This window comes from Coleofasciculus sp. G1-WW12-02 (assembly GCF_040219735.1).
In the GTDB taxonomy this organism is placed as follows: Bacteria; Cyanobacteriota; Cyanobacteriia; order Cyanobacteriales; family Coleofasciculaceae; genus Coleofasciculus.
The window spans coordinates 1-51,649 of record NZ_JAVJRX010000139.1; the positions used below are offsets into that span (position 1 = coordinate 1).

The 51,649-nt window shown below is 45.5% G+C and carries 37 protein-coding genes; 12 read left to right on the plus strand and 25 right to left on the minus strand.

Annotated features, from left to right (window positions below; translation table 11 throughout):
- Window positions 1-554: 554 nt before the first annotated feature.
- The 8 genes from RID09_RS22415 to RID09_RS22450 all read right to left on the minus strand — a co-directional run bounded on the left by RID09_RS22415 (window position 555) and on the right by RID09_RS22450 (window position 11,035).
- Window positions 555-3,494, minus strand: a complete 2,940-nt coding sequence (locus RID09_RS22415; protein WP_446338131.1) for a leucine-rich repeat domain-containing protein — start codon at window positions 3,492-3,494, stop codon at window positions 555-557.
- A gap of 279 nt (window positions 3,495-3,773) precedes the next feature.
- Entirely contained in the window at window positions 3,774-5,423 is a 1,650-nt protein-coding gene (locus tag RID09_RS22420; protein WP_446338132.1) for an ABC transporter substrate-binding protein, read from the minus strand.
- A 220-nt stretch (window positions 5,424-5,643) separates the two neighbouring features.
- On the minus strand, window positions 5,644-6,786 hold the full coding sequence (locus RID09_RS22425; RefSeq protein WP_446338133.1) for an AI-2E family transporter: 1,143 nt from the start codon (window positions 6,784-6,786) through the stop codon (window positions 5,644-5,646).
- Between the two features lie 139 nt (window positions 6,787-6,925).
- Window positions 6,926-7,699 carry a uroporphyrinogen-III C-methyltransferase gene (gene cobA / locus RID09_RS22430; RefSeq protein ID WP_446338134.1) on the minus strand — a complete coding sequence of 258 codons (774 nt, stop codon included), beginning with the start codon at window positions 7,697-7,699 and terminating at the stop codon, window positions 6,926-6,928.
- A 314-nt stretch (window positions 7,700-8,013) separates the two neighbouring features.
- On the minus strand, window positions 8,014-9,456 hold the full coding sequence (locus RID09_RS22435; RefSeq protein WP_446338135.1) for an HlyD family efflux transporter periplasmic adaptor subunit: 1,443 nt from the start codon (window positions 9,454-9,456) through the stop codon (window positions 8,014-8,016).
- Window positions 9,457-9,693: 237 nt separating this feature from the next.
- Complete coding sequence (locus RID09_RS22440) at window positions 9,694-10,299, minus strand: hypothetical protein (RefSeq protein ID WP_446338136.1); 606 nt, start codon at window positions 10,297-10,299, stop codon at window positions 9,694-9,696.
- 83 nt (window positions 10,300-10,382) lie between these two features.
- Window positions 10,383-10,640 (minus strand): mersacidin/lichenicidin family type 2 lantibiotic, encoded by a 258-nt coding sequence (locus tag RID09_RS22445; protein WP_446338137.1) that lies wholly within the window; start codon window positions 10,638-10,640, stop codon window positions 10,383-10,385.
- Between the two features lie 218 nt (window positions 10,641-10,858).
- A complete protein-coding gene (locus tag RID09_RS22450; RefSeq protein WP_446338138.1) occupies window positions 10,859-11,035 on the minus strand; it encodes a hypothetical protein in 177 nt (58 codons plus the stop codon).
- Window positions 11,036-11,548: 513 nt separating this feature from the next.
- Between RID09_RS22450 and RID09_RS22455 the strand changes: the two genes are divergently transcribed.
- On the plus strand, window positions 11,549-11,791 hold the full coding sequence (locus tag RID09_RS22455) for a mersacidin/lichenicidin family type 2 lantibiotic (RefSeq protein WP_446338139.1): 243 nt from the start codon (window positions 11,549-11,551) through the stop codon (window positions 11,789-11,791).
- A 165-nt stretch (window positions 11,792-11,956) separates the two neighbouring features.
- On the opposite strand, the gene RID09_RS22460 is transcribed toward RID09_RS22455, so the two are convergent.
- Window positions 11,957-12,130, minus strand: a complete 174-nt coding sequence (locus RID09_RS22460) for a mersacidin/lichenicidin family type 2 lantibiotic (protein WP_446338140.1) — start codon at window positions 12,128-12,130, stop codon at window positions 11,957-11,959.
- A 252-nt stretch (window positions 12,131-12,382) separates the two neighbouring features.
- Here RID09_RS22460 and RID09_RS22465 point away from each other — a divergent pair, with 252 nt between their 5' ends.
- Both RID09_RS22465 and RID09_RS22470 read left to right on the plus strand, forming a co-directional pair.
- Window positions 12,383-15,745 (plus strand): type 2 lanthipeptide synthetase LanM family protein, encoded by a 3,363-nt coding sequence (locus RID09_RS22465; RefSeq protein WP_446338141.1) that lies wholly within the window; start codon window positions 12,383-12,385, stop codon window positions 15,743-15,745.
- Between the two features lie 181 nt (window positions 15,746-15,926).
- Window positions 15,927-18,080: a peptidase domain-containing ABC transporter gene (locus tag RID09_RS22470; protein WP_446338142.1), complete on the plus strand. Its 2,154-nt coding sequence runs from the start codon at window positions 15,927-15,929 to the stop codon at window positions 18,078-18,080.
- A 471-nt stretch (window positions 18,081-18,551) separates the two neighbouring features.
- Here the strand turns inward: RID09_RS22470 and RID09_RS22475 are convergent, their stop codons facing one another.
- The 8 genes from RID09_RS22475 to RID09_RS22510 form a co-directional block, all read right to left on the minus strand.
- Window positions 18,552-18,707 carry a hypothetical protein gene (locus RID09_RS22475; RefSeq protein ID WP_446338143.1) on the minus strand — a complete coding sequence of 52 codons (156 nt, stop codon included), beginning with the start codon at window positions 18,705-18,707 and terminating at the stop codon, window positions 18,552-18,554.
- Window positions 18,708-18,721: 14 nt separating this feature from the next.
- Entirely contained in the window at window positions 18,722-20,395 is a 1,674-nt protein-coding gene (locus RID09_RS22480) for a GTPase (RefSeq protein ID WP_446338144.1), read from the minus strand.
- 159 nt (window positions 20,396-20,554) lie between these two features.
- A complete protein-coding gene (locus RID09_RS22485) occupies window positions 20,555-23,122 on the minus strand; it encodes a GTPase (RefSeq protein ID WP_446338145.1) in 2,568 nt (855 codons plus the stop codon).
- Between the two features lie 559 nt (window positions 23,123-23,681).
- Window positions 23,682-25,340, minus strand: coding sequence for a DUF3160 domain-containing protein (locus tag RID09_RS22490; RefSeq protein WP_446338146.1), 1,659 nt, complete (start codon window positions 25,338-25,340; stop codon window positions 23,682-23,684).
- Between the two features lie 452 nt (window positions 25,341-25,792).
- A complete protein-coding gene (locus RID09_RS22495; RefSeq protein WP_446338147.1) occupies window positions 25,793-26,422 on the minus strand; it encodes a hypothetical protein in 630 nt (209 codons plus the stop codon).
- 293 nt (window positions 26,423-26,715) lie between these two features.
- The gene (mutS, locus tag RID09_RS22500; protein WP_446338148.1) at window positions 26,716-29,436 is read right to left on the minus strand and encodes a DNA mismatch repair protein MutS; all 2,721 of its coding nucleotides are present in this window, start codon (window positions 29,434-29,436) and stop codon (window positions 26,716-26,718) included.
- A 151-nt stretch (window positions 29,437-29,587) separates the two neighbouring features.
- Window positions 29,588-32,446 carry a GAF domain-containing protein gene (locus RID09_RS22505; protein WP_446338149.1) on the minus strand — a complete coding sequence of 953 codons (2,859 nt, stop codon included), beginning with the start codon at window positions 32,444-32,446 and terminating at the stop codon, window positions 29,588-29,590.
- A 152-nt stretch (window positions 32,447-32,598) separates the two neighbouring features.
- Complete coding sequence (locus RID09_RS22510) at window positions 32,599-33,078, minus strand: NADAR family protein (protein ID WP_446338150.1); 480 nt, start codon at window positions 33,076-33,078, stop codon at window positions 32,599-32,601.
- A 477-nt stretch (window positions 33,079-33,555) separates the two neighbouring features.
- Between RID09_RS22510 and RID09_RS22515 the strand changes: the two genes are divergently transcribed.
- The 3 genes from RID09_RS22515 (at window position 33,556) to RID09_RS22525 (ending at window position 36,166) form a co-directional block, all read left to right on the plus strand.
- Window positions 33,556-34,992: a carotenoid oxygenase family protein gene (locus tag RID09_RS22515; RefSeq protein WP_446338151.1), complete on the plus strand. Its 1,437-nt coding sequence runs from the start codon at window positions 33,556-33,558 to the stop codon at window positions 34,990-34,992.
- Window positions 34,993-35,489: 497 nt separating this feature from the next.
- Window positions 35,490-35,741, plus strand: a complete 252-nt coding sequence (locus RID09_RS22520; protein WP_446338152.1) for a hypothetical protein — start codon at window positions 35,490-35,492, stop codon at window positions 35,739-35,741.
- A gap of 80 nt (window positions 35,742-35,821) precedes the next feature.
- Window positions 35,822-36,166, plus strand: a complete 345-nt coding sequence (locus RID09_RS22525) for a Dethiobiotin synthetase (RefSeq protein WP_446338153.1) — start codon at window positions 35,822-35,824, stop codon at window positions 36,164-36,166.
- Between the two features lie 2 nt (window positions 36,167-36,168).
- On the opposite strand, the gene RID09_RS22530 is transcribed toward RID09_RS22525, so the two are convergent.
- On the minus strand, window positions 36,169-36,759 hold the full coding sequence (locus tag RID09_RS22530) for a hypothetical protein (RefSeq protein ID WP_446338154.1): 591 nt from the start codon (window positions 36,757-36,759) through the stop codon (window positions 36,169-36,171).
- Window positions 36,760-37,167: 408 nt separating this feature from the next.
- Here RID09_RS22530 and RID09_RS22535 point away from each other — a divergent pair, with 408 nt between their 5' ends.
- A complete protein-coding gene (locus RID09_RS22535) occupies window positions 37,168-37,641 on the plus strand; it encodes a helix-turn-helix domain-containing protein (RefSeq protein ID WP_446338155.1) in 474 nt (157 codons plus the stop codon).
- A 131-nt stretch (window positions 37,642-37,772) separates the two neighbouring features.
- On the opposite strand, the gene tnpA is transcribed toward RID09_RS22535, so the two are convergent.
- On the minus strand, window positions 37,773-38,180 hold the full coding sequence (tnpA, locus tag RID09_RS22540; protein ID WP_446338167.1) for an IS200/IS605 family transposase: 408 nt from the start codon (window positions 38,178-38,180) through the stop codon (window positions 37,773-37,775).
- Between the two features lie 54 nt (window positions 38,181-38,234).
- On the opposite strand from tnpA, the gene RID09_RS22545 reads away from it, so the two are divergent.
- The 3 genes from RID09_RS22545 to RID09_RS22555 all read left to right on the plus strand — a co-directional run bounded on the left by RID09_RS22545 (window position 38,235) and on the right by RID09_RS22555 (window position 40,212).
- A complete protein-coding gene (locus RID09_RS22545) occupies window positions 38,235-39,560 on the plus strand; it encodes an RNA-guided endonuclease InsQ/TnpB family protein (protein ID WP_446338156.1) in 1,326 nt (441 codons plus the stop codon).
- Between the two features lie 47 nt (window positions 39,561-39,607).
- Window positions 39,608-39,952: a hypothetical protein gene (locus RID09_RS22550; RefSeq protein WP_446338157.1), complete on the plus strand. Its 345-nt coding sequence runs from the start codon at window positions 39,608-39,610 to the stop codon at window positions 39,950-39,952.
- Window positions 39,953-40,035: 83 nt separating this feature from the next.
- The gene (locus tag RID09_RS22555; protein ID WP_446338158.1) at window positions 40,036-40,212 is read left to right on the plus strand and encodes a hypothetical protein; all 177 of its coding nucleotides are present in this window, start codon (window positions 40,036-40,038) and stop codon (window positions 40,210-40,212) included.
- A gap of 203 nt (window positions 40,213-40,415) precedes the next feature.
- Here the strand turns inward: RID09_RS22555 and RID09_RS22560 are convergent, their stop codons facing one another.
- From RID09_RS22560 to RID09_RS22575, 4 genes are all read right to left on the minus strand, one after another.
- A complete protein-coding gene (locus RID09_RS22560) occupies window positions 40,416-42,209 on the minus strand; it encodes a peptidoglycan D,D-transpeptidase FtsI family protein (protein WP_446338159.1) in 1,794 nt (597 codons plus the stop codon).
- Window positions 42,210-42,299: 90 nt separating this feature from the next.
- Window positions 42,300-42,815, minus strand: coding sequence for a hypothetical protein (locus RID09_RS22565; RefSeq protein WP_446338160.1), 516 nt, complete (start codon window positions 42,813-42,815; stop codon window positions 42,300-42,302).
- 200 nt (window positions 42,816-43,015) lie between these two features.
- Window positions 43,016-45,175: a GAF domain-containing sensor histidine kinase gene (locus RID09_RS22570; RefSeq protein ID WP_446338161.1), complete on the minus strand. Its 2,160-nt coding sequence runs from the start codon at window positions 45,173-45,175 to the stop codon at window positions 43,016-43,018.
- A gap of 284 nt (window positions 45,176-45,459) precedes the next feature.
- On the minus strand, window positions 45,460-46,692 hold the full coding sequence (locus tag RID09_RS22575; protein ID WP_446338162.1) for an RNA-guided endonuclease InsQ/TnpB family protein: 1,233 nt from the start codon (window positions 46,690-46,692) through the stop codon (window positions 45,460-45,462).
- Between the two features lie 253 nt (window positions 46,693-46,945).
- On the opposite strand from RID09_RS22575, the gene RID09_RS22580 reads away from it, so the two are divergent.
- Both RID09_RS22580 and RID09_RS22585 read left to right on the plus strand, forming a co-directional pair.
- Window positions 46,946-47,104 carry a hypothetical protein gene (locus RID09_RS22580; protein ID WP_446338163.1) on the plus strand — a complete coding sequence of 53 codons (159 nt, stop codon included), beginning with the start codon at window positions 46,946-46,948 and terminating at the stop codon, window positions 47,102-47,104.
- Between the two features lie 155 nt (window positions 47,105-47,259).
- Window positions 47,260-48,975, plus strand: a complete 1,716-nt coding sequence (locus RID09_RS22585; protein ID WP_446338164.1) for a glycosyltransferase family 39 protein — start codon at window positions 47,260-47,262, stop codon at window positions 48,973-48,975.
- Between the two features lie 159 nt (window positions 48,976-49,134).
- Here the strand turns inward: RID09_RS22585 and RID09_RS22590 are convergent, their stop codons facing one another.
- Window positions 49,135-50,118: a heme o synthase gene (locus tag RID09_RS22590; protein WP_446338165.1), complete on the minus strand. Its 984-nt coding sequence runs from the start codon at window positions 50,116-50,118 to the stop codon at window positions 49,135-49,137.
- Between the two features lie 164 nt (window positions 50,119-50,282).
- Complete coding sequence (locus RID09_RS22595) at window positions 50,283-51,218, minus strand: COX15/CtaA family protein (RefSeq protein ID WP_446338166.1); 936 nt, start codon at window positions 51,216-51,218, stop codon at window positions 50,283-50,285.
- Window positions 51,219-51,649 lie beyond the last annotated feature (431 nt).

The window sequence follows — 51,649 nt, forward strand, 5'->3', positions numbered from 1 at the left end:
AAAGTTTTTCACCTCAAGTCTGTATCCTATGATGCTTTTTACGTTTAAAATGGGCGCACGTCGGTCATTGGTGTCAACTTAAGCTAAAAAAGAAAGCAATACCTTTATCTGACCCCACCCTAAGCCTCCCCTTATAACGGGGTGCGAATCGGGTGGGAACCGAAATGTAACAGTTCCCCCCTTAGCATGGGGGTATTATGGGGGTTTATTTTCAAGGTAAAGAGATTCAACATTTCACACGGAAAGCTTTTCCCCTTAAGTTGACACAGATGCACGTCGGTGCACCCCTACAATGGTAATTCATCAATTCAGGTGTGCCATGCCACTACATCCTTTGTAAGTTGTAGGTTGGGTTTCGACTTCGCTCAACCCAACGGAATCTAGTAGGGTGGGCACTGCCCACCAAGCCTTAAGTCGAATGTCGCTGACTTAAGCTGGTTTTGTAGTAGGCACTTTAGTGCCATAAGCGCTCGCATCGCTGACTACAAACTCTAAAGTCACTACCATTCGGATTCGGTTTTATATCGATTTTTCTAGATGGCGTGAAAAGTAAGTTAGAACTGGGGCATTTTCGACTGACGATTCTGATAGTGTTTTTCACATAACCAAAGGTAGTCCCCGGTATAGGTTGGAAGTCGCTTAAGTCCCAACCGTTGATGATGAGTATCTTCCTCATTTAAGAAAGAATGTAACGCCAAAATTCCCGAACGTTCCGCTTGAGTAAGTAAGCCATCTCGCATCCCGACGGTTCCATCCATCAGGAGTTTGTTATCGCTGAGAATCGTATTGGTTAACTCCTTCATTATCTCCAATTGAGATTGAAGATTACTGACTTTCATAAACTCTTCGCCAAAAAACATATTCGCGGCGGGTGCGGTAATTGGGGTTAATGTTTTCAACACCCCCGCAATCAAATTAGCGTAGGGAGCCACTTTTTCCACCCATTCACGCGGCGCTTTAAACTCATAAATTCCTTTATCGATATCATGAACAGGATGCTGACAATTCGGTTCCTCACACCACAAATGCAGCCGATACTTTTTACTCGTCAACCGTCGCCAGTTCCCTTCCCTCGGTTCCAGGGTAAACAGTCGCGGTCCCCGTTTAGATTCGCTGGCGACGGCTTGCATAATCCCCATTACATAGTTGGCGATGCGGCTTTCAAATTCCTGGAGATTCTGCTGAATTTCGGTAAAGCCGCGCTCAAGTTTAATTTCAATGCGACTCAATTGTTCTCTCGTATCTTCCTCTTCCAAACCGAAGAGTAAATCAATGATTTTGTGGCGGGTGCGACAAAACTGACAGGGATAGTGAGTATCCCCTTCCTCCAGAAACTGGCGTAATGCACCAATTTCAAACCGTCCCATACAGGCTTTCCCCTGAATCTTAGTGGGACAAGGAACGGCAAAATAATAACGACCCTCCAATCCGGGCCAAGTATCCGAAATCAGCTTTTGTAGCGTTTGCTGGAGTATATTGGTAAAGTATTCGGGCCACACCGCCTCAGTATACAGATGAAGTTCTCTGTCTCGCAATTCCAGCATCGCCTCGCCATGGGTTTTATTCCGCAGGAACATCCCCTTTTGCCAGTGTAATCGATGAGTTTTCCCATCCGGTTCATGGCGTTGATAGATATAGTCATGGGTGCGAACAATCATCCAGGGAATTAGTCCCGGTGGCGATTCTTCCATCACACAAACGGTAGCAATTCGACGCCGATTATTCGCGGGTTCTTCCTCCGGTAGCCAGGGGAGATTGGGACGAATTTGGGGTACGTGTTGCGCGACTATACTGGCGGTTCCGTCTTCTAAACGGTAGGAGACATCGTATTTTTCCATCAGTCGCAGGAAGAAGGGATACAATTCTGACGGGTAGCGAGTTTTCCCATCGGCTGGATGGTTCCACCATACCTCTAGTAAGCGATTATCCGATAAGATACCATCCATTTCTTGAGTGGTGCGGTCTTCTAGAACAAAACCAATAGCTTTAGTTAACCATTCTGGCTGTAATACCACATCATCCTGTAACCGTTCATCCTCACTGTAGTAAACGATATACCCTAAATCATGCATCAAGTCAGCTAAGGTTTTTGTGGCAATATCATTTAGACCATGAGTTGAGCCGACTGTGGTAAATTCTGTGTAGGAAATCCGAGGTTTATTAATTGCCAAGAGTGCATCCCGTGACTCTCGCCATGCTTTATTTAGCACCACTCCCATTTGGTCAAACGATTGAGCGGTTTCAGCAATGATTTGTTTGAGTTTTTCAATACCCACCTTTTCCCCAGTAGCGGGGTCATCGACTAAACTATCCACCTCATGAAAGCCAACAATCATGTCACCAAAATCGCGTTTGAGGACAGGTTTATCGATGCGTGCAATATGTTGACCGGATTGGCAATAGGTAGAAATAATAATTACACGCACCTCATCGCCAACTCGCAGCTGTAGCAGTCTTAGCCAGTCTTCCACTTGGCATTGCTGCACACCCCGGCGTGGTTCCCAAACGAGTAAGTAGACGGAACGTTTACTGAAGAAAAATTGGTGGGTAACACGATAGACTTCCTGACCACCAAAGTCCCAAGCATTCAGCTTAATTTCAACGTTTTCTTTTTGAGGATGGGGTAGATGGAGCGCTTGAATTTCAATATCAACTCCATGAGTAGTTGGTTCATTGGTTTGAGGGTCTTTACCTGTTAGTGCTTTCAGCAGGGTGGTTTTTCCTACTCCGCCTTCACCGACTAAAACTAATTTTGCTTCGTAAAACTCTTCACGTTGGTCGGGTTCTTGTATACTTCTTAAATAGGCTTTTAGTTCGTCTAGTCCGCTTTGATAGGCGCTTTTGACAACAGGGTTAAGAGGGTTATTATCTAAAGCCAGCAATTGAAGGTTAGTTAATTTACCAATACATTCCGGTATCTCTGTTATCTGATTTTCCCATAAAGCCAGCTTTTGAAGGTTAGTTAATTTACCAATATATTCCGGTATCTCTGTTATCTGATTTTTCGATAACTCCAGTAATTGAAGGTTAGTTAATTTACCAATACATTCCGGTATCTCTGTTATCTGATTTTCCCATAAAGCCAGTAATTGAAGGTTAGTTAATTTACCAATACATTCCGGTATCTCTGTTATCTGATTTTCACCTAAAATCAGCAATTGAAAGTTAGTTAATTTACCAATACATTCCGGTATCTCTGTTATCTGATTTTCACCTAAAATCAGCTTTCTAAGCTTGATTAAATAGTCGATAAATTCTGGTATTTTTGTTATTTGATTACCATTTAAATTCAGGTATTGAAGGTTGGTTAAATGACCAATGCATTCCGGTATCTCTTTTATTTGATTATAATCTAAATCCAGCCTTTGAAGGTTATTTAATTGACCAATACATTCCGGTATCTCTGTGATACCTATACCCGACAAATCCAGCTCTGTTGCCCCTTCACGGGCTGCCTTATCGATAATTTCAAGTAATTCTGCTCTATCCGTCATTCTATCTCGTCCTCACTCAAAGCCACCCGAAAAGGATTATGGCATCTCTTAACTTGGCACGACTCAAGCTAGTCTCTCGCAGCTTTCCACCTCTACCACCTTAACTGATAAATTCCGCAATGGGAATCTTCCCCGTTACCCGCCTTCGAGACTTTCCCAGCAGCGATGAGATCCAATTGCCGAGATTGTAGAGACGTTGCATGCAACGTCTCTACAGGGTTTTAGGGATTTATTGTCTCATCTAGACTCCCTAGTTTTAGTGTCTATCGACTTACGGTATTACATTTTAATTAATGTCTCAAACGTTTCTGAACCTAGGGGACTGGGTGTCCACCCGGTAACAGTTTTGCGTTTAGCTAATAAGGGTTGGGAGTGAACGATGGGTAATCGGACGGCTTCTTGGGCTAAAATTTCATCGACTTGGGCATAGATTTGAGTTCGTTCTGCTTGATCATTTGTCGCCCTTCCCTGTTCTAAAAGCTGGAGAACTTGCTCATTTTTCCAGCCGCCTAAATCCTCAGTTGCGCCGGGACCAAAATGAGCATAGTAAAAGTTATCGGGATCACCATAATCTCCTGTCCATCCCAACATAAAGGCTTGAAATCCTGGTGATTTTCGCCGATCCTCTAAATAGGCTGCCCAATCTTTAGTTTGTAAGTTGACGTTAATCCCAATTGCACTTAATTCGGCGGCTATCGCTTCCGCGATGGGCTTGGGTGTGGGAAAATAGGGACGACTGACGGGCATATACCATAAATCCAGGTCAAAGCCATCAGGATACCCTGCATCAGCAATCAGTTGTTTGGCTTGTTGAGGATTGTAGGGATAATTGATAATTTGCTCAGACTGATACTCCGAGAGAGACGGTGGGGTAAAATGATTATCATGTTGACCCAATTCTCCCCAGAAGGCGGGGACGATTTCTGAGGTGTTAATAGCTTGCGCGATCGCACGACGTACTTCTACCTTAGAAAGGGGTTCATAGCTGGGATTTAGCGCCAAATAGCCGACGTTAAATGAGGGGCGAAATACGGCGTCTAGGTTGGCATCATTTTCAATTTCGGCTAGTTGATCGGGGGATAAATCTACCGTAAAATTAATCGTACCTGCTCGTAATTGAGCTAACCGTGCCGAGGGATCAGTAATGAAGCGAATCACCAACTGATTAGACTTCGGTAACTCAGGTTTCCAATAGTTCGGATTCTTTTCTAGAACAATGCGATCGCCAGTCCGCCATTCTTTAAATATAAATGGTCCCGTACCCACTGCCAAGGATGCTGGAGTGCCATAATCCGCCCCCGCTTGTTTAATCGCATCGGGACTGGCAATCCCAAAATAACTCGAAGATATCGCCGCCCCAAATGCGGCAAAGGGTTGCTGAAGGATAAACTCAATGGTATTATCATCCGCGACAACAATATCTTGTAAAATTGAGTCCGGACTTCCCTTATACCCGCCAAACAAATTCGCCCAAATCTCGTAATTTTTCCCTGCATCCCGATACCCAAACTCACTGTCGGGATTCCACCAACGTTCTACATTAAACCTTACCGCTTCAGCATTAAAATCGCTACCATCGTGAAATTTAACATCCTCGCGTAGCTTAAATGTCCACGTTTTCCCATCCTCAGATACCATCCACTCCGTCGCCAACCCTGGTTCTAACTCCGTGGTTCCCGGTTTAATACTCAGCAAGGTATTATAGATTTGATGCTGTACAACAATAGAATTACCGTCGGTAATATTTCCCGGTTCCAGGTTCACCGGTTGTCCACCCGAACCATAAACTAGGGTATCAGCAGGAATCGTGGGACTATCGCTAGTTTGGGGAGAGGGACTATCACAATTCGCCAGCCCTAACGCCAAAGCCAAGCCAATAATACCTAACAGAATAAACCGAATCAGCGATCGCCGATTGGATGCGTTCATACTTTGCCTTACACAGGACACAACAAAACCCTTAAACTCTCATCAACTCTTACCTTACGTTCGTAGTCAGGGCTTTAGCCTTAAAATTACAACCGATTGCCATACACCACTAACTCCCTCTGCGTTCTCTGCGTAAACCTCTGCGTTCTCTGCGTTAAAAAAAAATAATGACTAACAGATTTAATCCTACAGCCTTTCTGGGCGCACGGGGCGTGCGCCCCTACATATCTTGAACCAACTCAGCCGATGGATTCACCCCGGTATTGCGATCCTTTCTCGCCTTTCTTACCTCCCCCAAAGCCTCCTTAATCACAACAGCAGTGGGTACCGCTACAATCACGCCCAATAATCCTCCCACCCTTACCCCAATTAACAGGGAAATAAACACCCAGAACGGATTTAATCCTGTAACACGACCAAAAACTCTCGGCGCTAATAAATTTTCCACAAGTTGCTGAAAAACCACCGCCACCGCTAATACCTGAACCCCTAAGCCAATATCTCGCAATGCTACAAGTAGCGTGACTAATGCTATACCCACAGAACCGCCAAAGGGAACAAGTGCCATGACTCCAATCGTAAAGCCAAATAGCAGACCAAAAGGAACTTTAAGTAAGACAAATAGCGAAATTAACCCCGACGCCATACAGGTGGCAATAATTAGCTGCCCGATAAAGTAGTTTTGGAAGCTTAAACGTAGGGTGTTTGACGCCGATTTCTGCAGTTTCTTAGGTAACCAATCAATTAAACTACGCCAGACTTCGTGACCATGCTGAAGTAAATAAAATGTGGAAATAATGGTTAATAATACATCCAAAACCTTAGTTACGGTAAACACCGCTAAATTTAGGGTAAGATTCAAGGATTTAGAGGCAATAATTTGCAGTTGTGCTTTAAGTCGGTCATTAATTTGAATAATTAAACCATCCAAACTAATCGGCAAACCTAAATCTTCAATCCTCTGATCCAGCATGATAAGCTGACGCCGCCCGGAATCGAACCATTCGGGTAAACGACTCACCAGTTGTTGGGCTTGAGTAATAACCAGGGGAAACAGCGTTACGCCAATTGCAAACAACAGCAACAGCGCGACTAGAAAGACGAATAACGCGGCTAATCCTCGCTTAATTCCCAGGCTTTCCAACCAACTTACTGAATAGTTCAACAGGAATGCTAACAGAGAAGCCACTAATACCGTGACAAGTAGGGATTGAAAATAAGCGAAAATTTCCGAAAATGCCCATGCATTCAACACCGCCAAGGGTGCAGCCAGGGCGATGACTAATAACCGTGATTGGGGAGTTAGGGACTCCCACCAGCGCATTAACTTGTTTTTGGGTGTGGATGACCCGGAATTGACCATCGATAGCAAAAGGCAGAAGGCAGAGGGCAGAAGGTGTATTATGGTGACGTGGGTGCCAGAGCCGTTAAATCTGTCCTTTATGGCTACAGCTAATTTTCCCCGTTAGGACGAGTATAGCGATTTCCACTATTCACTAATCCTAACTAAAAATTATAGGTTGGCATTGGCTCAAAATTTGCTGTAGATTAACAACATCACCAATAACCGCGATCGCAGGCGCTTCAAAGCCAGTTGCTTCTACTTGCTGCACAATGGTTTCCAGGGTGCAAATTAGGTGTTCTTGCTGCGGTGTGGTTCCCCAGCGAATTAGAGCCACGGGGGTGGCTGGAGAACGTCCGGCGGCGGTAAGTTGTGCCACGATATTGCCCAGATTATGCACCCCCATATAGATTACAATGGTTTCACTTCCCTGTGCGATCGCCTGCCAATTGACTTGGGGGCGATATTTACCTACGGCTTCGTGACCGGTGACAAAGGTGACGGATGAACTATACTGGCGATGGGTCAAGGGAATCCCCACATAAGCGGGTGCTGCAATCCCCGACGTGATACCTGGAACCACTTCTACCGACACACCCGCCCGAATTATATCCTCCATTTCTTCCCCACCGCGCCCAAATACAAAGGGATCACCCCCCTTGAGGCGTACCACAACGGCATTAGTTTTGGCTTTTTCAATTAGCAACTGTGTGGTTTGTTCCTGGGGTAATGAATGACGCCCGCGCCGTTTTCCTCCATTAATCTTTTCCGCCTTCGGGTTAATCATTGCCAAAATAGGCGCACTGACTAAAGCGTCGTAAACCACCACATCAGCATGTTCTAACAAGGTTTTACCTTTGAGGGTAAATAATCCGGGATCTCCAGGACCTGCGCCGACTAAATAGACTTTACCGAGATAGGTGGGTTGATTCATGATCATTCAATAAAATTGTCAATTGCAATTCATCTATATTCTCTACCCTCATAAGTTACATTCATTGAGATTGATGAATGGCACTAAATTAAGGGTAATCTCGCGCTCATCGTATAGCCAGGAAATAAATTTCTGGAACCAATCTATAATCTATAGGGAATGCCCAATTCATCTAGTTACTTAAGATACATAATACTAGCCAAAATGACGTTTTTGCATGTAAACTATGCGACTTTAACATTTCTCACTTGATGTGGTGCTTATAAATCAGTCAGTAATCTCGCTTTTGTGAGAATGAAGGTCAAAACCGTTTCTTATGTGGTAATAATATCGGCTCTCCCTTCCATACCCGATTGAATCGGACAATTTTGCCCAGTAGAATTCAACTGGAAACGTTCGGGTTCAATTGTCACATCATAAGCAGGACTCGCTGTATTTGTATTACTGCCCACAGAAGTATTAACACCATTGGAGTGAGGTGCGATCGCGTCTGGAGAAATGGTGCTAACTGTCCCGGGAAGCGTACCGTAGTCGGGATAGGAACAGGCAGAGACGCGCATTTGCACCCGTTGACCTGTTTTTACTTTACCGATATCCTGAGAGGGTACTAGGGCTTTAATCACTAAGGGCGCTTCACTGGGAGCAATTTGTGCGATCGCCTCTCCTGAATTGACGACTTGTTCTCGGTTGCGGAGATTCAGTTGTTGGATAATCCCAGAAGCTGAAGCACGAATCACAGTACCCGTGAGTTCAGTTTCCACCTGTTTGAGTTCATTCCTATCTCGGTTGAGTTGGTTCTGGAGTTCCACCTGACGCTGGATTAGTTGTGAGTGTTCTTGGTTTAATCGGGATAGACTGGCTTCGCCTGTGGCGCGTTCTTGGGCGATTTTCTCTAGGGCTATGGCGACGGTAGCATTACTGGGGTTCAGGTGGACCAATGCCCCTGCTAGTCTAGCTTGGGCTGCATCGACGGCGGAGGCGAATCGTTCGATGTCTTGTTTTTGGGCTTCAACGGTGGCTTTTTGGGCTTCCAGGGCTTGTTCTTGTTGAGTGACAGAGAGTTGGGCTTCCTGGAATTGATCCTCAGACAGGGCGCCCAATTCAGCAATGGGTTTGTAGCGATCGCGTCTAGCTTTGGCGGCGTTTAAGGCGGCTTCGGTGGACTTTAAATTCGCCTGAGCTGATTTTAGCTGTGCTTGTTGTCGTTGTAAATCTTCTTTGGCTTGATTTAAATTGGCTTCGGCTTCTTGAACTGAGGTTTGGGTAGTGATTTGTCTATCTCGATAATCCCGTTGGGTGTGGTTGAGTTCAGCTTTGGCGGAAGCGATGGTGCGTTGGGTGCGATCGCGTTCGGCGCTAATCTGTTTATTTAGGGCAATAATCTGGGCGTCGATTTGCCTAAGTTGTTGTTGATTTTGTTTCAGATTACTTTGTAGCTGGCTTTTTTGAGTTTGGAGGCGGGAGTCGTCAATGGTAGCAATAATATCCCCTTGTTTAACAGGTTGGTTTTCTTTTACCTGGATACTTTTCACGGTTCCTTGGGTGGCGGTTTGTACCAGACGCAATTCACCCGCTGGACGAATTGTGGCAGGGGCTTTTACGGTAATATTGTATTTGGTGAAAGCGGCAAGAGCTACAGCGATTCCACAGGTTCCCACTAGAAACAGTCCGCCAAGGGTTGTCCAGCGACTGATTGGCGGGAGAAACTCATCGCTTTGAATCGGGCGGAGAACCTGAGGGTTAGATTCACTGAGCATAATAAATTAGCAAGCAAAATTTTAGATTATCAAAGCCCATCCCATTCAGGTTAATCTTAACCCCCCTTTATCCCCCCTTGCCAAGGGGGGATAGCAAAGCAAAGTTATTCGATTTCCATCGCCCTGAAGTGAGTTCCCTCCCCTTGATAAGGGGAGGGTTAGGGAGGGGTCTTTTTTTAGGGTTAGGGAGGATTAGTGTGGTTTATTCATGCTTCCCTGACAACGTTTCCTTCAGTATCAAAGTTCATAACTATCCACAATAAATTGGAAAATGCCCAGCAGTTTTTCCAGTTCATTGATGTAATAGCGCGGGTTATCCACGAAAACACAATTGCCCTCTAGCTTCAAAAATTGCCAATCTTCCCCCGTGGTTACACAGCCGTAAATCCTAGAAATTGAGTTATCTTCTAGCTCGTTAAAGCGTTGCGCTCCCAACATTTGAGCAATGCACTGACCTAAACCACCTTTGATATCGCTTTTCTTCGCTTCTACCAAAGACACAATCGGAGCCTGCATCGTCAGAGAAACGGGACTTTTAGCCAAGATAAAATCACATTCTCCTTTCAACCCTTGCTCATCGTCTACATCGAGCTTTTCGCCAGAATAGATGGATAGTTTATTCGGATTTCGTCGTTCTAGCTCAATTAAAATGGGGGCAATAATAAATTCGGATCGGGCTTTTTCACTGGAGGAAGACAGAGCTAATTTAAGGCTGTAGCTAAGGGTTTCCTGTAGCCAATTACTTGGTTCTAAGGTGGCGACATCACTGAAAAGCTGAACCGATTGTTCGGTTAGTCCAAAAGCTTTTTTAACCTGAGTCAATGAAAAATCGCTGTATGCCATAGTAGCAGTTCGGAACTAGACGAGGATTGTCCAACGACTATTTTTCCAATTTAGATAAATATTTCTAATTAAGTATCTTCTGGTTAATCGATTACACTCTGACCAAAATACCAGTCTCCTGTGAATATACTCTTATCAATGTGTGCTATTGTGCCGGGATCTTGATCGGTTATACTAATTTGAAAGGGTGCATACCCACCAGTCACCGCTTCCATCTGTGCATCTGTTAGTTCTTTAATTCGTCCAGTCCGGTTCTGCGGTAGCTGTGTTCGTTGCTCTTTACTCAAACTCCTGTAGTACTGCTTATCTTTCCCAGCGTTGATGATATCTATGTGTGGCATAAGATTATTTATCCATTTACTACTTATTGCTGACTACCCTACCTGTCAATCGTCAGTCAATTTCATGTAGGGTGGGCAAGCATTATAAAGCTTGAAACACTTGTATCATTATTATTTGCTCTTGCCCACCTCACGGTTACTTCTGGTTTATTAGCAGAATGGCAAAATCTCAGTTACACCTCAGTTATATCGAACAGAGGTTTCTAATCAGATAGGCGTTAAGGATACAGAAATATCACGGCTAGCTTCGACAAAACACCAGTTTGCTTTATCTTCAAACTAGGTGGCGGTAAAGGTACTGAAATACCACCTCCCTTAATTGCTTCCATCTGTGCATCTGTCAACTCCTGGCTTGAACCCAGTTTTCCCACAAACTGCTCTGTTGGTTTCTCCATTATCTGTTACCTCTACTCATAAATTATCGGTCTTTCTATCTCAATCTTTATCTCCACATTGATCATCTAGAACAAATGTTTTTCTACCTCTACTAATGCACTATCAGTCACACATCTCTCCTGCTAAATGACTGAGTATTTCTACTTAAACCAGGATTTAATTCATGCTCATGACTCCTGCTCTGGATACCATGATGGAGCAACCATGGTTTGACATAAGGTAAGATTGTCCTACTGTCTAGGAGTCAAATCAAGTCTAGTAAACAATAAATTTTAAATCCAATGACAAAAAACTTCAATCAGTATTTTTACTCAATCTAGTTGTTTGACTAGCCAATTCTCTTCTATCACGGTGGTTTTGAGAATTTTCAAAGATTTATATTTGTTTACATTTAAATACTGATTTACACCTTCCTATTTAACGAAATATAAAATTATTGCTCAAAATGCTTGTCGGCTGCTAAACTGTCTAAACGAAGCAGTTATGTGCAGTAAAAATTAAGGATTAAAACCATGTCTAATATCGATATCATTCGCGCTTGGAAGGATGAGGAGTATCGCAACAGCTTAAGCGAAGAGGAGCGTAGCCAACTGCCCGAAAATCCAGCGGGCATGATTGAACTTTCGGATGATGCGGCGCAAGCTGTGGCTGGTGGTAAATTCGTAGCCAATTTGCCAGCAGTATTCGGGTTTAAAACAGACGAGTACCCAGCATGTGGCTATGCCACCAAGCAAGTTTTCTGCCTACGAATTTGAACAAAAAGAGGAGCATTTCACCTTTGTAGGTTGGGTTGAGGTACGCAACCCAACTTTAGGGTTAGCTTGAGCGATCGTTATGTGCTTTTCCTAACAGGCTCCCAACAAAAATGCACGTTGCTAGAGGGGCGATACATTAGAGGATTGACTCAGACTTGAATGTTCCTATTTGGTATCATGTCCTCGCTTTAACGCTTCCATCTCCGTATCTGTTAGTTCCTCTGTTAGTTCTCCCATAGGCCCAGCCGGGTTCTCCGGTAACTGCGCCCGTTGCTGTTCACTCAGATTCCTGCGATATTCTTCATCTTTCCAAGCGCGGATGATATCAATGTGTGACATAATATTTTACTACTGTATAATCGTCAACAAACTCAATCAACTAAACTGTAAACTTCAAGATTTTAACCGTCAATAAGTATTTTGGCTTAGTTAGCTAAAAATCAAAAAATATTAAAAATAGTTAAAACTAATTAACATCAACTCAGGTTTATAATGGGGTTGCTTTTGAGGATTTAATGAGTCTGAAGTACCACTGCTAGCTGCGTTTAGGATTAACATAAGTTTACATAATTTGCCGAATTTACTCCTGCCATGGATACGATAGATAAACCTAACGTCCCATCTTCCGCCTGGTATCAAGCCGTCACCTTGATTGAACGCATGGCATCGCTGAATTCAGTTGAAAGGAATACAGAGAATAGCAAAGTTGATACGGATTTAGCTGAGCGTAGAAGAGAGCGCTGGCAATCACAACCCCCTTTCAACACAGACTCATACTTCGCTCAACGTCTGGCAATTGATGGCATGACTGAGGATGAATTTATTTACCTCCTCGGTGAGCCAATGGAAGCGGTAAAAAATCGTTTACCTGATGTTCCCGATTGGCTACAGGAGTTGGCAGATGGATTTGCCAATTATACTGACGCTAATGCTAGCGTAATCCCGCCTCCAGAAGAGTTGGGAGAGCAAAAAGAAGCGGGTTTTTTGTACGCCATTGAGCCGCTAATCAACCAAGGGATTGAGCGGCTAAAAAAAGGAATTGAATCGCTGATTCAGAACCAATCAGATTTGCCCTTTGACCCCAATACAGTAGCCGGGTTGCTATTTGCCAATCTGCCAGGGGAATTGCTGTGGAGGTTGAGTCGCACAATGGTGCTGGAATTGAATGTGGCTCGTCTACAAGGACAATTGCAGGGCGATACCCCAGAGGAACGCTTTTTCAGCTTCTTACAACGCTTGCGCGATTTCCTGCGGAATAGCTTCGCTTACCGCGACATTTCCCTCCCTCTACTCCAAGAGTACCCGGTTCTGGCTCGACAAGTGGTTATCTGTATTAATCATTGGGTCAGATTTAGCCTGGAATTTATCCAACATCTTTGTGCTGATTGGGAGGCTATTGGCAGTACATTTACGCCAGAAACAGATCCAGGTGTATTAGTACAAGTAGATACAGGTGCAGGAGACAAACATCGAGGCGGGCGTTCGGTAATCATTGCTAAGTTTAGTTCGGGTTTTCAGATAGTCTATAAGCCAAAATCTCTAGCAATAGACGTGCATTTTCAGGAACTCCTCACTTGGCTAAATGAACGGGGCAATCACCCCCCATTTCGCACCCTAAATGTGATGAATCGCCATACCTACGGCTGGGTAGAATTTGTTCGCACCCAAGCTTGTAATTCCCCAGAAGCCGTTGAGCGTTTTTACCAACGGCAAGGGGGCTACTTGGCATTACTTTATGCTATGGAAGCAATGGATTTCCACCAGGAAAATTTAATCGCAGCCGGGGAAGATCCAGTTCTAATTGACTTAGAATCCCTATTTCATCCGGAAAGTGAGGGATTTGATACTCAAAAATCATTCGTTGTTGCCAGTAAGAGGATGGTTGATTCAGTTTTACGGGTAGGATTACTACCGCAGCGAATTTGGGCAAATCGGGAATCTGAGGGGGTTGACTTCAGTGGTTTAGGGGGTGCCCCAGGGCAGATGACGCCAAATCCTGTACCGTCTTGGGTGGGAACAGGTACGGATGAGATGCGGTTGACGAAAGAGCGGATGGCGATGCCAGGAAGTCAGAATCGTCCTAAGCTTAATGATACTGAGGTTAATGTCCTCGACTACACCGACGCGATCGCAACTGGGTTTAGGGATATTTATCAGTTACTCCTGAATCACCGAGACGAGTTATTATCAGACCATGGCATATTAACCCGGTTTGCAGAGGATGAAGTGCGGGTGATCTTGCGCCCCACCCAAACTTATGGGTTACTATTACAGGATAGTTTTCATCCCGACTTGTTACGAAATGCCTTAGATCGCGATCGCTTTTTTGATCGCCTTTGGCAAGAGGTTACCCGTCGCCCGCATCTGACAAAAGTAATTCCGGCTGAACGCGATGATTTGTGGGAGGGTGATATCCCGATGTTTACCACACGCCCCAATTCCCGCCATCTGTGGCGGAGTACCCATCCCTCCATCCCTCCCTTTCAAAGGGGGGTAAGGGGAGATAAAAAGAGGCTGGGGGAGAGGTTAACCAACCCACAAATTGCTGATTTTTTCACCGAATCGGGAATGACACGGGTGCGACGCCGCCTACAGCAACTGAGTGCAGAGGATTTAACTCGCCAACTGTGGTTTATTCAGGCTTCCCTGACAACCTTGTCAGTGGATGCAGATCGGGCAGGATGGACAAGGTATCATCTTAAGGAAACCCAGACTCGTGTCACTGGCGAACAACTTTTAGCGGCGGCTTGTCGAATTGGCGATCGCTTGGAAACCTTAGCCTTGCGGGGTGAGGAAGATGTTACCTGGCTGGGGTTAACCTTGATTAAGGAACGCCATTGGACATTGTTACCCTTGGGGATGGATCTCTATGATGGTATACCAGGGATTGCTTTATTCTTAGCTTATCTGGGCGCGATCGCAAAGGAGAAACGCTACACTCAATTGGCACGAGTTGCCTTAAGTTCCATTCAACATCAGATAGCGGAAAATCCATCATCGATTCCCTCGATTGGGGGGTTCAGTGGCTGGGGCGGGATTATCTACACGTTTACCCATTTAAGTGTACTGTGGCAGCAACCGGAACTCTTAGCTGAGGCGGAAGGATTACTCGATCATCTCACAGAACGAATTGAAAAAGACGAACAATTCGATATAATCGGCGGTGCGGCTGGGTGCATTGGCAGTTTACTGAGTCTGTATCATTGCAATCCATCTCAACGCACACTTGATATAGCTATTCAATGTGGCGATCGCCTGTTGGCTTGCGCTCAAACGATGGCGGTGGGGATGGGTTGGATGCCCGTTGGTGTGGGCAAAAAGCCCCTGACAGGATTCTCCCACGGTGCAGCTGGGATAGCCTGGGCGTTGCTGGAACTTGCTGCTGTCACAGGGGAGGAGCGATTTCAGGAAGCTGCACAGGATGCGATCGCTTATGAACGCAGTCTCTTTTCCTCAGATGTCGGGAATTGGCCCGATCTACGCGAATTTGAGACTACCGTGCTTTCTGGAAACCCAGGACAAGTCAATTATATGACGGCTTGGTGTCACGGAGCGCCAGGAATTGGATTAGCTCGATTGCGCTCTATGCCTCATCTGGAGGATACCGAAACTCGTGCAGAAATCGACACCGCCCTCAAAACCACGCTTACTCAAGGATTCGGGATGAATCATTCCTTGTGTCACGGTGATCTGGGTAATCTAGAATTATTACTGCAAGCCCGTCTTACCCTCAATGATCCTCAATGGCAGGATCATCTGAACCGTTTGAGCGCGATGATTCTCCAGAGTATCGATGAATATGGCTGGCTGTGTGGAGTACCTTTAGGCGTCGAAACACCAGGATTGATGACGGGGCTGGCAGGAATTGGTTATCAACTGTTGCGATTAGCCCAACCTAATTATATTCCCTCGGTGCTGGTGTTGGAGTCTCCAGAACTCAACAATAGCCATTAGAATACCAGCAATGTCTAGCTGGGATAAAACGTTAATTTTGATTATTCAAGCAGTGTTCAAATTTTATGAGCATTTAGTCTGAGGAGGTTGTAATGACATGATAGAATGCCATGACCTATGCCCAAAGGTTTGTACACTTAACCATAGGACGTATAAAAGTTAAGTGAGTTAGCAATAAGGAGTGAAGAAATATCAGAGTGTTCTCCAACACAGCGAAGAAGACTGTGGTGCTGCTTGTCTGGCGACGATTACTAAACATCACGGGCGTACCTTTACCATTAGTCGTATCCGAGAAGCTGTTGGTACGGGACAACAGGGAACCACTTTATTGGGATTAAAACGAGGCGCGGAAGCCCTAGGATTTAACGCCCGTTCCGTTAAAGCCACCCCGGAAATCCTCGACAAATTAGATCAAGCCCCCTTACCCGCCGTCATTCACTGGAAAGGCTATCACTGGGTTGTATTATATGGACAACGGGGCAAAAAATACATCATCGCTGATCCCGGTGTAGGTATCCGTTATCTGTCCAAAACCGAACTCGCCCAAGGTTGGTTTAATGGGGTAATGCTTTTACTCCAACCCGATGCGAGTCGCTTTTTTAGCCAACCGGATGATAGCGATAAACCCAGTGGTTTTCTCCGCTTCTTCAAGCGAGTTTTACCCTATCAAGGAATTCTCGGCGAAGCCTTATTAATTAACCTAGTTCTCGGTTTACTTTCCCTAGCTTACCCCTTTTTCATTCAAATTCTCACCGATGAAGTGTTGGTACAGGGGGATACCCAATTGCTAACCGGAGTAGTAGTTGCGGTGATGATCATGAACCTGGTGCAAAGCAGCCTCCAACTCGTACAATCGAACCTCATTGCCCACTTTGCTCAACGCTTAGAATTGGGACTCGTCCTGGAATTCGGACGGCAAATTCTACGCCTTCCCTTAAGTTACTACGAATCCCGTCGTAGTGGCGAAATCGTCAGCCGTCTCCGCGATATCCGTGAAATTAACCAACTCGTCTCCCAAGCCATTATCAGCCTCCCCAGTCAGTTTTTTATTGCCCTGGTTTCCTTGGGATTCATGCTGTTCTATAGCTGGAAACTGACAATAGCGGCGGCGGTGATTGCTGTGTTAATGACTCTTTCCACAATCATTTTTCTCCCCACTCTACAACAGAAAACCCGCCGACTTTTAGTCACCGATGCCGAAAACCAAGGAGTTTTAGTCGAAACCTTTAAAGGCGCACTCACCCTAAAAACTACCAACGCCGCCCCCCAAGCCTGGGAGGAATTTCAAAGTCGTTTTGGTCGCCTTGCTAATATTACATTCCGCACGATTCAAATTGGCATTTATAATAATGTATTCTCTGGATTAGTCTCCAGTATCGGTAGTATTGCCTTACTCTGGTTTGGGAGTCGCCTAGTCATTGAAGATGAATTAACCATCGGTCAATTGCTGGCATTTAACAGCATGAATGGTAACTTTACCAGCTTCATTAAAACCACAATTACCTTTGTGGATGAATTCACCCGTGCTCAAACCGCAACCGAACGATTAACTGAAGTCATCGACGCCACTCCAGAAACCCCAGATGACAGCAAAAAACCCTTTGCCAAAATTCCCGACGCGGCGGATATTATCTGCACCAATCTTAACTTTCATCATACCGGACGAGTGAACCTACTCACGGATTTTTCTCTCACCATTCCTGGCGGTAAAGTCACTGCATTAATCGGTAAATCTGGCTGTGGTAAAAGCACCTTAGCCAAACTCATCGCCAGCCTCTATTCACTGCAATCGGGCAATATTCGCATTGGCATTTATAATCTCCAGGATCTCTCCTTGGACTGTTTACGACAGCAGGTTATCCTGGTTCCCCAAGAACCCCATTTCTGGAGTCGTTCCATTTTAGAGAATTTCCTCTTCAGCTATCCCAACGCCACGTTTGAGCAAATTGTCACCGCCTGTCAAATTGCCAATGCTGATGAATTTATTAATCAACTTCCCGATAAGTATCAAACGGTTTTAGGCGAATTCGGTGCGAATATTTCTGGGGGACAACGACAGCGACTAGCCATAGCTAGGGCAATTGTCACTGAGCCCCCGATACTTATTTTAGATGAATCAACAGGCGCTCTTGACCCCGTAGGCGAAGCAGAAGTTCTAGACAAATTACTCTTTCATCGCCAAGGTAAAACCACAATTATGATTAGTCATCGCCCTCGCGTGATTAACCGCGCCGATTGGATTGTACTCCTAGAGAATGGACAACTCAAACTAACGGGAACTCCCGATGAATTACGCCGCTTGGAAGGAACTCATCTAGACTTCATCAACCCTTAAGTTCGTAGTTGCGCTGTCTTCGCCATAAACTGACGTGGCACGCCTAAAATAGAGCAATAATAATTATTTTATCGGGTCACTAGGGATCGGGTATCGAGAATTATCTGACACCGCCTACATTTAGACAAGGGCGAGTCTAGACAAGTTAATTCTAACACCGCCTACTATGAACAGCGACTCGCCCCTACAATAAACCGGGATAATTCCTACAATCCCAATTTACTCTAAATTACCCGACTAATCTATCCAGATAAAAGATTGTTAACGGGTAGATAAGTAATACCAAATCGGGGTTAGCTACCCCCGTTATAACCTAGTCCGCGTAGGCGGACTTTGTTTGTGTAGCAGCGATTTCAATCGCCGTGGCAAAAGGGGGTAATAAAGGCGGATTTGGTATAATAGGATCATTAACTTTTGGTAAAAATACGCGATCGCTCATTGGGAAGAGGCAAAGACATCGCAACTATAAACTTAATCAGATACTAATCGTCCCACCTCTGAGGCTTTGCGAATAATAATTTTATCCCCTGGATTAACCCTCACTATTGTGGGATTATTATCCGCCACCAACTGTCCCGCCTCCCGCGTAATTTCCAAACTCAGTTCTCCGGTTTCATCAAACAACAAAACTGAATTTTGTATTACCTGTCATCTGTTCCTGAGACAGCCGCTGAATTTACAGTTTCTTTGCTAATATACTGCAAAATTCGCTCAAAGTCACGGCGAATTTCAGCTAATTGTTTCACCTCTTTGTTGGAACCTGCGATCGCGTCTATTTCTTGCTGCCGTTTTACGCTAATTTGTTGCTCAATTTGGCGATAGGTTTGTTGCTCTACTTCCCACAGTTTAAGATTAATTTGATTTTCTAAATATTTAGCAATTGTCTGAAATTGAGTTGTAATATAACGGATAATATCGTTCATTTGCTTTTCCATCTGTGCTGTGGATTCCCGACTATCTGATTCAGCTTTTTCCGAGAAAAGGATTGTCGCTGAACTCAAGAAATGCGAGATATGAACAATCGGAGTCATTGCTTCTACCGTCTGCCAAGGTTTGACTTGAAACTCGGCTAAATTCTGGGGAGAGTTTTCTGAGATCATCTTAACGGTATCCCTAAAATTTTTCAACCAATACAGTTGATGCTGGATGCGTTGTGCCTTTTTAGAGTTATCTAAATTTTCAGTATTCTGTTGAATATTTTCCCATGATTCTAGCAAAATTTTCACGAGGTTTCCTTTCAAGATTGTACCGACATGCTCGTGCAGGGATATCATCGCCTGCTTCAGAGTATTAGCTATTTGTTGTCCCGCTTGTTCATAATGCTTTTGGATATTCAGTTCCGTTCGCTGAGTCAATTGTTCAAAGTTAAGTTGGCTACCCAAGGCTAATTGCAGGATATCCCCTTCTTGAATAATCGCGGCAGATAGACGCAGAATTATCCCCTGAATCTTGGTACGCAGGCGATGGCGTTCTTGGTGTAGAATTCGATTTAGGCGGGTAAGAATTTCTAAGAATACGGAGTCTTGGGGGGTGGTACGACTGATGTGGAATTGCGCGTCATCCACACAGCTTAAGGCGATGCGAATGGGTGTATCAAATCGGCTCAAATACCCTCGCTGTTCGACAAAAGTATTCAATGTCTCCATTAAGGTGGAAAAACGACTCACGTCTATCAGAAACTTATCCCCTGCATCGATTCCTTCACAGTAGTCTTTTGCATCAATAAAACAGATCGGAAATTCATCAAGATTATAGGGATGTAAGGCTTCCGTCAAACTGCGGCGGTAGTTAGCCATTTTTTCACTATCATCACCCGCCTCATCAGACATTTTATTAATCACCAGCATCATTTTCCAGTGATAGCCCTGATGGTAGGCTAACTGCTTAAAATTTTCCACCGTTATGGCGTCAAATAGCATTGAGGTAAGACAGAAAACCAACAAATCTGCCTTCGCGATCGCGCCATAAGTTATTTCATCATGATCCTGCCGTTCTGTAAAGAGTCCAGGGGTATCGATAAGTTCTATTCCCTGCCAATTATAATGGGTGATCTGATCCATTGTGATATCTGAATGAATGGCAATATCCCGTCGCCCTGTTAAAGCTGAAATGAGGGTAGATTTTCCCGCCCCATATTGTCCCACCACCACAACACTCAGCATTCCTTGATGGCGATAGGTATTGAGTTCATGGCGTAGTTTTTGACGAATTTCAGTTAGAGGCGTTTGGTTTATTTTCGCCAGATATTTGTCAAATTTGATACAGGCTGTCGTTAACTTAGACGCGACAACCACCGATTTAAATTGATTCGTCATTCGTCATTCGTCCTTTGTCTTATGTCTTATGTACAGTCGGGGCGGGTTTAGTTACATCTGGGTGTAACCAAAAAGATAGTAGTGAAACCCGCCCCTACACAATTTTCCCTATCTCCCGATAACTGATAACTGATAACTGATAACTGATAACTCCCTCATCTACTGAAGGCGATGCATAGACACATCTTCTTGCAAAATTCGATTAATTTCCTGGCTGTCTAGATAAGATTGGACTTGAAATTTGGTTTGAATATTAATCTGTTTACCAAACTCCCGTTTTACTTGGGTAATTGTTTTGTTAATTCCGGCTTCAGTTAAGGTTTCATAGTTTCCTTGACACCAATCGACAATCCGCTTACCATAGGCGACATTAAGCCGATTAATCGTATCATTGAGTTTTTGCTGAGGCTGATGAAACTGCTTTGACATTAGCTCAAATTCTTGAATCAGTCCCTCAATATACTGCATAAGGTTACCTGCTACATGGCGATAATAGCCGCGAAAATTATCAGCCGCTTGTTCGGTGATCTGGCGCTGACTCTCGCGAATTTGAGGAACTAATAACTTAGACAACCGTTGAACGGCAAAATGGCGTTTTTGTTCGCGAGTTGTAAAAACGCCCAAAATGCTATTGAGCACAACTGCTCCCATCATCACTGTTTTGTTCACCGGGGGACTAAAATGAGTAACGACAGTTTGGGAGAGTCTCAGGAAACTACCGCCAATTTGTGCCGCATTATCGCTGTACAGATCAGAAATACTGGGGAAAAATCGGAGATTATCCCCACCCATCTGAGCCATTAATTGTAAGTCTGTTCCCAGTTCGGATAAGGCGATTTCTACATCCCGGTTAAAGTTTTGCACCGTTGTTTGATAGGCGTGTTGCAGGCGATCATCAATTTCCAGGGCTTGCAGTTTATAGTCCCAATTTTGTCTTAAGCTTTCCTGACTAAAATTCCAATTGGATTCAGCAAAATCGGGTAAACTGTTGAAAATATCTTGAAAAATGCTGGCAATTTGATACTGGAGAAATTCCAGATGATCCTTCCCCGCTTGTTTAATTTGCGCCTGTAAGGTTTCCCGTTGACGGGTGAGGGTAGTACTCAATTGTTGATAGCTTTGACTTTTCTGACTCATCCAGTGGTAGGGGCGTTCAATCGTACCCACAGTGGAACCCAGAAGCGTTTGCGATCGCCGAATTGCGCCATGCTTAACTAGGGATTCGCGGATGGAGTCTAAAAAGTCCTGGATGCGACTAGCTTTGAGCAGTTTTTCCCGATTGGCTTGGTGTTCGGGTTCCCTTGCCATTTGCGCCGCTAGCAGCATGACGGGGATAATATCAAAGTAGTCGTTGGCATAATGGTTTTGGGCATAGCGATGGATGCGATCAATATGTCCAGCAATCCCACTACTTCCCTCTGAGGTAAAGAGTTTATCAGGATTTTTTAAGAAGTAATCTAAGCGACGCGGATCACGTAGGTTATATTTAAGGTTGAGCAGAATAAGTAAGGGTTTTGCTTTGGCTTTTAATTGCTGCAAGAATTGGAACTCAGTTTCTTGGATGCTGTCATTGGTAACAACATAACAAATCAGATCCGATTCCTCAATCACACTGGCGACAATTTCTTCTTCGCTTTTCCCTCCCGGTGCGCCAATTCCTGGGGTATCGATAATGCGAATATTCTTCCAATCATACACTCGATTAAAGCGAGTCGTGCGCTGTCCCCCACTACCAATCGCTTCCCAGCCTTCACCAATAATAATCGCATGGAGGGTACTTTTGCCGACTTTGGTTTTCCCCATACAGGCAAGACTAAAATGGTGCAGAGCGCGTTGTTTTGCCCACAGGGATTCGCGTACAGAGTTTAATTCTTGCCCAATCTCGGTGGCTAAGGTTTTTTGGGTTTGATTTAAGTGATTGATCAGTTCTTTCGTGGTTGGGTTCGTTGGCTGCTTTTTAATGGTTTTCTGGAGGTTTTCGAGGGTGAGTTGTAGGGTTTGATTTAAGCTGATTAACGTGGATTCAGTATCCGTGAGTGCGGTTTCAGCGAAGCGATAATCTTCCCCAGCGATCATACTATTGCGTTGTACCGCTTCTTCGTAATCGGGTCCAGCTAAGAGGATTTGTCGTTGCAATTGGACAATGCGGCGTCCCAGAGTTTCGGGGGCGAAGGTAGCGAGTTTGGCGATTAAGGTGCGGGATAAGATAGACTCTGCACCCATGAGTAAAATCGCGCTGAGTGAGAGTTTTTCGGTGTGAGAATCCCTGCCTTTTTGCCGATTGGCTTGCAGGGTTTGGGCTTGAGTTAGCATCTGTTCCACCTCTGTCGCATCCCAGCGCCAAATTTGCGCCACCTGTGCAATCATTTGCTGTTCGAGAGGGGAAAAGAGTCCATCGACATAAGCCAGCGCCAGGAGTTGCTGCATGGCTTCCCGTTGTTGTTCCTCTGGGATTTGCTGGGCGATGTCCTCTACCGGGAGGAGGGTTTTCTCTTGGGTGAGAATTTTCTCCATTTCTTGGATTGTCTGTTTTCCCACCTGAGTTTGATCTGCCAATTCATGCAAGAGTTTCGACTCTTCCCGATGAATTTGGCGATCGGCGCAGACGAGATGGGTGAGTAGGAGAAAGGGGTAGTCGAGGGGTTCACTAGCCATGGGAGTGGTGTTGGGTAGGGTTACCTGGGGGTAAATGCCGGAGGTTAGGGATACCATGATAAAGGAAAGCACAATAGGTTCTCCTATACAGTTCCCAGGGAAAGCGATCGCGAACCGGATGCTTTGACTGCAAACACACCGAGGGGAGATGGCTAAACGTGAAAATGGTTATCTTACACCAAGCCAATTAATTTGATGGAATTACCAGTCTTTGTAGGGTGGGTTAGGCGGGAACTGAATGATGGTACGTAGCCGTTAAATGAACTATCCGCCGTAACCCACCAAATTGTAGTGGAGGACAACCCGACTAACTTGAATAGATTGGTGTTAATGATGGGACGTAACCGTTACATTAACTATCCACCGTAACCCACAAAATTGAGTAAAGGGCGACCCGACTAACTTGAATAGATTGGTGTTTTTGATTAATGCAGGCGGGTCGCCCCTACACGGCTAATGTTGACTGATTTTTGTCGGGGCGCTAAACACGATCACATCCTATGTCAATAAATGTAATCGTTTTGATTGATGAAAATTGTCTAAGTCGGTTTTATTGACATGGCAAAAGGCAGGTAGGGGCGCAAGCCTTGCGCCCCCAAAATTTAGGGCTTTAGCCCTTACTACAAACCCGTTAAAACCGAGATTGTCTTTCCTCTTTCCCTGGCACCAGATAACCCTCCGTCCACTCGGGACGCGGGGGAACATTTCCCTCCTTAATATCATTCTGCCATTCACTATCCGATTTGCGAACAACTCCCGGCATTTGAAATTCATAATAGCTTAACACGGGTCCAGCATACACCATTTTGTCTTCACCATTATCCACCGCAATCATCAGCAAATCTACATTCCCTACTCCTTGGTGCAGTACCGCCCCCGGATCACCAAAAACGGGATCGGGAACATCCGTATGTACATCGGCAACAATGGCATCCCAACTATTAGAATCCTTGGGTTCTTCGTAGAATAAAGACGGATACCAACCACTGTAATAAGGACCTCCTGAACCGCCATCAATTTCCACAATATTTCTGAGGAATTGAGTCTCAGCTTGGCTAAGTTCCTGCTGTGCCAATTCCTTGGTGGCAATGCCTTTCAGGATGGCTAATTTTTCCGCAAAGTTCTCTAAAAATTCGACTTGTTGTTCCTGAATCTGGCGAGATGAACCGGGAAAACTGGTTTGATTAATCTGTTTGGCGGCTAACTGTACCATCCTCTCAAACCGTTCCCAAAATTCTGGTCTGGGTTCAACAAATCCGGCGGGGTAAAAGCAACGAGTTCCACCAGTGTAGGATTGTTTGGCATATAAAATCGTGTCGTGGCGTAACTGCGTCCAAGAGGCTAATTGGGTATTTAGGGTTTTCATTGCCCAGGCTTTTGTCCGCATTGCTTCGGGGTATTTCGCTTCGGTGGTTGGTGTTGAAAGTTCCCGTAATGTGGCTAACCAATTTAGGTAGATGTTTTGTTCCCAGATGGCAGGATTTTGCTGATCCACAACGGTTTTGACAGCAGCTAAGTGATGTTGATAATTGAGTCCATCTCTAAATTGACGCCCTCCTCTATTCGTCATCCGATCCACTAATTCGGGGACAATCTGATTATTACCTAACGCGGCAAACGCCACATCTAAACTACTGGGAATACGACGTGGTACTTTCTTTCCATCCCAGAGAATGTCATCATAAAGCCCACGGGGTTTAAACTGGGAAAAATCAACGCTGCGATCGCGTCCAAATAAGTTAAACTCTTGAAGCTGTCCAGATTCAATGGCATCAAGGGTTTCAGCGACGCGACTATTCTGGTTAAAATAGGCTCTAACTCGATTCCCGGAAAGTAGCGATCGCGCCACGGCGATAAAATAATCGGCATCAAGGATACTCTCCTCTAATACACCCGTACCATATTCCTGCCGTAATTGAGGCAGCCTCTGCGCCATACCCGCTAAGATTTCATCCAGCGATCGCGCCAAATACTCGGCTTCTAATTCCTCCAACATAGCATCATAAGACCGATGCCATGCATGAAGTAACGCATCACTAGAGACAAACACAGGCAAATCCCGACTATAAATGTTATAAAATATAGCGGCAAAGCTAGGAGCGCTCATCCGTTCACTGACGACAAAGCCATTACGTTGAAAAATCGCTAATTCTTCCGCATTCAGGCGAAAGTCATCACGAGGTTGAATGGGAATTATCTGATCCCGATACCGCCGAGAAATATCCTCTGGTGATAAATTAAATTCATCCCAAAACTTCGCCGTCGTCACATCCCAACTAATTTGAGGCAAATACTCAGCTCGACTGGCGTATCGCTGCTGAAAGGCTTGCGGGGATATCTGTCCAATTTGTTGAAGTTCTTGGTTAAATTGTCGGGTATTTTTTGCTTCAAATATTGATACAAAAATTTATAGTGTAAAGGTTATAAATAAATAAACTCAAGACTCGACGCCAGTATAACACAGTTCGTAGTAGGCACTTTAGTGCCATAAATATATAGCTGGGCGATATTCAGGTTCGTAGTAGGCAATTTAGTGCCATAAACACATAGCTTGGCGATATTCAAGTTCGTAGTAGGCAATTTAGTGCCATAAACCCATAGCTTAGCGACATTCAGGTTAATAGGAAAGTTAGTGCGATCGCGTCCGATCCACCTTAACTTTTCTTGGTAAGCTTTTAGAGCCAAACAAGAGAGACGTTCTGGGAGAACGTCTCTACGACAATTGCCATAACGTCAACGTCTCTAATTCACAAAGACTTGACCATCTTCTTGAATTCTCAGAACCCCTTGGTTACTGTCTAAGGTTGTTTTTTCTTCAAAAGTAACCTCCAATTGCCCAGTTTCATCAGCAGACATGGGCATCATCTGAATTAAGCCATCATCCTGACGAACGGCGGTTATCGTAATCGGCGTGGGCAAGTTTTGCAGGAGAATTTCTTCTCCACCTGACAAATATCGACGATCAGTATGTCCGACAGCTTGATAAGAAACAACAGCGTTGGTGTTATTTTTCAGTCGCACATCAACAGTACCATTTGTGGGTTGAATTCGGGCAACTGCATCACTGCGTACTTCAGGTAGAGGGGGTTGAGACACACTTGTAGGCGTTGTAGGCGTCATTTGTCTATTAAGCATTTGACCGCCTCTACCCCTCTGTGCTGCTGCATTCTGCGGACATCCGGGTGGAACCATGCGTGTACTATTGTAAGGTTCTTCGTAGTAGATTCCCGGACAAGGATTAACTTGAGCTAACGTGGAAATCGGTACGGCTGATGCTTCTAGAATCGTTGCTGGCAGACTAATCAGGATGCCGCCAACTATCGCTCCTAATAGTCCGGTATTTTTTAGCTTACTCTGATGTTCTTTTTTCATGAAAACCTCTTTTAAAATTATCTATGGACGATAGTTTTGCCACCCAAACTAAATTTAATTACTTAGTTGAATTATCAGGCAAGACTATTTTACGATCCGTAATAGATCCGTAACAGCTTAAGGTATACGAATACTGTTCGCGCCAGAACCGAGTTGCCTCTGATTTTCGTTGTCCACCTAACAATTTAACCGCTTCTATTGACCGTTTCATCTGCCTAGGGAAGGGCATAACCTTCTATCGAAAGTAGGAGTTTTCTATAAGCCTAGCTCCTACACCCTGCGCGAAGCGCACGTCATTCGGCAAAAATATCTAACTGCTGTACCGATGTGTCTGGCGTAATCGTTTCAGTATCTTTGGCTTTCTTGCCAATACCTTTCCGCAATCCCATAGCAATTTTACTGTGCTTTTCAATTTGCCCCATCACCTGCTTTGCCCGTTGAATCACAGCAGGGGGTAAACCCGCCAGACGCCCCGCTTCAATCCCATAAGACTTATCTGCCCCACCAGGTTGAACTTGGTGTAAAAAGATAATTTCATCGGGTAATTCTTTTACCGTTACCTGATAATTGGCAACATTCTCTAAAATAGATGCTAGTTCGTTCAATTCATGGTAATGGGTAGCGAAAATAGTGCGTGCCTGAATTTGCAAGGATAGATATTCTGCCACAGCCCAAGCAATGGATAACCCATCAAATGTGGCTGTTCCTCTGCCAATTTCATCTAATAGAACCAGAGACTTATTGGTGGCATGATTGAGAATATTCGCCGTTTCATTCATCTCCACCATAAACGTGGATTGACCCGTGGCTAAATCATCAACCGCCCCCACACGAGTAAAAATGCGATCGCAGATTCCCAATGTCGCCGATGTCGCCGGGACAAAACTCCCCGTCTGCGCCATAATTTGAATTAATCCCACTTGGCGTAAATAGCAACTTTTGCCACTGGCATTGGGTCCTGTGAGGATAATTAAATCGGGATGTTGATGATTTCCTGTCTCCGTCTTTTCTTCAGCAGATGACGCGGACTCTTCCCATCCCAAATAGGCTGAATTAGGCACAAAAAACCCCGGTGGGAGAGACTTTTCTACCACGGGATGGCGTCCATCGATAATCCTAATCTCTCGCCCCTCTACCATTGTGGGACGGCAATATCCCTGACGTACAGCCACCTCAGCTAAACCAGACAGGACATCAATCGCCGCCACTGCACGAGATAGGTTGCGAATTAACTGGGCATAGTTTCCCACTTGGGTACGTAATCCGACAAAAATCTCGTATTCTAAGCGGTTTAAATCATCCCGTGCGGTGAGAATCCGAGTTTCTCGTTCTTTTAAGTCGGGGGTAATGTAGCGTTCTTCGTTGGTGAGGGTTTGCTTGCGGATGTACTCCTGGGGAACTTGGTCGGCTTTAGAGCGAGAGATACTGATGTAATAGCCGAAGGTTTTGTTATATCCTACTTTTAGATTAGCAATGCCCGTGCGATCGCGTTCGGTGACTTCTAGGTTAGCAATCCACTGCTGATCCTCCTCCGCCATGCGGCGCATCTCATCGAGTTGGTCATTCACCCCGGAACGAATCAAATTGCCTTCCTTTATCTGTAACGGCGGCGATTCCACCAGATGGGCGCAAATCGTTTGTCCCAACTGTTCTAATTCTGGGGGAACTTTTTGTAATGCCCTTACATAAGGGGAACCCCCATAAGCCGCGAGTTCTGCCAAGTCCGGTAATTTTAAGAGGGAATCCGCTAACGCCACCAAGTCCCGTGCATTTGCTGTTCCTGAACTTGCTCGTCCCGTTAACCGGTCTAAATCATAAATTCCCCGTAATAACTGGCGTAAATCTCCCCGCAGTCCGGTATTTTCCACCAACTCCTGAATCGTATCCTGTCGCGCCCGAATTCCTTTAATATCTAATAACGGTTGCAATAACCAACGCCGTAATGCCCGTCCTCCCATGGAGGTACTGGTTTGATCTAATGCCCAGAGAAGGGAACCATGAAACGTATTATCCCGCACCGTTGCTGTAATTTCTAAATTGCGGCGGCTTTGGTGATCTAATATTAGATAATCCGCTAAGGTATAGGTGCGTAAATGTTGCAGGGCGACATAATTTTCTTTTTGAGTTTCTTCTAAATATTCCAGCAATCCTCCCGCCGCCCGCACTCCCAGAGGCAGATGTTCACAACCCATCCCTTCTAGCGATCGCACTTTAAATCGTTCCAAAAGTCGTTGTCTTGCTTCTGAGGGACTGAAGGGGGTTTGGGAACGCAGGGTGTAGCAAAAGGAGTTCGGTAACCAATCGGGTAAAGACTCCGATTTTTCCCCTGGGCGCAGCATACTGCCCAAATCCGGGGCGTTGGTGGGAATTAGGACTTCTGAAGGGTGCAAGCGCAATAGTTCCTGTACCAGTAGCTCTAAATCCGTCGCTTGGGTAGTGAAAAATTCCCCCGTCGAAATATCAGCATACGCTAATCCCCAATGATTCCCCGCCATCACCACCGCCGCCAGGAAGTTATTGCGTTTAGCAGTTAGCATCCCCGCTTCGGTTAATGTACCAGGGGTGAGAATACGAGTTACTTCTCGTTTCACCTGACGCCCTTCTTTGGCGGCGACTGACGCATCTTCTACCTGATCACAAATAACAATGGCATAACCTTTTTCCACTAACTGAGTGGCGTGGCGTTCAATGGAGTGATGGGGTACACCAGTCATGGGAACTCGTCCCACACCCTTCCCCGCCTCCTTACTGGTGAGGACTAATTCCAATTCTTCGGCTATCCGTCGCGCATCTTGGAAGAAGGTTTCATAGAAGTCGCCAACTCGATACAGCAGTACCGCATTCGGATACTGGTCTTTGAGTTCAGCAAAATGCTGCATCATCGGCGTTAGCTGTTGGCGGTCTACCGTCCGATGATCCGCATTCTCAGACGCCACTAGCTTCGCCTTATCGGTAGCGCGAATGGGAGTAGCACCGTTGGATTCGGGAGTAGATGCGTTGGGATGTCCGCTCATGAACAGTCTTTGATATGCCGACAACAATCATGACTTTACCGCAATCTGGGTAAAATTGGTCTTAAAAATTTGTGAGGATTGGGTATTCAGCAGCAGAAAGACCGGAAAATTGACTGAATAGACGCAAACCCAACTTAACAACACAGCTTATTTATTCCTCTAGACTCTGAGGTTGGCAAATGGGAATTTCAATCCAAAATTCAGTTCCTTCTCCTGGCTGAGAACTGTATTTAAAAATTCCCCCATGTTTTTCCACGATAATTTGATAACTAATCGAAAGACCCAAACCTGTCCCTTTGCCAATCGGCTTGGTCGTAAAAAAGGGATCGAAAATTTGCGATTGGAGTTCTGGGCTAATTCCCGCACCACTGTCGGCAATTTGAATCACGACATGATTTGGAGATGAGCAGTGATCGTCCTCTAATTTTACCGTGCTATTGTTCAGGTTATCATTTTTTTCAACATTCGGAGACTGAACACTTGTGGAAATTGTAATCGTTTGTTTATCTGGCTCGCATTCTTCTAAAGCATCGATCGCGTTGCTCAAAACATTCATAAAAACCTGGTTCAGTTGGCTCGGATAACATTCAACCAAGGGCAACTCCCCATAATTTTTGATCACCTGAATTCCCGGATAATTATGTTTCCCTTTCAGGCGATATTGCAAAATCAGTAGCGTACTATCTACCCCTTCATGAATATCCACTAACTTTTTCTCAGCTTGGTCAAGGCGAGAGAAGTTTCGCAACGACAAAACGAGCTTGCGAATCCGCTCAGAACCCAATTTCATGGATTCTAACAGCTTGGGTAAATCTTCTTTCAGAAACTCCAAGTCAATCAGATCTAGCAACTCAATAATCTCTCGCTCCGGATGAGGATGGTATTTCTGATATGAATGAATAATAGTCAGTAAATCCTGAGCATACTGACTGGTATAAACCAGGTTACCATAAATAAAATTCACCGGATTATTAATTTCGTGAGCCACCCCTGCAATCAACTGTCCAAGACTCGACATTTTTTCCGTCTGAATCAGTTGTGCTTGAGTTTGCTTGAGATGGTGGAAAGCACTTGCCAATTGTTGCGCTTGCGCTTGAGTATGGGTAAATAATTCCGCTTGCTGAATCGCCACAGCCGCTTGATCGGCTAGCTTTCTCAGGAGTTTAATCTCTGAAGGGAGCCAGTCTCGCCTAGCTTTACATTCCTGAGCAATCAGAAGTCCCCAGAGGGGTTGTTCCCATCGTGGACATGGGAAACTATCCGGCATAATAGGTATCTCATTAGCTTGAGGATTCCCGACACCAATGGGAACAATTAAAGCGGCTTGCACTTGACAACGCTGTAAAAACTCTCGCTGATCCGGAGTTAAGCGGGCTTGAGTGACATCCTGAATTACTCCTAATTTGCCGAGCTGGTAAAATTGAATCTGGGCTTTCGAGAAATACTGCTGCGGATCGTCAATGTTTAAAAGTGATAACCACTCCCCTGTAATCGATTCCACAATCACTTGACCATGGGAATCATCGGTGAACCGATAAATCATCACTCGGTCAGTATCCAACAGTTGGCGAACTTCCCGTACAATCGTTTGCAGAGTCGTTTTCAGATCCAGAGTACCGCGAATTTGGTTGGTAACCCGTTGCAGCGCCCGCCCTTGCTCTAGAGATTGCTGTAGCTTGGCGGTGCGTTCAGCCACTTGGCATTCTAAGTTACTATTCAGGGCTTGTACCTGAGCATAAAGTTTATATTGCTCGATCGCCATAGCAAAATGATGACCGAGTGCGAGGGCTAGTTCAATGTCGTAATTCGTCCAAGGTTGAGCTTGATGCCGTTTCACCTCTCGCCACTGTTCAAAGGATTGACGGGGACAGTGTTGTTTTTCATTCGGGTTAAATTTTCCAGCCCAGAGGATTTCTTGAGCGACTTGGCTGCGAAAAATACTCAAGCTACCCAGGAATGAGGAGCGATAATACAAAGGTACCACTAACCAACCTCGAATTGAAGTCCCCTGAAAGGCTGGAGCAAGACTCGCCAAGTCGGAGACTTGATACAAATCGTTGACAATTAGAGGCTGACAACCAACATGAGCCGAATTAGATTCGGATAAACCATTGTGGGTGTCAACGGTTTTATCCCCTGTTACCCATTGAACAAACACAGGATGCTCTTCAAGCGTCGTCTGGCTGTCTCCATCTCCAAATACAGGTTGAGTTCCACAAATGAGGCACTCTGCCCTAGGATTGACTCTGTCTGGGGCAATATATAGCCTACCTCCCGAACTCCCAAGAGCGTTAACTGTTTCTTTTAATGCGGCTTGTAGTTGAATCGTGGGTAACGAATGTAGCAGGGTAGAGACACGATTAATTGTCGCTTCGATTCGATGCTGCTGACGTGTCTGGGATAAAAGATTAGACTGGGCAATGGCAATGGACACTTGATCCACCACTGATTGGACAATTTGCAATTCCCGTTGGCTAATGCTGCGTGGTTTGACATGATGAGAGACTAAAAGCCCCCAGAGTCGTTTCTGTGCCTGCTGAGCCTGGATATCATAGTGGACAATGGGTAAGACCATTGAAGACTGGATGCCCATTGCTTGCAAGTACTTTACATGACAAGCGTCTACAGGACGATAGTGGATCGGCTGAGGGGTTGAGTGATCATCGGTTTCTGTAGGTTCTAACGGTGATAAACCAATCAGTCCGGCTGAAAGATCCACAATGGAACGCAAGCGCTGTGTGAGGTACAATTTACGGGCTTGTTCTGGAATGTCATCAGCGGGGAAGTTTAATCCGTTGAGACAAGGAAGGCGATTGGTGTCTACCGATTCAGCAATCACCTGTCCACCACCCGACTCATTAAAGCGGTAAACCATGACGCGATCGGTTCTTAATAATGATCGCACTTCTGCCACCGTGGCATTTAAAATCTCTTGTAATTCCAAGGATTGGCGAATCCGATTCGTGATCCGGCGCAACAAGTCTTCTTGATCGAGTTCTGGTTGTAACACTGTCCTACTCCTATGAAACACTCTCTGATTCCGGTTTAGAGGGCGATCCAAGTTACGAATCAGATATTTGGCTCGATGCACCGACTTCACAAATCTATGTGAATATACTTAACAGTGTAAGGATTTCAAGTATGCCTGTGTCTAACTCAGATTTAGCGATCTAGGAGTTTATAGTTGGTTTGTGCCAAGCGCTGTCGGATTTGTTGACGGACATTCATCAGCGTTTTCCCCAGATGATTCTGACCCGTTTGCTCCTGACCGCAACCCCAGTAGTAATCCGTGGGAGAATCTTCAACAATCACTTCTTCTCCGGTGTTCAGCAGGATTTGTTGAATATCAGGATGGGTGAGGAATTTGGTCAAAACCCCTTGCCACATGATCTGGCGTTTCACCTGTTCCCAGTCAAGACGCCGTTGGCGGGTGCGATCGCGTCCTAGGATGGCAGCTTCCATTGGCGTTGCCGCATTTTTGATCGTCCAGATTAAGGCTTCGTCTGTCGTTCCGACGAACTTGTGCGCCTGATAGTAATGCTCAACGGTTTGCCAACACCAGCCATCGATCTCAATTGGGTGTGGCGAGAAGTTGGAAAAGCAACCATAGGGTTCATCAACCTTATAAAAATAAATTGTCATGGCAAAACTATCAAACTATTTCGCTGTGTAAAAAGCCTCGTCAACAGACGAGTCATGTCCTAGGGTGCGGCGTCGGAAACGAGGTTCCGTCAAGTCAAGCCCTCCCCAGATTTAAGGGTTAGTTAATCTAGTCCTTTTTATTGGTCAACCGACGGCTGATTGATACCTAAATCTTATAGTAGCGATCGCGAGGCGTTTACGATGAGGGAGATAGAGGAAGACTCTGAGAAGATGGACAGAACAAAAAAAAAGAGTCACTTGCGCGACTCTCTTGATTATCAGGGTGCATCTACATATCAAACTATAGCACTTTAGGGATGAGGGGTGTCACCCCCTATTTTATCGCAATAAGCAAAGAGAGATTGCTGGGAACTAATCAAGAAAAGGCTTTCAGGGAAAAATGGATAAAAAACCAGCTCACATTTTGTTACAAAAATTAACTAATATAGAAAAAACAGTCACCCTGAATCGGGAAACATGCAAACAGCTACCCCACCATCAACCCGTAAAGCTTGGGCAAACGCGATCGCTCAACCTGCCACTGAATTTCCCTTAACTCCCTTACCGATTCTCTCTGGCAGAATCCCCCAAGGGTTACAAGGCTCTCTGTATCGCAATGGGCCCGCCCGCTTAGAACGGGGAGGTCAAAGGATGGGACATTGGTTTGATGGGGATGGCGCTATTTTAGCGGTTCATTTCACGGAGGCTACAGCCACTGGGGTCTATCGCTACGTGCAAACGACAGCCTATCAAGCAGAAGCAGAATCGGGGAAATTACTGTACCCCAACTATGGAACCAAAGCATCGGGGCGGATTTGGGAACGTTGGGGTAAACCCGTAAAAAACAGAGCAAATACTTCTGTATTACCCTTATCCGATAAATTGTTAGCCCTCTGGGAAGGCGGTAATCCCTATGCACTCGACCTGCAAACCTTAGAAACCTGGGGATGCGATCGCTTAGAGAGTTTACCCGAGGGTTCACCCTTTTCAGCCCATCCCAAGCGTGATCCAAAAACGGGTGAGATTTTTAACTTTGGCATCAGCATCGGACTCAATTGTCGCTTAAATCTCTACAAAAGCGACTCAAGCGGCAAAATAGTTCAAAAAGCAACGGTTCCACTCCCAGGAATACCCCTGATTCATGATTTTGTCCTAGCCGGATCTTATCTGGTATTTTTCGTGCCACCTGTGCGGGTTAATCCCCTACCCGCCGCATTGGGGTTGAGTAGCTTTAGCGAGGCGATGGAGTGGCGTCCCCAATTGGGAACTCAAATTTTAGTTGTTGACCGAGAAACGCTCTCATTAGTCGCACGTAGCGAAGCTGATCCGTGGTATCAGTGGCATTTTGTCAATGGCTATGTGAATCAGCAGGGCTCTATCGTGGTCGAGTTTATTCGGTATGAGAATTTTGACACAAACCAACGTCTCAAAGAAATCGCCACAGGTGAGATTCAGACGGTTACTAACGAGACATTATGGCAAGTTGAGATCAATCCCCAAACCGGGACAATTATCGCCCAACGGGAACTGTTGGATCGATACGTCGAGTTTCCAATTGTCCCAGATGCTCAAGTGGGTCAAGCCTCCCGCTCTATTTATCTGGCGCTGCATCGCCAAGACGTAGATAGGCGTCGCGAAATTTATGGTGCGATCGCACGGTTTGATTGTCACACACAAACCCTCATCGAAGCCGATCTCGGCAAGAATCGCTATCCCTCAGAACCAATCCATGCACCTGACGCGCTTAATCCAGAACAGGGATGGGTGTTAACCGTAGTTTATAATGGGGATTCTGACCAAAGTGAAGTTTGGATCTATGACAGCGAGGCTCTTGATCAAGAACCTACCTGTCGGCTGCAATTACCGCAGGTCATTCCTTTAAGTTTTCATGGCAAATGGAAATCTGTTCGTTAAGACGTCCGTGAAATTAAAGTGGAGTGATTAAATTCCTCATTTGTCCTTTGTCTTATGCCCTTAAAAATAAATAACCCGACTGCAAAAACCGGGTTGCCACTAAGTATGTGATAATTGGCATTCAATCTAGTAATCTGAATTTGGTCTAAAAGCTGTTTACTATCGAGGTTGACAGTCAGGAGGGTCAATCCGATTACAACCAGGGGGTGGACTTTCATCTGTTGAACCTAGCGCAAACCTCTGCTGATCTACCAGAAAAGAGGGTTCAAGTTTTCCAGGTTCAGTGATTGACAGACTAGCGAACAAAATCCAGCTATAAATGTGCATTGTAGATCTCTTTGTCATCGCTTGTACATCAAGACTTACGCTGTGACTCCTTTGAGGAGATTTAAAGGTTAATCTCTACAAGAAGGATTTTAAGTTCGTAAGTCATGTAATACTTGCTTCAGACAGTTCAACACCAAATCCGCATAAAATTGAAAGGGATAATAAATTCTATGAAGTTTGCGGCAAATGGGGTTGCTCAGAAACAGCACGGAGGTAGAGGATATAATTCAAATATTTTTGATGTAAATGTGATTTTAAATAGGTTAATTTATCTCTATGGAATTAAACTGTTAAACCTATTGACAATAATAATAAAAGCACTAAGTAAAAGTTATGAATTTACCCAAAACAGGATGCACTCCTCATCATTTAGGGTAGGCAAGAGAAATAAAGCTGTAAACGTTTATACTATTGTTGATTAATCTTGTGCGGCTTAGGGTTACTTGTAGCGATATCACAAGCCCCACAAGATGATCGGCTAAAACTCGTCGATTAACATCCAATGGATTATAAAACAGCTCGTAGCTTTATTATTAATCAGACAACAGCATCTGACCCAAATACAGATGCCTTTTTGGTTCGTCTAAAGTACCGAAAACCACCCGTTCCAGGTCAGGTTACCAATATTTTATTAGCGCTGAAAATGATATTTGAGGGTTTGCGAGATGCATCGACTCTAGATCGAGAACTCGTTTACTCCCTATATTTGTTGGCTTATGAGAGCCGAGAACAGTTTGAAGCAGGGCGTCAGGCTAGGGTGAATTGGCCCCCCCTGCTCAATGAAGATCTCAAGCGTATTGCTCGTGCTGTTGAGAGTATTTTTTCAGGTGTTTGGCAAATAACATAAGACTAGCGATTTCGCAACTCAACTTCAAGTTTATCTAAATCTTCTGGCAAAAAAACCGTTATCCGCCCATTAATTGGCTTGCCATTCTCAGTTTGAGTCACTTCTAACCAATAGGCAAAGCGATCACCTAATAAAAGCTCGCCTTGTCGTGCTACCAGCATCGGTCGATTCTGTCGCCGAGCTAAATCGATGGTTTCTGGTGTGGGATAGGCGTATACCAGTTTAGCTCTCTGGTAATCTTGATAGATCGCTAGACCATAAATCACTCGCATTGACTCCGTGAGTCGTTCTGGAGTCACCCCATTAATCATGTCATAGAAGGAAATTTGCTCACTTTGAATGATACGGCGATTCGTGGGAAAGGTGATTTGACCTGGAGGAAGCACCGAGGCTTCAAATTTAAATCGTTGAGCGGCGGTATTACGCTTGGTTACGACTAATCCATCTCCAATACCTGGTTCTAAAGTAGGATGAGCCGCAATCCAAGCCGCAACTGTTTCCACCGTTTGACCGGGTAACGCCTGAGCGGGATTGGCTATCAATCCCAAGATCATGCCAAGGAATAGAAATGACCCCAGTTTACTTTTTTTCATCGCCAGCCTCCTTCAAGTTTTCTTTTCCCTTATAAACAATTATGGCAGTTAGCTGAACATCTCACCGTTCGCTCATTTGGGTAACTCAGTAAGTAGTCGGACTTTTATTCAAGCTAACGGTGGAGATTAGGCAACAGGCAACAGTACAGAATGTCCTAACCTGCCTTGGTAAGGCTATAAGCTGTCATGCATTTAAATTGGCAATGGGTAGCGAGCAAGATGCTCGCACTTTCGATTACTAATGACAATTTGGCAGGACAGAGCGATCGCACGCCCCAATCTTCTGGCATCCTAGAGATGATTACCTGTCCCCTAGAACAGCTTCATGCCCCTTTCCCACTTCACCAAAAAAGAAATCCCGCCAGCATCTCAACCCACAGACGTTGATTGGTGTAGAGGTTTTGCAGCATGAAGCCAGATAGCAAGTACCAGCCACTCTGGGCATTTCTGCAAGAGAGTAATCAAGATGAAGTCATTCTCACCTTTGCAGAAATCGAGAAACTCATGAATGACACCTTACCCGACTCAGCACGGAAAAAACGGGCATGGTGGAGCAATCGCAGCAAAGGCGCACTGCAAGCAAATGCCTGGATGGAAGCCGGATATCGAGTTGAGGATGTTGATTTGGAGCAGCAACGGGTAACATTTCGTCAACCTACCGCTAAACCTAAAGTTCAGCGCGTGGGTGACACTGTGCTGTGGAACGCTCAACTCATCAAAGCACTGCGCCGCCACATGGGTTTGACACAGGCAGAGTTTGCTCAAAAGCTTGGAGTGTATCAGCAAACGGTTAGCCAGTGGGAAAATAGCGCTTATGAGCCGACTCTCGCTACATCGAAATATCTAACTTTAATCGCTCAACAAGCTGGATTCGAGTACTGAGAGGAAAGCTAGAGGTTCAGAATATTTTTCAACGTATCGCGGGAGTCCCCACCCTCAGCGTTAGCAGGGTGGGGAGGGATAGCGGATTGCCGGAGGAACGAAGGCAATCAACCCTTCGACTTCGCTCAGGGTTAATCTTGAGGTGCTTCTTGGGATTTAATGTAAGCTTTGACTCTCTCAATGGGAGCGCCACCAGTAGAGGCAACATAATAAGAGCCTGACCAGAATGCTGACTTGGTATAAGTTTGTGATAGTTCCACAGCAAAGTCTTTTCTGATGATTCGACTGGAAGCAGACTTCATGCTGCCAATTAGAGATGAAAGTTTGTTGTCAGGATGAAAGTCTACCAATAGATGTACGTGATCGGCTTCTCCTGAGAACTCGACAAGGCGGCACTTTGTCTTAATACAAATATTTGCAAGCACCTCATGCAATCGCTCCAGCATTCCCGATGTAATAACCTTACGTCTGTATTTAGTTACGAACACTATATGCAGTTGAACAGAAAATACGGAATGAGAACCCTTTCTGGCTTTCAGTTGACATACCCCCACCTGAGTCTGTTAAATTAATGTTAACAGGAGGAAGCGGCAATGCCAACAAGACGTGTAACTTTTCGGCTATACCCCAATAAAAAGCAAGAGCAGACATTACGGTATCACCGTAAGTTGCATAAAGACCTGTATAACGCTGCTGTCTGCAATCGATTTACCCAGTATCAAAGGTTTAATCACCGAGTTGATTACTTTGAGCAGCAAAACTCTTTGCCTGCTTTCAAGGAAGTTTGGGGAGAGTACAAAGAATGTAATTGCATGACTTTGCAGGCTACGTTAAAGCGTGTTGATTACGCTTTTAATCGGTGGTTTAAAGGGTTAGCCAAGCGACCTAAATATAAGTCGATTAAGCATTATTCGGGCTGGACGTATCCGAGTAAAACAGGTTGGAAGGTACACACAACAGGTGATAACGGTTATCTGGAATTAGCCAAAATTGGTTCTATCCAGATGCGCGGTAAAGCCCGGATTTGGGGGACTCCGACAACTTGTACCATTGTTTATCGCAATGGCAAATGGTACGCCAGTATCACCGTTAACTTAACCGAGCTACAGGCGGCAACAAGACAAACAGATTTTGGCTCAGTTGGCATCGACTTGGGTTGCAAGTCAGCGTTGGCGATAACTGATGGGGAAAACCATTCTTTTATTGAAGCCCCTAAGTTTTTGCGAAAAGCTGAGGCGAAAATCAAGCATCTTTCTAAGGGAAAGCGTCGTAAAACGGCTCCCAATAGACAGAAGAAACAGAAAGGCTCTAGTCGGTGGAAAAAGACCCAAGCTAAAATTAGCAAAGTAACCCGTAAGGTAGCTAATCAGCGTCAAAATTGGGTACACCAAGTAGCAACAGACATTGTACGCTGTAATAGCTTCGTTGCTACAGAAAAACTAGAAGTCTCTAAAATGACCCGCAAAGCCAAAAAAGGTAAGCGCAAAAAGCAAAAAGCCGGACTAAACAAATCCATTTTAGATGTGGGCATGGGAATGCTAAGGTCAGCGATTGAATATAAAGTAAAAGACGCGGGTGGGGTTTTTGTTGAAGTTCCCACTCGCAAAGTTAAACCATCCCAAACCTGTCCTAACTGTGGAAATCAGCAGAAAAAGACCTTAGACGAAAGAGTTCATCATTGCCATAAATGCGGATTTACCATGGATAGGGACTTAGCCGCTGCCTTAGTCATGCTTTTGTGGGCATTAGGAAAGCTACCGGGGTTTGGAACGAGGATGGTAGACGCAGATGTCTCTAGCTCTACTTCAGAAACTTGTAAGCGCAAGCGAACGGGAAGCATGAAGCAACTAGGGCAGGCGAAGCGTCGGAAACACAGCCCTACTGGTCTGGTTGTAGAAACCCAGACCTCAACGAAGTAGGTCTGGGTAGTTCATGAGACGGCAACATCTACCCCAACAGTGAAATCATGCAACGCATACGCCATCACATCAACCCCAAAACCTTCGTTATCACCCTTGGGCAAATCGCCAAACTCCTGAGAATCCCCCAAGAGCGCATTCTCAACTGGGAAAAATGGCATAACGTCCTCTGGGTACATATCAAAGGAATCGGTGGTTACTTCGTCAGTTATCGCCAGATTGAACAGTGGATTGCCGCTTGTCGCACGCTTATACGCTACTGTCCCAATCTAAATGCCCTCGATCGCCTATGGCAATCAATCTGTATTGAAGCCCAACGCTATACACCAGAGGCATTATCCCGACTCGAAATAATCCACCAGCAGCGATATGTCTATTTATCCAACCGCTAACAAATCCCAAATCACAAGGGGAGCACCAAGTTTGCGACGCTTTCTGCCGACTTGTGACTACCCCGTAAACGGAGACTCTTTCCATGTTAAAACCAAACTGTCCCCCTAGTGAACTCACCTACCAGCAAGGCTATCAACAAGCGTTAGAAGATTTCGCGATCGCGCCTCTGTTCAGCCACGTTTCTACCTACTCTGACGCTGACTTTGACGCTACTTGGATGAACCTGACCCAATCGGATAGACTGGCTTTGCCCTCCTGAATCCAATCCGTAGGAACTCTCAAGAAACACGTTCTGACCGCTCCCTAATCGTGCAATTGCTTACTCAGACTACTGTGTGGCTGCTTATTTAGGGCTTGCTGCACAAGTGAAGAAACCCTGACCTATCAAGGTGATTAGCCAGTCCGCGCAGGCGGACGAAAGTTTGTGTAGCAGCGATTTTAATCGCCGTGGCAAAATGACAGTCATTCTGTCGCTATTGTTGGCTGACTTGGCGGAATCTGCTCGATCCCAATTAATACTTCCATGACTGACTTAACAATCGGTGCAGCTACCGTAGAGCCAAAGGCATTTCCCTTCGGTTCATCCACCACCGCCATCACCACATAACGGGGAGAATCCACACTTAAAATTCCCACAAAGCTGGTAATTTTGGCATTAGTAAAATACCCCCCCGTGGGACTGGCTTTCTGAGCTGTTCCCGTCTTTCCCGCCACTCGATACCCTGGAATGTCAGCCGTTTTTCCCGTTCCTTGGCTAACTACTGTTTCCATCATTTCCAGAACGTTCTGGCAAGTGGCGGGCGAGAAGATGGGGCGGGGCGCACTCAGACGTGGTTGCCAATAAAGCTGACCTTGACTATCAAAAAGTCCCTGTACAACATGAGGCACAACCAACTTACCCCCATTAGCTAACGTAGCATGGAGTTGAGTAAGCTGGAGCGGCGTTAGGGAAAAGCCTTGACCAAACGCTGTTGTTGCTGGTTCGATCGGGGAACTGGTAAACTTTTGCTGGTTTTTGAGCTGTCCGGCGGTTTCAAATGGCAAATCTGTTTCCAGTTTCTGTCCCAATCCCAATCGTTCTAACCAACCATAATAAACCTCAGGCTTCATTTGTTGCATCATCCGCACCATTCCCACGTTACTGGAATGTTGCAGGATTTGGGCGGGATCGATCATGCCACGAACTTGTTTGTCATAGTTAGAAATGGGCCACCGACCGATCTGAAGCGAACCTGTATCGTTGAATACCTGATCCGGACGAACTGCGCCAGATTCCAGCGCGATCGCTACATTCAAAGGCTTAAACGTGGAACCCGGTTCATACAAATCTGCCAATGCCCAATTTTTAAACAAACTAATGTCAGAGGTATAGAATTGGTTCGGGTTATAGGTTGGCTCTGACACCAACGCTAACAAGGAACCATCCCGGGCATCCATAACAATTACAGTACCTCGTTTGGCATTAAATTCCTTAATTTTTTGCTTGAGCGCAGAACGTGCCGCACGTTGTAAGCGACTATCTAGGGTCAGTTGCAACCGCAGATCATCAGAGTGGAGAAATCCTTCTGGAATATGATCAGGCATCAATGTTCCATTACCCGACCGACTCATTCGCAGCGTGCGAACTTCTCGTTCTAACAATTTTTCCTGAGAATACTCAATTCCTGCCTGACCTTGATGATCAACGTTGACATACCCGACCACATCGGCTGCTAACTCTTGCTGAGGATAAAGGCGAGAATATTTAGGAATCAGTTCAATCCCATCCAAACTTAATTGAGCGATTTTGTTAGCCACATCTTCAGTTAATGAGCCGCCCACTCGAATTCCCGTATTTTTTTTGTTAAATAGCATTTCCAAATCCGCAGACGACTTATCCAGGATTGGCGCTATCTGAGTGGCTATATTTTGTTTAGGCAGTTTAAACAGTTTGGGATGAACATAAAGGGTATAGACTCGCCGATCCACCGCCAAAACATTCCCATTACGGTCAACAATTGGACGACGGGGAATAAACGGACGCATATAAATCATCTGCTGTTGCCGTGCTTTTTCTTCCAAGCTGGGAGAAATGACGACTTGCAGCCGATATAGATTAAATAAAAGCCCAAAACTCCCTGCCATCATGATTGCCCAAATTAACAGTAATCTAAACCCAGGACGTTGAAAAAGTTTTGACCCAACGCTAGGCTTAAGGGCATGGTTTGGTTCCTTCCCTTTGCTTAAGGGCATGGTTTTAATTTTTGAGTTCTGCATTCGATTACTCATCTTGCCCAACTAAAGTTTAGAGATTAGCTAGGCACAATAAATATATTATCCCCCCGGTCGCCCTATCCCCCTGCAACCTTAGTATCCCAAAGGAGTCTTTGCCAAAGTTTCTGGCTCAGGCTTCTGATTCGGAGATTCCCGGAATTGGCGCTGAGGTGCCGGAGGGAGCAAAATGGTATTGGCGGTAGTGGGTGTCACCAAACCTGTAGCTGGGCGTTCCGCTTGTTGAGCAAGTTGATCTTTGATGATTTCATTCGTCGTTGTCAGGTCACGTTCATTGCGTTGTAGTGTTCCCAATTTCCGGTATTCTTGCGTCCACTGCTGCTGGGTATATACAGTCCAGGAATAAATGGTTAGTGTGGCAATACCTAGGAGCACGGTGATCACATCTGAACCGCGTTGCAGGATCATCAGCGATCGCAGCCAGCCTGGAGTCCGCTCTCGTGAGGTATTAAGCCGTTCTACTTTTTGCTGGCTGGTTCTAGGCTTCAGGGGGGACAAGTGGCTTGATCGAGATGAGCGCACCCTCGAGTGAACTGGAACTTGGCGAGAGGGACGACGTTGAACTGGAACAGAGCGAGAGACAGCATTCATAAGCTTATGGCAGATATTTGCATTTTGAGTTTTGTGTAGGAGCAGGCTTTACTACTATCATTTTTTACCTCACAAAGGATGCGACTCGTGAGAGTTCCAACCGAGTTTTGAGTGCAAGAGTCTTGGCTATTGACTGTTGAGTGGGAAATTTCTTTTATGTTTTCCCATCTCCCCCATCTCCCCTATCTTCCAAATCTCCCCTATCTTTCCTGTAAACTCGCTTGGGCGACTTCCCGTGAAAAATCAGAAGCCGGATCGGGGGATTGAGAGGACGAGGGACTCGATTGGATAGCATGAGGATGACGCACTGGGATTTGCAAAATAAACTCAGTCCCTTGACCGGGTTGCGATCGCACGTCTAATTGACCCTGGTGTTGGTTGACAATGGTTTGATAGCTCACGGTTAAACCCAAACCTCGACCTTCTCCAACGGCTTTGGTTGTGAAAAATGGCTCAAAGATACTCGATAGAATGTCTGGATTAATCCCTGAACCATTGTCAGCTATACTAATTTGTACCCGATCCTCCTCTGCGGAAGGGATGCTGGGTAGCCATTGCGTTCGCAGGGTAATTATTTTATCAGAATTAGGCGAACGATCGAGCGCTTCAATGGCATTTGTCAGAAGATTAAGAAATACCTGATTGATGGGCTTAGGGTAACATTCAACATGGGGGAGGTTATCGTAATGCCGCTCTATCTTGATCCTGTTGACAAATTGGTTGTGCAGGATTAATAAAGTGTTTTCCAAAGCGGCGTTGATATCGATCAGTTTCACCGAGGCTTCGTTGTGCCGCGAAAATCTCTGTAATAACTGTACGATTTCCTGGATTCGCTGGGTTCCCGATTCCATGGATTGCAAAATTTTTGGTAAGTCCTTGGTTAAAAAATCAATTTCTACCTCCTCTAAGATGTTTTCGAGTGTCGGTGAGGGATTGGGATATTCAGTTTGGTAGGCTTGCACTAAGCGCAGCAAGTCATTGACATAATTTTCTAGGTAAGGAATATTGCCATAGATGAAACTGATGGGATTATTAATTTCATGAGCCACCCCAGCGACCATTCTGCCTAAACTGGACATTTTTTCACTCTGAATCAGTTGGACTTGGGTGAGTCGCAGTTCTTCAATCATTTCTGCCAGTTTTTGGGCTTGCATGGCATTATGTGCCGCTTGTTGCTGGGTGCGGGTATATAAATATGCCTGTTGTAGAGAAATTGCTAGCTGATCGGCAACAGCTTGTGCTAGTTCTTGATCGTGTTTTGACCAATAGCGAATGTAAGCACATTGATTGAGATACAAAATGGCATAGAGTTTTCCATGGGCTTGTACCGGAACCACTAATGAGGATTTGATTTGGGCATGTTGGTATTCTTCGTTGTTTACATCAATCCGCTCATCTTGGGTTACATCAGGAATCACTACAGCCTGTCGGTGCTGAATAATCCACTGTGTAATCGGGCCATGGGGATTGAATGTATCCTTGCAAGGGGCAAAGGGTTGGCGATACACCTCATAGAGATGGTTCTGGTGTAATGAATCGCTGTTATTCTTGGTGATTGGGGTTTCTCGGTTGACAGATGGTACATCTGAAGTCTGGTAATCCTCCACTAAATGCACCAAGCATCGATCCACTGCCAACGCTGACCACATCTGGGTAATTGCTTCCGTTAATATGGTCTGGGGGTCAAAACTCTGGCGAGTTTGGCTAGTAATATGATTAACGAGCTGCTCCCGAATGGCTTGGTTCTGGGTTTGTTCATAGAGTTGGGCTTGACGGATTCCAATTTCTAAGGATTCTGCTATCGACTCTAAAAATTGAATTTCTGGAGTTGCCCAAAACCGGGGTTGTTCACAAAGACAAGCAATAAATCCAATTCCGTTTTCTTTACCTGTGACGGGAATAAATAAGTTTGCCTTATAGCCCCAGAGGGGGAGATAGGGGACGAGTGATGGGGGATTGGCAGGGGATTTCTGTAAAAGCCGTTGAATTCTCCATCGTAGTCCTGTGGGTGTCAAGTGCGCTGTTCCGTGATTAACGATCCGTTTCCCTTCTGCGATCGCCCGTGCTAGAGTGCCAAAATATTCCAATGGATACTCTCCCAAATATGAAGGCTGATGCTCATGCTGACGGCGTTCGCAGACAATCTCAACTTGCCCCCGTTCTTCCCCATACCAGAAAAAACTACAACAATCAAGTCGAAGCAACGCCGCAATTTCGTCTACGGCTGTTTGCACAACAACTTGCAATTCCAGGGAATTACGGATGCGATCAACGATTTTTTGGGTTAGTGCTGCTTGCCTTGGGGGATACTTGATCCAAGCTTGGATCGATTGAAAAGCGTGATAAAAATTAGAAAACACAATGCATTCCTTAAACAATCCTCCGCACCCACCTTGACGGCTTGTCCTGATTTTATAGGCTAAACCGCAAAAAAACCCTATATTAACAATTATGCAGCTAATTTAGTCATACTACGTAATTCTTCAGAATTTATCTGAATCATAAGTAACATTCCGGCAACTAGGTCAGGTAAGCGGGTGAATGTCATTCCAGCCTATCTTGGCATCTTCCCTCACTCTCAAGGTAAGCAAAGCGGCGTGTAAGCGCAGTGTAGCGAAGTGCCACCCTTATCGGTTAGAATAAACTACCCAGACCTGCTATCGCAGAGGTCTGGGTTTTCAGTAGCCCTGAAGTCATCAAACAAGTTAAGCTGAACGTATCTGGGAGTTCTGTTTAACTTGCACGATAACCCCGTGCCTCCAGGCTGGTTTATAGACAGCCCCACAAGTGCAATATTATTGGCTCCATTAAAGTCGGCATCCCCATGCCAACCACAATGACCACACCTGAAAGTCTTGCCACTGCGATAAGACTTTCCCTTTACAGGGTGAATGTGTAGGCAGTTGTGACACATTTGGGAGGTATAGGCAGGGGGGATTGGGGTAACTCGAATCCCAGCAGAAGGTGCTTTGTACTCAATAAACATTCGCAGTTGATAAAATGCCCACGAATTTGAGCGTCGCCGCTCTGTCTTGTTTCTCGGCTGCTGGTTAGTTCTGTCCCTGATGCCTGTTAGGTCTTCTATGGCAATTGATGCACTCAGTTCAACTGCCCGTTTGACCACTGACTTAGAAATGTTGTGATTGAGCCATTGCTGATAGCGCTTTTCCCTCCCCGACAGCCGTTTCAAGATTTCTCGACATCTACGCCGAGTCGTCCTTGTGCCTTTCGGGGCACTCTTCTGGAGAGACGCCCTAATCTTGGAAAACTTGTCTCTAACTTCCTGGATACCCGTACCGTCCCACTTTTTTCCTTCCGAGGTAACCGCAATGTCGCGGCGTCCTAGGTCGATACCAATTACTTTATCGGTATCCTTTGGGTCGGGTGCGCCATCCTTAATCTGAATATGCAGGTAGAACTGACAGTCACGGTGCTTGCACAGTTGAGCTGAGGTAGGGTTCCTTCCTTTGAGTTTTCCTCTTTGGTAGTTGCCTACCTTCAACTCAATCCGTTCTCTGCCGTGAATGGTGGCAAGGCTTACCGTCCAGTCTTTCTGTGTGAACCGAAACAAGTCCTTATCACAGTCCATGCTGCTTGGGTGAAACCCTTTAACAGGCTTGCCTTTGTGCAAGGCTACCTTTCGGTTAGCCGCTACTCTTGCACAAGCTCTGACTGCCATGTTTGCCACCAAATTAAATTCGCTTTTGATGGTTTGATAAGTCAGAGATTGGATAGCAATTTTGTTGGTCAGCTTTGGGTTTGTATGTGTGTTCACATAGTTGCAAGCATCCGCAAACGCCTGAAGGGTTGCCTCTAATTTAGCCACTTGTTCAGGAGAGGGTTGGAGCTTTACAACTATCGTGAGAACTTGTTTCATGGCTAAGATTATACCACTCACCTAGCGGGAAATAATGGGAAATACGAAAGGACATTGAGTCCTCGTATTTCCCGCTCTCCCCCTGCGGCTTACCTCCACTTCGTCAAGGTTGAAGCCGTAGCCCCTCGCAATCCCGGTGGGTTGATTCTAGCTAGATTAAGGAAAAAAACAAGTAGTCGTGTTAAAACTATAAAGTTATAGTAAGCTAACATAACGTCTAATTTGACGCAGACCTTAACAAAAGGGGGAGTGTATGACTAAAAAATTACTGAGTTTGCTGCTGGTGTTGGCTTTGGGAGCTACTTTGGGCGCTTGCCAAAATGAAGCAGGCGTAGACGATACTGAACCAGTAGAGGGTGGAGAAGCCATAGAGGAACCCGTTGAGTCTCCTACTGAGTCTCCTGCTGAGTAGCCTAGCCACAGAGAAATGCGATCGCCCATAGATCGCCCTATCCCTAAAGCTTGAAAGTATTTCTTAAGCCAAAGTGCGATATCGAGACATTCTTGTCAGGTATCGCTTTTTGTTTTCAACCTTGGCACCAGCTTCTTTGCCATGGAGCATCAACCATGAACTCTAAACAACAACGTTGGTTGCACTTAGGGCTACTCATGTTATGGATAGCTCTGGGTACAATCCTGCGCTTGAGTCGTCTTTTGTCTCTACCCCCGTGGACAGATGAATGTGCCACGATGGTCTTTAGTTTAGGTAACAGTTTTCAAACCGTGCCACTGAATCAGTGGATTGGTGCGGATGTCTTGCTCTCTCCTTTGTCGCCTATGGTTGATGCAGATATTAGTTCAGTTGTCAACCATTTAATCCAAGAAAGTACCCATCCACCCATTTATTTTTTCCTAACCCATTGGTGGATAAAGTTCTTTCCCACCGATGACGGATTGGTATCATTATGGGGGGCGCGATCGCTCTCAGCATTGTTGGGAATTGCGGCTATTCCTAGCCTATTCGGTTTGGGGTATCTGGCGTTTGGTTCTCGGTTAGTCGGTCAAATCGCCGCCGCAATGATGGCGGTTTCACCTTATGGGATTTTTCTCGCCCAAGATGCACGTCACTACACCTTGGCGATTTTATGGGTGATTGCGTCTTTATCCTGTTTAGTCATGGCGATTCAAGCCATCCACCGTCATCAGCCGTTATCTGTTGGCATGGGATTAGTTTGGGTGGGTGTCAATAGTTTGGGAATCGCCACTCATTATTTTTTCAGCTTAACCCTATGCGCTCAAGGGGTTGTGCTGTTGACGCAGGCTTGGCAACAGGGAAGGAAAGATCCTCAGAGTTTGACGCGATCGCATTGGCGGCGTATCTATGGGGTTTCGGTAGGGACGCTTATCGGCTGTTTAGTCTGGCTACCTGCTTTATACAGTATCTACGGTAGCGAACCCACCGCCTGGATAGCTGACGGGGATCTAACCGGTGAATGGTTAGCACCCATCGGGCGGCTGTTAATATGGGGGCTGAGTATGATCCTGTTGCTTCCTACCGCCACAACTATTTTGCCGATTGGGATTATAGTCTTGTCTGGTATAGTGACGGTTTTATTTACCGTTAGCCTGATACCGAAACTTAGTAATGGCTGGAAACTTCAACAGCATTTTCCCGATCCCCGTTTAGCCTTGCAGGTTTTCAGGGTATATTTAGTGAGTGCGATTGCCTTAGTCTTTGGCATCACCTACGGTTTAGGTATGGACTTAACCCTGGGGGCACGGTTTCAGTTTTTTTACTTTCCGGCTGTAATCTTGGTATTCGCCGGGATACTCGCTGGAGTTTGGCAGCAGGAAACGTTCGATCCAGCTTCTGAGATAAAGCATAGCAAAGCAATTGTGGCAATGATTTGGCTAATGGGATTAATCGGAGGATTTACTGCAATTGGGAATTTAGGATACTTACAAAATCACCGTCCTGATTTACTTGCACCCGTAATTCAAGACGCTTCTCAATCTCCCGTATTCATTGCCACCACTCACAAGCATCATGGACAAACCGGACGACTGATGGGGTTAGCTTGGGAATTTAAACAGTTATCGGATAGGAATGGTTCTGTTCAATTCTTCCTAGCCGATCGCGATCCCCAAAAGAGAACCTATACAGACGCGATCGCACTCTTGCAAAAAACGTTAACTGAACTGTCACGCCCCTTCGATTTATGGTTAGTGGATTTTCGGACTAAGGTTGATTTAGACGCGCAGCATTGTTTTCGGGATCACTTATCTGGGTCATGGGCTGGTGAATATAAATATAAACTTTATCGTTGTTTGGCAGAAAAATAAAATAATGGGGTTTTCAAGTTAGTGGGATACCTTATTTTATTCCTCATCCCTGATTAATGTACTGTCCGATTTTTTAGGGCTTCTTCTCGTATCTCACCAACCCGTTCAGGTAGTAGAGACGTTCCGGCGGAACGTCTCTACCACAGTTTTTTATTCCCATTAAACCGGAAACGGCAAAAACGGGATAGAACTCACCAAAGTTTGTAAATTGTCAGCTAAAGCTGTCGAGAGTTGCTGGGTGATCGGTAAACTATCAACCACGATGCCAGTACACAAAAGCATCATGTACAGAATAGAGTATTTAAACAGTCCTCGAGCCAGTTGGTTACTGGTTGGGTTTTGTAATAACTGCCACGCTTTTTGCAGAAAAATACTCCCCAACAACAGCGCGATCGCGCCATAAACGACACCCGATACCCCCAACGGATAAATGAATAACAGCGACGCGGGGACAACTAACAACGTGTAAACCCAGATTTGACGGGTTGTAGACTCTTCACCTGCTACTACGGGTAACATGGGAATTCCGACTTTGGCGTAATCCTCGCGAATCATCAAAGCCAGCGCCCAGAAATGGGGAGGAGTCCACAAAAAGACGACAGCAAACAGTAACCAGGCGGGTAAACTCAACTCTCCCGTCACCGCCGCCCAACCCACCAGCGCTGGAATCGCACCTGCTGCACCGCCAATCACGATGTTCTGGGGTGTATGGCGTTTGAGTAAGTGGGTGTAAATCCCCATGTAGAAGACAATGCCCGACATTGCCAATAATGCAGCTAGAAGATTGGCAAATACAACCAATAGGGTAAACGATGCCGAGGCTAAAGCGATCGCAAATAACAAGGCATCACGAGTCTGTATCCGCCCTGAGGGAATCGGACGGTTACGGGTGCGTAGCATCTCATAATCGATATCACGATCATAAATGCAGTTGAGGGCTTGAGCCGAAGCAGCTGCTAAGGTTCCTCCAAGCAGGGTAATGAGTAGCAAAAAGGGATCAACTTGCCCCTCAGATGCCATCCACATCCCGGCGGCTGTCGTAATCAACAGCAGGGGAATGATACGAGGTTTTGTGAGTTGGTAGTAGCTCTGAATCACTTGCCGAACGTTGTCATGTTGACGGGATACAGTTGTCCCAATCATTGAACACCAATTCCTTTTTGTTGAAACACTACGTACACTTTGACACAATCGTCACTTTTATGCTGTAGGGGCATAAGGGAGCGGGGGGCATTGGTGACGGGGAGACGAGATGGGCCAGATGAAGGAGTTAACTCAAAACCTCAAAACTCAAGACTTCCCCAATGCTATAGGCTGGAGTTTGCCACGGCTAGCCCAGTGGTGCGATCGCGTAATGCCAAAACGGTAAAGACAAGCAAATCTCCTAGTAATGCCGCACCTACGGCTTGATGGGACACGGTTAGGGGTTCAACCTGTAGGTGTAACCAGAACGTCGCCACTCCCAGAAGAATCTGTAAAATGACTAATCCACCAGCCAGATTGGCTAACTGTCGCAACAGGGGATGGAGGGCAGGTGTGCGCCATGCCACAATGACAAGAGTCAAGGTGGCTAACGTAGCTGGGACTACACCCGCAATGTGACTATTCATCACGGTGCAAAGTTGAGAAGCGCCAAAGCATTGATGTAATGCCCAACGGGAAGCAACCAAACCCCCCAACAAGCTTTGTAAGTAAACCAAAATAGCTGCCGTCAAACCCAGCCACGGTAAGGGTCCAGCCGCTCCTGTACCCTTGTAGGGCATGAGGGCTGTACCAATAATCAGTAAGGTTGAGAAAAACAACAAGGCTGTACCCAAGTGAGCCGTCACAATATCAAACCGTAACAGTTCGGTAACCGTTAAGCCACCCAAGACGCCTTGAAACACAATTAAACCAAAGGCAAACGTTGTTGCCCAAGGCAGCCACTTGGGTAAAAAACGGCGATCCCACCACGACAAACCCATTAGGGCGATCGTACTGACGCCAATTAATGCAGCATCGAGGCGATGGAACCATTCCAAAAAGACTTGAAAATTCATTTGCTGACTTGGCACTAATTGTCCGTAGCACAGGGGCCAATCGGGACAAGCGAGTCCAGCATTCATCACCCGCGTCGCACTTCCTACTGCCATCAACAGCAATGTAGCGATCGCGATTTTCCAAACAAGGCGGCGGTTACGATCCCTGGCTTGGGAGCGATCGGGGGACTTAATCGTATGTTGATGAAGGACGGATTCAGTCATAGCACTCATTGCTAATTAACTCTATCAAACCCTGAGTACCAACTCATGAGGTAAGGCTCAGGCACAGCTCATTCTCTCCAATGAACTACTCACACGATAACGCGCCAGCACCTAATCTGGGTGAGGAGGGGATGGGGGATATGGGGAAGTGTTGAGTGTTGAGTGTGTAGGGGTGGGTTTCACTACTATCATAATAGAGACAACAACAGCCTAGCAAGGTTATGGCTAAAAACAAAAAGCCTAGGGGAGTACAACAAATGTTGCTACACCCGCTCTGTTGCACCTCTACGAATTGACACTCCCCGCCCTATAAGTGCGGGGATTCTTAGTTCCGCGACACACCTTACAATTATCTATCCTTGCGGCAATACTTAAACCAAACACCCGTAGAAAACTACCAAGTATTGAGCCTAATTTAGATAACTCCAGAG

What these genes read in the sequence shown, in the direction of transcription:
- RID09_RS22515 (WP_446338151.1), top strand. Translation starts at nt 33,556, where the DNA reads ATGCAAACAGCTACCCCACCATCAACCCGTAAAGCTTGGGCAAACGCG.
- RID09_RS22445 (WP_446338137.1), bottom strand. Translation starts at nt 10,640, where the DNA reads ATGCCACACATAGATATCATCAACGCTGGGAAAGATAAGCAGTACTAC.
- RID09_RS22580 (WP_446338163.1), top strand. Translation starts at nt 46,946, where the DNA reads ATGACTAAAAAATTACTGAGTTTGCTGCTGGTGTTGGCTTTGGGAGCT.
- RID09_RS22450 (WP_446338138.1), bottom strand. Translation starts at nt 11,035, where the DNA reads ATGGAGAAACCAACAGAGCAGTTTGTGGGAAAACTGGGTTCAAGCCAG.
- RID09_RS22425 (WP_446338133.1), bottom strand. Translation starts at nt 6,786, where the DNA reads ATGGTCAATTCCGGGTCATCCACACCCAAAAACAAGTTAATGCGCTGG.
- RID09_RS22575 (WP_446338162.1), bottom strand. Translation starts at nt 46,692, where the DNA reads ATGAAACAAGTTCTCACGATAGTTGTAAAGCTCCAACCCTCTCCTGAA.
- RID09_RS22535 (WP_446338155.1), top strand. Translation starts at nt 37,168, where the DNA reads ATGAAGCCAGATAGCAAGTACCAGCCACTCTGGGCATTTCTGCAAGAG.
- RID09_RS22415 (WP_446338131.1), bottom strand. Translation starts at nt 3,494, where the DNA reads ATGACGGATAGAGCAGAATTACTTGAAATTATCGATAAGGCAGCCCGT.
- RID09_RS22550 (WP_446338157.1), top strand. Translation starts at nt 39,608, where the DNA reads ATGCAACGCATACGCCATCACATCAACCCCAAAACCTTCGTTATCACC.
- RID09_RS22510 (WP_446338150.1), bottom strand. Translation starts at nt 33,078, where the DNA reads ATGACAATTTATTTTTATAAGGTTGATGAACCCTATGGTTGCTTTTCC.
- RID09_RS22480 (WP_446338144.1), bottom strand. Translation starts at nt 20,395, where the DNA reads ATGACGAATCAATTTAAATCGGTGGTTGTCGCGTCTAAGTTAACGACA.
- RID09_RS22585 (WP_446338164.1), top strand. Translation starts at nt 47,260, where the DNA reads ATGAACTCTAAACAACAACGTTGGTTGCACTTAGGGCTACTCATGTTA.
- RID09_RS22495 (WP_446338147.1), bottom strand. Translation starts at nt 26,422, where the DNA reads ATGAAAAAAGAACATCAGAGTAAGCTAAAAAATACCGGACTATTAGGA.
- RID09_RS22465 (WP_446338141.1), top strand. Translation starts at nt 12,383, where the DNA reads ATGGATACGATAGATAAACCTAACGTCCCATCTTCCGCCTGGTATCAA.
- RID09_RS22560 (WP_446338159.1), bottom strand. Translation starts at nt 42,209, where the DNA reads ATGCAGAACTCAAAAATTAAAACCATGCCCTTAAGCAAAGGGAAGGAA.
- RID09_RS22530 (WP_446338154.1), bottom strand. Translation starts at nt 36,759, where the DNA reads ATGAAAAAAAGTAAACTGGGGTCATTTCTATTCCTTGGCATGATCTTG.
- mutS (WP_446338148.1), bottom strand. Translation starts at nt 29,436, where the DNA reads ATGAGCGGACATCCCAACGCATCTACTCCCGAATCCAACGGTGCTACT.
- RID09_RS22420 (WP_446338132.1), bottom strand. Translation starts at nt 5,423, where the DNA reads ATGAACGCATCCAATCGGCGATCGCTGATTCGGTTTATTCTGTTAGGT.
- RID09_RS22590 (WP_446338165.1), bottom strand. Translation starts at nt 50,118, where the DNA reads ATGATTGGGACAACTGTATCCCGTCAACATGACAACGTTCGGCAAGTG.
- RID09_RS22455 (WP_446338139.1), top strand. Translation starts at nt 11,549, where the DNA reads ATGTCTAATATCGATATCATTCGCGCTTGGAAGGATGAGGAGTATCGC.
- RID09_RS22525 (WP_446338153.1), top strand. Translation starts at nt 35,822, where the DNA reads ATGGATTATAAAACAGCTCGTAGCTTTATTATTAATCAGACAACAGCA.
- RID09_RS22440 (WP_446338136.1), bottom strand. Translation starts at nt 10,299, where the DNA reads ATGGCATACAGCGATTTTTCATTGACTCAGGTTAAAAAAGCTTTTGGA.
- RID09_RS22460 (WP_446338140.1), bottom strand. Translation starts at nt 12,130, where the DNA reads ATGTCACACATTGATATCATCCGCGCTTGGAAAGATGAAGAATATCGC.
- RID09_RS22435 (WP_446338135.1), bottom strand. Translation starts at nt 9,456, where the DNA reads ATGCTCAGTGAATCTAACCCTCAGGTTCTCCGCCCGATTCAAAGCGAT.
- RID09_RS22595 (WP_446338166.1), bottom strand. Translation starts at nt 51,218, where the DNA reads ATGACTGAATCCGTCCTTCATCAACATACGATTAAGTCCCCCGATCGC.
- RID09_RS22545 (WP_446338156.1), top strand. Translation starts at nt 38,235, where the DNA reads ATGCCAACAAGACGTGTAACTTTTCGGCTATACCCCAATAAAAAGCAA.
- RID09_RS22555 (WP_446338158.1), top strand. Translation starts at nt 40,036, where the DNA reads ATGTTAAAACCAAACTGTCCCCCTAGTGAACTCACCTACCAGCAAGGC.
- RID09_RS22565 (WP_446338160.1), bottom strand. Translation starts at nt 42,815, where the DNA reads ATGAATGCTGTCTCTCGCTCTGTTCCAGTTCAACGTCGTCCCTCTCGC.
- RID09_RS22520 (WP_446338152.1), top strand. Translation starts at nt 35,490, where the DNA reads ATGAAGTTTGCGGCAAATGGGGTTGCTCAGAAACAGCACGGAGGTAGA.
- cobA (WP_446338134.1), bottom strand. Translation starts at nt 7,699, where the DNA reads ATGAATCAACCCACCTATCTCGGTAAAGTCTATTTAGTCGGCGCAGGT.